44 protein-coding genes are annotated in these 49,848 nt (G+C 71.5%); 13 read left to right on the top strand and 31 right to left on the bottom strand.

Annotated features, from left to right (window positions below):
- The 16 genes from ACFYX0_RS36075 to ACFYX0_RS36000 form a co-directional block, all read right to left on the bottom strand.
- On the bottom strand, positions 1-203 hold a 203-nt coding region (locus tag ACFYX0_RS36075; RefSeq protein ID WP_355918839.1), incomplete at its 3' end, for a flavodoxin-dependent (E)-4-hydroxy-3-methylbut-2-enyl-diphosphate synthase.
- Positions 204-207: 4 nt separating this feature from the next.
- Positions 208-1,239, bottom strand: a complete 1,032-nt coding sequence (gene hpnH, locus ACFYX0_RS36070) for an adenosyl-hopene transferase HpnH (protein WP_388977020.1) — start codon at positions 1,237-1,239, stop codon at positions 208-210.
- Between the two features lie 5 nt (positions 1,240-1,244).
- A complete protein-coding gene (locus ACFYX0_RS36065) occupies positions 1,245-1,886 on the bottom strand; it encodes a 1-hydroxy-2-methyl-2-butenyl 4-diphosphate reductase (RefSeq protein WP_355918833.1) in 642 nt (213 codons plus the stop codon).
- Complete coding sequence (gene shc, locus ACFYX0_RS36060) at positions 1,883-3,886, bottom strand: squalene--hopene cyclase (RefSeq protein ID WP_355918830.1); 2,004 nt, start codon at positions 3,884-3,886, stop codon at positions 1,883-1,885. Before shc ends, ACFYX0_RS36065 begins: the two co-directional genes overlap by 4 nt.
- Positions 3,887-4,073: 187 nt before the next feature.
- Entirely contained in the window at positions 4,074-5,210 is a 1,137-nt protein-coding gene (locus ACFYX0_RS36055; RefSeq protein ID WP_355918853.1) for a polyprenyl synthetase family protein, read from the bottom strand.
- Between the two features lie 2 nt (positions 5,211-5,212).
- Positions 5,213-6,658 carry a hydroxysqualene dehydroxylase HpnE gene (hpnE, locus tag ACFYX0_RS36050; RefSeq protein WP_388977018.1) on the bottom strand — a complete coding sequence of 482 codons (1,446 nt, stop codon included), beginning with the start codon at positions 6,656-6,658 and terminating at the stop codon, positions 5,213-5,215.
- The gene (locus tag ACFYX0_RS36045; RefSeq protein ID WP_388977015.1) at positions 6,655-6,795 is read right to left on the bottom strand and encodes a DUF6380 family protein; all 141 of its coding nucleotides are present in this window, start codon (positions 6,793-6,795) and stop codon (positions 6,655-6,657) included. The genes hpnE and ACFYX0_RS36045 overlap by 4 nt, the downstream gene beginning before the upstream one ends.
- Positions 6,795-7,745: a presqualene diphosphate synthase HpnD gene (hpnD, locus tag ACFYX0_RS36040; RefSeq protein ID WP_388977012.1), complete on the bottom strand. Its 951-nt coding sequence runs from the start codon at positions 7,743-7,745 to the stop codon at positions 6,795-6,797. The genes ACFYX0_RS36045 and hpnD overlap by 1 nt, the downstream gene beginning before the upstream one ends.
- Complete coding sequence (hpnC, locus tag ACFYX0_RS36035) at positions 7,742-8,674, bottom strand: squalene synthase HpnC (RefSeq protein WP_388977009.1); 933 nt, start codon at positions 8,672-8,674, stop codon at positions 7,742-7,744. Before hpnC ends, hpnD begins: the two co-directional genes overlap by 4 nt.
- A 333-nt stretch (positions 8,675-9,007) precedes the next feature.
- Complete coding sequence (locus ACFYX0_RS36030; RefSeq protein WP_388977007.1) at positions 9,008-9,796, bottom strand: ABC transporter ATP-binding protein; 789 nt, start codon at positions 9,794-9,796, stop codon at positions 9,008-9,010.
- On the bottom strand, positions 9,789-10,718 hold the full coding sequence (locus ACFYX0_RS36025) for an ABC transporter permease (RefSeq protein ID WP_388977004.1): 930 nt from the start codon (positions 10,716-10,718) through the stop codon (positions 9,789-9,791). Before ACFYX0_RS36025 ends, ACFYX0_RS36030 begins: the two co-directional genes overlap by 8 nt.
- A 98-nt stretch (positions 10,719-10,816) precedes the next feature.
- Complete coding sequence (locus tag ACFYX0_RS36020) at positions 10,817-11,689, bottom strand: glycosyltransferase family 2 protein (protein WP_388977028.1); 873 nt, start codon at positions 11,687-11,689, stop codon at positions 10,817-10,819.
- An 8-nt stretch (positions 11,690-11,697) separates the two neighbouring features.
- Entirely contained in the window at positions 11,698-12,477 is a 780-nt protein-coding gene (locus tag ACFYX0_RS36015; protein ID WP_311694246.1) for a CDP-alcohol phosphatidyltransferase family protein, read from the bottom strand.
- On the bottom strand, positions 12,455-13,516 hold the full coding sequence (locus tag ACFYX0_RS36010; RefSeq protein ID WP_388977001.1) for an iron-containing alcohol dehydrogenase family protein: 1,062 nt from the start codon (positions 13,514-13,516) through the stop codon (positions 12,455-12,457). The genes ACFYX0_RS36015 and ACFYX0_RS36010 overlap by 23 nt, the downstream gene beginning before the upstream one ends.
- A complete protein-coding gene (locus tag ACFYX0_RS36005; RefSeq protein ID WP_355918806.1) occupies positions 13,504-14,256 on the bottom strand; it encodes a phosphocholine cytidylyltransferase family protein in 753 nt (250 codons plus the stop codon). The genes ACFYX0_RS36010 and ACFYX0_RS36005 overlap by 13 nt, the downstream gene beginning before the upstream one ends.
- Positions 14,253-16,115, bottom strand: coding sequence for a DUF5941 domain-containing protein (locus ACFYX0_RS36000; RefSeq protein ID WP_388977025.1), 1,863 nt, complete (start codon positions 16,113-16,115; stop codon positions 14,253-14,255). Before ACFYX0_RS36000 ends, ACFYX0_RS36005 begins: the two co-directional genes overlap by 4 nt.
- Before the next feature lie 385 nt (positions 16,116-16,500).
- On the opposite strand from ACFYX0_RS36000, the gene galE reads away from it, so the two are divergent.
- Both galE and idi read left to right on the top strand, forming a co-directional pair.
- On the top strand, positions 16,501-17,481 hold the full coding sequence (gene galE, locus ACFYX0_RS35995) for a UDP-glucose 4-epimerase GalE (protein ID WP_388976998.1): 981 nt from the start codon (positions 16,501-16,503) through the stop codon (positions 17,479-17,481).
- Positions 17,482-17,925: 444 nt separating this feature from the next.
- Positions 17,926-18,519 (top strand): isopentenyl-diphosphate Delta-isomerase, encoded by a 594-nt coding sequence (gene idi / locus ACFYX0_RS35990; RefSeq protein ID WP_388976996.1) that lies wholly within the window; start codon positions 17,926-17,928, stop codon positions 18,517-18,519.
- A 104-nt stretch (positions 18,520-18,623) separates the two neighbouring features.
- On the opposite strand, the gene ACFYX0_RS35985 is transcribed toward idi, so the two are convergent.
- A complete protein-coding gene (locus tag ACFYX0_RS35985; protein WP_311694235.1) occupies positions 18,624-19,133 on the bottom strand; it encodes an ATP-binding protein in 510 nt (169 codons plus the stop codon).
- A 290-nt stretch (positions 19,134-19,423) separates the two neighbouring features.
- On the opposite strand from ACFYX0_RS35985, the gene ACFYX0_RS35980 reads away from it, so the two are divergent.
- Positions 19,424-20,173 (top strand): enoyl-CoA hydratase/isomerase family protein, encoded by a 750-nt coding sequence (locus ACFYX0_RS35980; RefSeq protein WP_388976993.1) that lies wholly within the window; start codon positions 19,424-19,426, stop codon positions 20,171-20,173.
- Here the strand turns inward: ACFYX0_RS35980 and ACFYX0_RS35975 are convergent.
- Both ACFYX0_RS35975 and ACFYX0_RS35970 read right to left on the bottom strand, forming a co-directional pair.
- Complete coding sequence (locus tag ACFYX0_RS35975) at positions 20,160-20,795, bottom strand: DJ-1/PfpI family protein (protein WP_388976990.1); 636 nt, start codon at positions 20,793-20,795, stop codon at positions 20,160-20,162. The two genes, ACFYX0_RS35980 and ACFYX0_RS35975, sit on opposite strands and share 14 nt — an antisense overlap.
- 17 nt (positions 20,796-20,812) lie before the next feature.
- Positions 20,813-21,769 carry a GlxA family transcriptional regulator gene (locus tag ACFYX0_RS35970; protein WP_355918791.1) on the bottom strand — a complete coding sequence of 319 codons (957 nt, stop codon included), beginning with the start codon at positions 21,767-21,769 and terminating at the stop codon, positions 20,813-20,815.
- Between the two features lie 112 nt (positions 21,770-21,881).
- Between ACFYX0_RS35970 and ACFYX0_RS35965 the strand changes: the two genes are divergently transcribed.
- Both ACFYX0_RS35965 and ACFYX0_RS35960 read left to right on the top strand, forming a co-directional pair.
- Entirely contained in the window at positions 21,882-22,748 is an 867-nt protein-coding gene (locus ACFYX0_RS35965) for a hypothetical protein (RefSeq protein ID WP_388976987.1), read from the top strand.
- A gap of 325 nt (positions 22,749-23,073) precedes the next feature.
- Positions 23,074-25,464, top strand: a complete 2,391-nt coding sequence (locus ACFYX0_RS35960) for a Tex family protein (protein ID WP_388976984.1) — start codon at positions 23,074-23,076, stop codon at positions 25,462-25,464.
- 90 nt (positions 25,465-25,554) lie between these two features.
- On the opposite strand, the gene ACFYX0_RS35955 is transcribed toward ACFYX0_RS35960, so the two are convergent.
- Both ACFYX0_RS35955 and ACFYX0_RS35950 read right to left on the bottom strand, forming a co-directional pair.
- Positions 25,555-27,195, bottom strand: a complete 1,641-nt coding sequence (locus ACFYX0_RS35955; RefSeq protein ID WP_388976981.1) for an ABC-F family ATP-binding cassette domain-containing protein — start codon at positions 27,193-27,195, stop codon at positions 25,555-25,557.
- 293 nt (positions 27,196-27,488) lie between these two features.
- Complete coding sequence (locus tag ACFYX0_RS35950) at positions 27,489-29,444, bottom strand: Xaa-Pro dipeptidyl-peptidase (protein WP_388976978.1); 1,956 nt, start codon at positions 29,442-29,444, stop codon at positions 27,489-27,491.
- Positions 29,445-29,661: 217 nt separating this feature from the next.
- On the opposite strand from ACFYX0_RS35950, the gene ACFYX0_RS35945 reads away from it, so the two are divergent.
- Positions 29,662-31,155, top strand: a complete 1,494-nt coding sequence (locus ACFYX0_RS35945) for a M1 family metallopeptidase (protein WP_388976975.1) — start codon at positions 29,662-29,664, stop codon at positions 31,153-31,155.
- A gap of 98 nt (positions 31,156-31,253) precedes the next feature.
- Here ACFYX0_RS35945 and ACFYX0_RS35940 read toward each other — a convergent pair whose 3' ends face one another.
- Both ACFYX0_RS35940 and ACFYX0_RS35935 read right to left on the bottom strand, forming a co-directional pair.
- The gene (locus ACFYX0_RS35940) at positions 31,254-31,733 is read right to left on the bottom strand and encodes an Appr-1-p processing protein (protein WP_388976972.1); all 480 of its coding nucleotides are present in this window, start codon (positions 31,731-31,733) and stop codon (positions 31,254-31,256) included.
- A gap of 40 nt (positions 31,734-31,773) precedes the next feature.
- Complete coding sequence (locus tag ACFYX0_RS35935) at positions 31,774-33,240, bottom strand: amino acid permease (RefSeq protein ID WP_388976969.1); 1,467 nt, start codon at positions 33,238-33,240, stop codon at positions 31,774-31,776.
- Positions 33,241-33,492: 252 nt separating this feature from the next.
- Between ACFYX0_RS35935 and ACFYX0_RS35930 the strand changes: the two genes are divergently transcribed.
- The gene (locus tag ACFYX0_RS35930; RefSeq protein WP_355918771.1) at positions 33,493-34,227 is read left to right on the top strand and encodes a MerR family transcriptional regulator; all 735 of its coding nucleotides are present in this window, start codon (positions 33,493-33,495) and stop codon (positions 34,225-34,227) included.
- Positions 34,228-34,280: 53 nt separating this feature from the next.
- Here the strand turns inward: ACFYX0_RS35930 and ACFYX0_RS35925 are convergent, their stop codons facing one another.
- From ACFYX0_RS35925 to ACFYX0_RS35915, 3 genes are all read right to left on the bottom strand, one after another.
- Positions 34,281-36,461, bottom strand: coding sequence for a 3-hydroxyacyl-CoA dehydrogenase NAD-binding domain-containing protein (locus ACFYX0_RS35925; protein WP_388976966.1), 2,181 nt, complete (start codon positions 36,459-36,461; stop codon positions 34,281-34,283).
- Positions 36,462-36,502: 41 nt separating this feature from the next.
- Positions 36,503-37,717, bottom strand: coding sequence for an acetyl-CoA C-acetyltransferase (locus ACFYX0_RS35920; protein ID WP_355918765.1), 1,215 nt, complete (start codon positions 37,715-37,717; stop codon positions 36,503-36,505).
- Positions 37,718-37,856: 139 nt separating this feature from the next.
- The gene (locus ACFYX0_RS35915) at positions 37,857-38,990 is read right to left on the bottom strand and encodes a CaiB/BaiF CoA transferase family protein (protein WP_388977023.1); all 1,134 of its coding nucleotides are present in this window, start codon (positions 38,988-38,990) and stop codon (positions 37,857-37,859) included.
- A gap of 251 nt (positions 38,991-39,241) precedes the next feature.
- Between ACFYX0_RS35915 and ACFYX0_RS35910 the strand changes: the two genes are divergently transcribed.
- Positions 39,242-40,417: a saccharopine dehydrogenase family protein gene (locus ACFYX0_RS35910; RefSeq protein WP_388976963.1), complete on the top strand. Its 1,176-nt coding sequence runs from the start codon at positions 39,242-39,244 to the stop codon at positions 40,415-40,417.
- Between the two features lie 30 nt (positions 40,418-40,447).
- Here the strand turns inward: ACFYX0_RS35910 and ACFYX0_RS35905 are convergent, their stop codons facing one another.
- The 3 genes from ACFYX0_RS35905 to ACFYX0_RS35895 all read right to left on the bottom strand — a co-directional run bounded on the left by ACFYX0_RS35905 (position 40,448) and on the right by ACFYX0_RS35895 (position 42,664).
- Entirely contained in the window at positions 40,448-41,155 is a 708-nt protein-coding gene (locus ACFYX0_RS35905) for an endonuclease V (protein WP_388976960.1), read from the bottom strand.
- Between the two features lie 33 nt (positions 41,156-41,188).
- Entirely contained in the window at positions 41,189-41,512 is a 324-nt protein-coding gene (locus ACFYX0_RS35900) for a plasmid stabilization protein (RefSeq protein WP_355918756.1), read from the bottom strand.
- 63 nt (positions 41,513-41,575) lie between these two features.
- Entirely contained in the window at positions 41,576-42,664 is a 1,089-nt protein-coding gene (locus tag ACFYX0_RS35895; protein ID WP_388976957.1) for a WD40/YVTN/BNR-like repeat-containing protein, read from the bottom strand.
- A 259-nt stretch (positions 42,665-42,923) separates the two neighbouring features.
- On the opposite strand from ACFYX0_RS35895, the gene ACFYX0_RS35890 reads away from it, so the two are divergent.
- Entirely contained in the window at positions 42,924-43,340 is a 417-nt protein-coding gene (locus tag ACFYX0_RS35890; RefSeq protein WP_388976954.1) for an SsgA family sporulation/cell division regulator, read from the top strand.
- 52 nt (positions 43,341-43,392) lie between these two features.
- Here ACFYX0_RS35890 and ACFYX0_RS35885 read toward each other — a convergent pair whose 3' ends face one another.
- Entirely contained in the window at positions 43,393-44,226 is an 834-nt protein-coding gene (locus tag ACFYX0_RS35885; protein WP_388976951.1) for an isocitrate lyase/phosphoenolpyruvate mutase family protein, read from the bottom strand.
- A gap of 70 nt (positions 44,227-44,296) precedes the next feature.
- Complete coding sequence (locus ACFYX0_RS35880; RefSeq protein ID WP_388976948.1) at positions 44,297-44,971, bottom strand: GPP34 family phosphoprotein; 675 nt, start codon at positions 44,969-44,971, stop codon at positions 44,297-44,299.
- 446 nt (positions 44,972-45,417) lie between these two features.
- Between ACFYX0_RS35880 and ACFYX0_RS35875 the strand changes: the two genes are divergently transcribed.
- The 4 genes from ACFYX0_RS35875 to ACFYX0_RS35860 all read left to right on the top strand — a co-directional run bounded on the left by ACFYX0_RS35875 (position 45,418) and on the right by ACFYX0_RS35860 (position 49,757).
- Complete coding sequence (locus tag ACFYX0_RS35875) at positions 45,418-47,046, top strand: ABC-F family ATP-binding cassette domain-containing protein (protein WP_388976945.1); 1,629 nt, start codon at positions 45,418-45,420, stop codon at positions 47,044-47,046.
- Positions 47,047-47,133: 87 nt separating this feature from the next.
- Complete coding sequence (gene ddaH, locus ACFYX0_RS35870) at positions 47,134-47,910, top strand: dimethylargininase (RefSeq protein WP_388976942.1); 777 nt, start codon at positions 47,134-47,136, stop codon at positions 47,908-47,910.
- 220 nt (positions 47,911-48,130) lie between these two features.
- The gene (locus tag ACFYX0_RS35865; RefSeq protein WP_388976939.1) at positions 48,131-49,105 is read left to right on the top strand and encodes an acyl-ACP desaturase; all 975 of its coding nucleotides are present in this window, start codon (positions 48,131-48,133) and stop codon (positions 49,103-49,105) included.
- Positions 49,106-49,295: 190 nt separating this feature from the next.
- Positions 49,296-49,757 carry a hypothetical protein gene (locus ACFYX0_RS35860; protein WP_355918736.1) on the top strand — a complete coding sequence of 154 codons (462 nt, stop codon included), beginning with the start codon at positions 49,296-49,298 and terminating at the stop codon, positions 49,755-49,757.
- The last annotated feature ends 91 nt before the right edge of the window (positions 49,758-49,848 follow it).

Here is a 49,848-nt window from a genome sequence, read left to right as displayed (position 1 = left end):
ATCTGGCAGCCCGTCGCCGTCAGCTCCGCGATCTGCTGCAACGTGGCACCGATGTCCGACGTACGCGTCGTCGTCATCGACTGCACCGACACCGGGGCCCCGCCCCCGACCGCCACCGGCCCGACATGGATCTGCCGCGACGCGCGTCGCTCCGCGATCGGCCGGGCCGGCACCTCGGGGATGCCCAAGGAAACGGCGGTCATGGTCTCACCTGTTGTTTCCGGGGTTCTGGGCCATCGTCTCGCGCATGGCCCGCAGGGATTCCTTCAGGGAGCCCATGGTGGCCAGCACGGCGGTCGGCTCGTAGCCGCAGTGCGCCATGCAGTTGGCGCAGCGCGGGTCCTTGCCGCGGCCGTACTTGTCCCAGTCGGTCTCCTCGATCAGCTCCCGGTACGTCGGCACATACCCGTCGCTCATCAGGTAGCAGGGCCGCTGCCAGCCGAACAGCGAGTAGTTCGGGATCGCCCAGGCCGTGCACTGGAAGTCGACCTTGCCCTCGAGGAAGTCGAGGAACAGCGGCGAGTGGTTGAGCCGCCAGCGGCGCCGGTTGCCGCCGGAGAACGCCTTCTTGAACAGCTCGCGGGTCTGCTCGACGCCCAGGAAGTGCTCCTGGTCGGGCGCCTTCTCGTAGGCGTAGGCGGGCGAGATCATCATCTCGTCCACCTGCAGGTCGTCGTTGAGGAAGTTGAGCACCTCGATGACGGTCTGCGGGGTGTCGGTGTTGAAGAAGGTCGAGTTGGTGGTGACCCGGAAGCCACGCCGCTTGGCCTCCTTGATGGCCTCCACGGCCTCGTCGAACACGCCCTCCTTGGCCACGGACTCGTCGTGGCGCTCACGCAGGCCGTCGATGTGCACCGCGAACGCGAAGTACGGCGACGGCGTGAACTTGTCCATCTTCTTGCGCAGCAGCATGGCGTTGGTGCAGAGGAAGACGTACTTCCTGCGGTCCACCAACTGCCGCACGATCTCATCGATCTGCGGATGCATCAGCGGTTCGCCACCGGCGATCGACACCATCGGCGCACCGGACTCCAGGACGGCACCCACCGCCTGGGCCACCGGCATACGCTGCTTGAGCACGCCCGCCGGGTGCTGGATCTTGCCGCAGCCCTCGCACTTCAGATTGCAGGCGAAGAGGGGTTCCAGCTCGACGATGAGCGGGAACTTGTCCCGCCCGCGCAGCTTCTGTTCGAAGAGATACGTCGCAACCTTGATGGACTGGCGCAGCGGCATGGCCATCTGGCTCACCTCCGGGGGAGCAACAAGGAACGGTGCCATTCGAAAAAAGCGGGAAGGACGGCACGAAGTACACGGAAGGCTGATATTCCACCGCGCAAGGTGCCGATCCTGACAAGTTCATGTTCTGGAGCGTCCACGACCACCCGGACGGCCGCAACCGGACGGGCGCCCGTCCGTACGGCGCCGTGCAGCGTGGCCGCGGACTCCATGTCGACCGCGATCGCCCCGGTGGCGAACAGGTGCGACCGCTCCTGACCTCGGACGACATGGTCCGAACCGGTGAGCGGTCCGGTGTGGACCGTGCGCCCCGGGAGGCAGCGCACAAGCTCCTTGACGAGCAGCTCGGCGCCCACGCACGGGGTGGTGCCGCGCGGGTCCCGGGTCTCCTCGGCGACGACCAGGTCACCGGGGTGCATACCGGGGGCCAGCCCCGCGCAGAAGCCCGTGGCGAGGACGGCCGCCCCGGCCTGGTCCGGGTCGGCGAGCGCCCGGATGACCGAGCGTTCCGCCGCCCGGGGGCCCATACCCGTACGGAGCAGTGTGACGCGCCCGCCAGCCCCGCTGCGGTCGCCGCTGCGCAGGGCGAGGTGCTCGATGCCGAGCGCGCAGGCGATCAACAGCGGGGCTGTGGCGGGCTTCTGGCTCATCTGCTCCCCTTGGCCCCGGCGAACGGCTCGCCGTGGACGTAGCGGCCGAGCGCGGTGAGCGGGAAGACCTGCCGGTAGAGGTGGTAGTTGATGGAGAAGTCCCAGGGGAAGCCGGTGCCGGTGAAGTACGGCTCGTCCCAGGATCCGTCCTCGTTCTGGGTCCGGGCGAGGAACTCGACGCCGCGTTGCGCCGCCTTGCTCTCCGTCTCCCCCGCGGCCAGCAGCGCGAGCAGCGCCCACGCCGTCTGCGAGGCGGTGGAGGCGCCTCGGGCGCTCCACTCCCGGGCGTTGTGGTACGAGCGCAGATCCTCCCCCCAGCCGCCGTCGTCGTTCTGCACCCGCTCCAGCCAGGCGACGGCTCTGCGGATCGCCGGGTGCGCCGCGGGCAGGCCGGCCGCCGTCAGCGCGGGGACCACCGAGCCGGTGCCGTACACGTAGTTGACGCCCCAGCGCCCGAACCAGGAGCCGTCCGGCTCCTGTTCGGCCAGCAGCCACTCGATGCCGCGCCGGGTGCGCGGGTCGTGGGAGAGGCCCTCGACGGCGAGCATCTCCACGACATGCGCGGTGACATCGGCCGACGGCGGGTCGATGACCTCGCCGAAGTCGCAGAACGGCAGCCGGTTGGGGAACGGGCTGGTGTTGTCGACGTCGAAGGCGCCCCACGCGCCGTTCTTCGACTGCATGCCGAGGTTCCAGCGCACACCCCGCCCGATGGCCTTCTCCAGCCGTTCCGGATCGGGGTGGCCGACCCGGCGCAGCGCGAGGACGACCTCGGCGGTGTCGTCGATGTCCGGGTAGTTGTCGTTGTGGAACTCGAACGCCCAGCCGCCCGAGGGGAGTTGCGGACGCCGTACGGACCAGTCGCCGGGCCGGACGATCTGCTCGGTGAGCATCCAGTCCGCGGCCTTCACGAGCTGCGGATGGTCGGCGGGCAGTCCCGCGTCGGCGAGCGCGATGGTCGCGAGGCAGGTGTCCCACACCGGGGACTGGCACGCCTCGATCATCCGGGCCCCGTCCTCGCGCCACACCGCGAAACGGTCGAGGGAGGCGAGGCCCTCGCGCATCACGGGGTGCTGGAGGTCGTAGCCGATCAGATGCAGGGCGATGACCGAGTACACCGCGGGCGGCTGGATGCCGCCCCAGCAGCCGTCATTCTCCTGCCGTTCGATGATCCAGCGGGCGGCGGTGTTCATCGCGGCTCTGCGCAGCCGGCGCGGGGCGACCTTGCGGAACCGGTGCAGCGCCTTGTCGAGCCGCTGGAAGACGCCGTCCCAGCTCACCACCGGGGCGAGGTCCCGGGCGGGGTTGGGGTCGTCGGGGTCGGTGTGCAGTTCGTCCAGCGGGAACGGTGCGGGCCGCACCGGGCGTTTCGCGGAGACGATGGTGAGCGGCACGATCGTCTGGCGGGCCCAGCATCCGAAGTCGTAGATGTTGAGGGGCATCCACTTCGGGAAGTAGATGAGCTCCGGCGGCAACTCCGGCAGGTCCTCCCACTTCCACCAGCCGAAGAGCGCGAGCCAGATCCGGGTGAAGACGCGGGAGGCGGCGATGCCGCCCTGCGCGCGAACCCAGGCGGAGGCCTTGGCCATATGGGGCTCGTCGGGCGCGTCCCCCGCCAGGCGCAGGGCGACGTAGGCCTCGACGGTGGCGGACAGTTCGCCGGGTCCGCCGAAGAAGGTGGCCCAGGTGCCGTCCTCGCGTTGCTCGCCGCGGATGAACAGCGCGGCGGCTCGGGTGGTCTTCTCGTCGGAGATGCCCAGGAACTGACGGAGCAGCAGGTCCTCGGCGTCCATCGTGACGTTCGTCTCGAGGTCGCCCTTCCACCAGCCCTCGGCGTCCTGCCGCGCGAGCAGGAAGTCTGTCGCGCGCCGCATGGCGCGCTCGGCGGCGTCTCGAGTGCCGTCCGTCCCGGCCGCCTCCGGGAGCGATACGTCGGTTTCGCTGGCCGAGGCAGCGCGGGGCGGCAGGGCTCCGGTGCTTCCGTCGGTCGTCGCTGTCATGGCTTCCCCTTCGTGCAGTCGTGCGAGTCGTGCTGCTGTGGGTCCGCCGTCGGCCGGTGGGTCTGCGCGGTGGGGCTCCCCCGCTCATGACGTCCCCCCGCTCGGACAGATCGGGAGTGGGGGGAGGTCAGGAGTGAGGGGGAGGCACCGGCCGGCGACTACGCGAGGTGTATTCGACCGATATTGATCATCTCTTTCGTACGACGACGAAGTCGGCGAGCGCCGTGAACTGCGCGCGCACCTCCTGGGGCATCCGGACCGAGGCCAGCGCCTCGACCGCGATCGTGTGCTGGCGACGCGCCTCCTCGGCGGTCCACTCGCGGCCGCCCGCCTCCTCGATGAGCGCGGCGCGCGCGGCGAACTCCTCCTCGGAGAAGTTCTCGAAGTCGCTGCTCTTGGCATCCTCCGCGAGCAGCCGGCCGAGCCGCTCGGAGGCGGGTCCGCCGGCCGCCAGCGCGGCCACGACCGGCAGGGACTTCTTGCGCTGACGCAGATCGCTCCAGGTCTGCTTGCCCGTGGCCTCCGGGTCGCCCCAGATGCCAAGGAGGTCGTCCACGGCCTGGAAGGCGAGGCCGAGGTGGTAGCCGTACTTCTCCAGGGTGTCGGCGGTCGCGTCGTCGGCACCGCCCAGGACCGCGCCGATGGAGGAGGCGCAGGCGAGCAGGGCGCCGGTCTTGTTGCCCTCCATCTCCAGGCACTCCGCGACGCTGACCCGGTCGCGGTGCTCGTAGGAGATGTCCTGCGCCTGACCGTCGATCAGGGCGCGGGAGGACCTGGTGAGACGACGGGTGGCGCGGCCGGCCTCGACGGTGCCGAGCTCCAGCAGCACCTCGTTGGCCAGGGCGAACAGCGCGTCACCGACGAGGATGGCCTGGGCGGGGCCGTGCACCTTCCACACGGTGTCGCGGTGGCGGCGCTGTTCGTCGCCGTCCATCAGGTCGTCGTGCAGCAGCGAGAAGTTGTGCACCAGCTCCACCGCGACCGCGCCGGGCACGCCGACCTCGGGGGCCTGGCCCGCGGCCTGGGCGGAGAGCAGGGCGAGGGCGGGACGCACGGCCTTGCCGCCGTCGCCGTCCGCGGGGTTGCCCTCGGCGTCGATCCAGCCGAAGTGATACGAGGCGACGGTGTCCATGGGCGGTGCCAGGCGGTCCACTGCCTCCCGCAGCACCGGGGTGGCCAGGGTCCGGCCGCGCTCCAGGAGCGCGGACACGTCCACCGCGGTCTCTCGAGCGGCCTTCTCGGCCGGGGGCACAGTGGGCACAGTCTCTCCTCTTGTTGCGATACCGGGGGTGCGGGAACCGGTTCCGTGCGCGGGGACGCTCATGGTCATGCCGCCTCCTCGAAGAGGTCGGGGAGGTGGGCGCCGGACCGGCCCAGGGCGTCCAGCGCGGCACCCGCCGCGCCGACACCGCTGCGGACCGCACTCTCCATGGTCGCGGGCCACCCGGTGGCGGTCCACGCTCCGGCCAGGTAGAGGCCGGAGGCCTTGGTGCGGGCGCCGGGCCGCAGCCGTCCGACGCCGGGACTGGGGGCGAACGTGGCCGCGCGCTCCCGGGTCACGAAGAAGTCCTTCACCTCGGCGCCGCGGGCGGCGGGCAACAGCCGTTCGAGCTCCGGGAGATAGCGCTCGCGCAGCACCGACACCGGCTCGTCGATCTCGTCCTGGGCGGCCGACTGGGACAGCGCCAGGTACTGGCCCTCCCGCAGTCCGGAGGCCTCGGTGCGGTCGAAGACCCACTGCACCGGGGAGCCGAGCGCCGCGAAGAAGGGGCGGCCGAGCACCTTGCGGTCGTAGACGACATGGACGTTGAGGATCGGCGCCGTGCCGATCTCGAGCAGTCGTTCGGGGGCGTCGAGGGCTCCGGCGGGCAGCAGATCGTGCGCCTCGCGCTGCGGTACGGCGAGGACCACCGTGTCGGCCTCGATGTGCTCGCCGGGAACCTGAACGCTCCAGCCCCCGTTTTCGTTAGGGGAGATGGAGGTGACGCGTGTACGGACCTCGGTACGGACGCCCGCGGAGTCGAGCGCCTTGCGGGCCAGCCGGTCGTGCAGTTCGCCCAGCGGGACGCGTGCCCAGCCGATGTCGGCCGCGCCCGGGTCGGACAGCAGACCCGTCTTGAACACCATCGCGGCGAGCCCGAGCGAGGAATCGCCGGCCACCGCGTTGAGGGTGGCGACCCCGACCAGGTCCCACAGTGCCTCGATGGCACGCGCCGACTGACCGTGCGCGGCCAGCCAGCTGCCGAAGTCCTGCGTGTCGAGTGCGGGATCCGTGAGGTCCAGTGCGCGGAGCGCCAGTGCGGCACGCCCGACTCTGGCGCGCTCGGCGAGGGAGAGATGGGGGTAGGTGGCGAGGCTGCGCCCGAGGTGCAGGGGTACGGGCAGCGCGTCGCGCCGCAGTCTGCCGAGCCGTCGTCCCGGAGCCCGGTCGGCGTCGAGAACGGGCACGTCGAGACGATCCTGCAGGGGTGCCAGTGCGGAAGCGTCGATGCGGTCGAGGAACCAGCGGTAGGCGGTGCAGCACCGCAGATAGACGTGCTGGCCGTTGTCCACGGTCAGCTCGCCCCGGTGGAACGAGAAGGCGAGACCACCCAGCCGCGGCCGTCCCTCCAGCAGGGTGACCCGCACCCCGGCGTCGGCGAGCGCCAGCGCGGCCGTGATCCCGGCGAGTCCCCCGCCGACCACGACGGCGGACGCCCCGGAGACGGACGGCGCCTCGCGGTGACCCGGCCTGTCCGCGGGCGGGCCGTCCGGCTGTGTGGCCTCGCTCATCGTGCTTCCTCCCCTGCAGGTTCGCCCTGTTGCTTGAACGATGCACGGCGGACCGTCGCAGTCAGGGACGCCGCGCCGCACCGGAGGGTTGCCTGCCGTTTTTCGCCGGTGGACTCACCGTCCTGGGGGCCGCCCATCAGCCGCGCCTCCTGACCGTGCGCCGGGAGACGTTCCGGGCGTCGAGACCCGACAGTCCGCGCACGGCGACGTACGCCTTCTCGCGTCCCGGCAGCGAGACCCGGCCGCGCAGCACGGCCTCGGGCTCACGCTCGATGCGGTCGAGGAGCCGGCGGTAGATGCCGGCCATGGCGGCGACACAGGCGCCGCTGCGCCGGTCGAGCAGGGGCAGCAGCCGGTAGCCCTCGGCGAAGAGCGCACGGGCCCGGCGCACCTCGAAGTGCACGAGACCGGCGAAGTCGGAGCCCTCGGGCGGGGTCGGTCCGGGGAAGCCGGCCGAGCAGCCGAACTTGGCGAGGTCGTCGGCGGGGAGGTAGACGCGTCCGCCCTCGGCGTCCTCGCGGACGTCCCGGAGGATGTTGGTGAGCTGCAGCGCGAGCCCCAGCGTGTCGGCGTACTCCGGCGCGCGCTCGGCGCCGGGAGCCCCGGGCTCCGTGCCGAACACGCCGAGCGAGAGGCGTCCGATGGCTCCGGCCACACAGCGGCAGTAGACCTTCAGCTCGTCCCAGGTCTCGTAGGCCTCGCCGCGGACGTCCATGAGCACGCCGTCGATGAGCTCGTCGAGACCGCCGAGCGGGATCGGGAAGTGTGCGGCGGCGTGGGTGAGGGCGACGGCGACCGGGTCGGTGTCGTCCTCGGCCACCTTGCCGTCCCGGACGCGGCCCAGCAGCGCCCGGGTCTCCTCCAGCCGTGCGGTCTTGACGTCGGCGGCCAGCACGCCGTCGCCGATGTCGTCGACCCGCCGGGAGAACGCGTAGAGCGCCGACATCGCACGCCGCTTGGGCGTCGGCAGCAGCCGGATGCCATAGGCGAAGTTGCGGGCCTGCTGCCCGGTCACGGCCTCGCAGTAGCTGTACGCGGCGAGTACCGGCGGGGGCACGTGCTGTTCCGACTCCACGGTCCGGATCACCCCTCTCCTCGCAGAGTCACGCCCACCTCGCGCAGCAACCGGAGCTTGCCGGGCTTGGGCGGGCCGGAAAGTACGTCGTATTCGGCGGCGGCGATCGCGCCGATCGCCGCCCTTCCTCCCGCCACGAAGCCCGCGAGCAGCAGCCTCAGCCTGCCGTGGACGCTACCCACGAGGGGGGCGCCTTCATTCAGGAGATCTCGGGCGCGTTCCGCTTCGTACGCGACCAGCGCGCGCACCGATGCGCCGGTTGCGGTCATGGCGAGATCCGTCTCCTGGACATGGAAGCGCTTCATGTCGGCGGCGGGCAGATAGATCCGGTCGCGGCCGAGGTCCTCGGCGACATCCTGGAGGTGCTCGACGATCTGCAGAGCCGTGCAGATCGCGTCGGAGCGGCGGATGCGCTCGGGGGTGGCGGTGCCGGTGACGCCCAGGACGAGCCGGCCGACCGGGTCGGCGGACAGTTCGCAGTAGGCGAGGAGGTCGTCGTAGGTCTCGTACCGCTTGACGAGCTGGTCCTGGCGGTTGGCGGCGATCAGGCCGAGGAACGGCTCGGGGGTGAGACCGGCGCGCCGGACGGTGGGCTGGAGGCGGCGCAGCAGGGGGTGGCGCGGGGTCGCGTCGAAGACGCGGTGGAGATCGGCCTCGAAGGCGTCCAGAAGAGTGAGGCGATCCTCGGCCTCCTCGGGCGACACGCCGAGGAGACGGGCGTCGGCGCCACCGGGGGCGAGGTCGCCGTCGCCGATGTCGTCGACGAGGCGCGCGAAGCCGTAGACGGCCATCAGATCGGCGCGCCAGGCCCGGGGCAGGAAGAACGGCGCCACGGGGAAGTTCTCGCCCGCGGCCTTGTCGAGGGTGGCGCGCTCCGGGTCGCCGGTACGCGTCGTCCCGGCTTCGGTCACCGCTCGCCGCCCGGCGCGGAGACGGCACATGCCTCGCGGAGCTGGAGACTTTCCGTAGCCATTGCCGTCACATCTCCCGTTCTACACTGCCGACCCATTACATCCTATTTCGGACACGCCGCCCCGCCGTCCATGCAGCGCGGCAGGTAGGGGGGTGTAGGGCATTATCGCCCCAGTTGCCGCGAATCAGCACCGGTACAGCTTACGTTGTACAACTAACGGAGCTCCGGCGGGGTGTCCTGCAGATCACAACAACACACCGATTGGCGTCAAGATTCCTAAGGCCAAACAGAGTTGGCCTTTCCTTTGCAGTCGTGGGGCCCGGCCGAAACCCTCCGGCCGGGCCCTCGATCATGGCGGCTCTTACTTGCCCGTGAACTTCTCGTACTCCTTGAGGACCTCTTCGGTCGGGCCGTCCATCCGCAGCTCACCGCGCTCCAGCCACAGGACGCGGTCGCAGGTGTCACGGATCGACTTGTTGTTGTGACTGACCAGAAACACCGTGCCCGCCTCCTTGCGCAGCTCCCGGATGCGGTCCTCGGAGCGCTTCTGGAACTTGCGGTCACCGGTCGCCAAGGCCTCGTCGATCATGAGGACGTCGTGGTCCTTGGCGGCGGCGATGGAGAAGCGCAGCCGGGCGGCCATGCCGGAGGAGTAGGTGCGCATCGGCAGGGTGATGAAGTCGCCCTTCTCGTTGATGCCGGAGAAGTCGACGATCTCCTGGTAGCGCTCCTTGATCTGCTCGCGCGTCATGCCCATGGCGAGACCGCCCAGGATGACGTTGCGCTCACCCGTCAGGTCGTTCATCAGGGCCGCGTTCACACCCAGCAAGGAGGGCTGGCCGTCGGTGTAGACCTTGCCCCGCTCGGCGGGCAGCAGACCGGCGATGGCGCGCAGCAGGGTGGACTTGCCGGAGCCGTTCGACCCGATCAGCCCGATGGCCTCGCCGCGGTAGGCGATGAACGACACGCCCCGGACCGCGTGCACCTTGCGCACCCCGCGCGCCGCGTCGTCGGAGCCCCGCTTGAGGATGCGGCTGAGCGCGGCGGTCGCGCTGCCCTTGCCGGTCTTGGCGCCGTTGACGCGGTAGACGATGTGCAGCTCGTCCGCGATGACGGTGGGGATCCTGGCCCCGGTGTTCTGCTCAGCCACGGCCGTACCGCTCCTCCGCCTTCCAGAAGTACACGAACCCGCCGACGAAGACGACCACCGCCCAGAACAGCGCGATGACCCAGACGTGCGGCGGGAGGTTCGCGGCACCGTACTTCTTGATGAGCGCGAAGCGCATGAGGTCCATGAAGACGGCGGCCGGGTTCACCTGCAACGCGCGGACCACCCATTCGGGGCGGCCGACGAGCATGTTGTGGATGGAGAACATGACGCCCGACATGTACATCCAGGTGCGCAGGATGAACGGCATCAGCTGCGCGAGGTCCGGGGTCTGGGCACCCAGCCGCGCCACGATCAGGGCGAGGCCCGTGTTGAAGAGGAACTGAAGCGCCAGGACCGGGACGATCAGCAACCAGGACAGGCGCGGGTAGCTGCCGAATCCGATGGCCACGGCGAACAGCACGATCATCGAGAACAGCAGCTGCTGGAGCTGCTGCAGCGCGAACGAGACGGGCAGCGAGGCGCGCGGGAAGTGCAGGGCGCGCACCAGGCCCAGGTTGCCGGAGATCGCCCGGACACCGGCCATGATCGAGCTCTGGGTGAAGGTGAAGACGAAGACACCCGTCACCAGGAAGGGGATGTACGTGTCGTGCGACATGCCCCGGCTGGCCTTCAGGATCAGCCCGAAGATCAGGAAGTACACGAACGCGTTCAGCAGCGGGGTGGCGACCTGCCACAGCTGACCGAGCTTGGCCTGGCTGTACTGGGCGGTGAGCTTCGCCTGGGAGAAGGCGATGATGAAGTGGCGCCGCCCCCACAGCTGGCGGACGTAACTGACGAGTCCGGGCCGGGCGCCGCTCACCGAGAGCCCGTACTTGGCGGCCAGCTCGGCCGCGGTCAGCCCGTCATCGGGCGACGGTCGGTCGCTCAACGCCACACCGCCGTCGTGCGTTGTCTCACTCACAGATTGGCAAACTCTCCGTTTCGGGATGCGCGGCCTGCCCGCGCACGGGTGGGAGCCGGGACATGGGTCCCACCCGCTGTTTCCGACTATCGAGCTTGTCAGATGACCGGAGGCCGGCCCAGTCGGGTCAGCCGCCACACCGTACGCCACCGCATGGGGCGCCGAGGGCCGCACGGCGTCGTCCAGCCCTCCTTGAAGCCGCCGAACCACGCCTTCAGGGCGGCCCGCGATGGCCGGCGCAGCAGCGTCAGCAGCATCCAGACCCCCAGGTAGACCGGGGCGAGGACGGCGGGGAGGTTACGGCGGGCCAGCCAGACCCGGTTGCGGGCGACCATCCGGTGGTAGACCGCGTGCCGGGAGGGCGCGGTCGTGGGGTGGTACAGGACCATGTCCGACCGGTAGTCGATCGTCCAGCCCGCGTCCAGGGCCCGCCATGCCAGGTCGGTCTCCTCATGGGCGTAGAAGAACTCGTCCGGCAGCCCGCCGACCTGGGCGAAGACCTTCGTACGCACCGCGTTGGCGCCGCCCAGGAAGGTGGTGACCCGGGAGGAGCGCATCGGGTCCGAGGCGCGCAGCCGCGGCACATGGCGGCGCTGGGTCTCCCCGGTGTCGGGGTCGGCGATACGGAAGCTGATGATGCCGAGGTCGGGGTCCGCGGCGAAGGCCTGGCGGCACAGCTCGGCGGTGTCGTTGCGGGCGAGCAGGCCGTCGTCGTCCAGGAAGAGCAGGACGTCCACCTGGGTGCCGCCGGGCCCGAACGCCTCGATGCCGACGTTGCGGCCGCCGGGGATGCCGAGGTTCTCGGGCAGCTCTACGGTGCGGACGCAGTCGGGGACGTCCGGGACGGGCGAGCCGTTGCCGACCACGACGACCTCCACGGTGTCGCCGTCCTGTTTGGCGACCGAGTCGAGGAGGGCGCGCAGCTCGGCGGGGCGGTTGCCCATCGTGATGACGACCGCCCCGACCTTTATGCCGCCGCTCATTTCAGCCTGCTGGAGGCGAGGATGGACACGAGGTGCAGCAGGGTCTGCAGAAGCGCGATGCCCGCCAGCACGGCGACACCGAGCCGGGAGAAGAACAGGTCTCCCCTGACCGAGTCCACGATCGCCAGGACGAGGATCAGCAGGGACGCCTCGATCCCGAGGACCAGGCGGTGGAACTTCAGCGCCGAGGCCGCCCTGCGGGCCAGCGCGATGCCGGACGACCGCGGCTCGGCCGCCGCCTCCTTGACCGGCGGCAGTCCGCCCTGGTGCCGGGCCACACCGACGAGGTCGGTCTCGGCCTTGATCAGGACGGCGCCGAGGGCGGCGAGGGTGCCGAGGAAGGCCCACAGCCAGTCGATCCGCCCGGTGCCCCACAGGTCCGCGGCGCGCAGACCGAAGCCGACCAGCACCGCCGCGTCGCACAGATACGCGCCGACCCGGTCGAGGTACACACCGCCGAGCGAGAACTGCTTCTTCCAGCGTGCTATCTCGCCGTCGACACAGTCGAGGAGCAGGTAGAGCTGGACCATCACCACGCCGAGCACGGCGCCCACGATGCCCGGCACCAGCAGGGCCGGAGCGGCGAGCACGCCGAAGACCGTCATCAGGTAGGTCAGCTGGTTGGGCGTGACCCTGGTGTTGACCAGGTAGCGGTCGATGCGCAGCGACACCTCACGCATGTAGAGGCGTCCCGCCCAGTGCTCACCGCTGCGCCGGTCCTTCACCCCGGCGGGGTGGACGACGGGGCGGAGTTCAGCTACCGATGGCCTTGACATAGTCGACGTAGGTGTCCTTGATCTGGTCGGTCTTCAGGTCGAGGTGTTCGAGGATCGTGTAGCGGCCGGGCCGGGTCTGCGGGGCGAACTCCACGGCCCGGACGAACTCGTCCACCGTGAAGCCGATCTCCTCCGGCAGTACGGGGAGCCCGTGCCGGCGCAGCACCTGGGCCATGTAGGCCGACTCCTCGTGCGCCCCCCGCAGATACATCGCGAAGGCCGCGCCCAGGCCGCACTGCTCGCCGTGGGCGGCCGCGCGCTGGGGGAACAGCAGGTCGAAGGCGTGGTTGATCTCGTGGCACGCGCCGGAGGACGGGCGGGAGTCCCCCGACACCGACATGGCGATACCGCTGAGGACCAGCGACTCGGCCAGCACCTGGAGGAAGTCGTTCTCGCCGATGCCGCCGGGATGGCGCAGCACCGCCTCGCCGGCCTGCCGGGCCATCGCCGCGGCGAGACCGTCGATCTTCTCGCCCGTGACGCGGTTGGCCAGCTCCCAGTCCGCGATCGCGGAGACGTTGGACACGGCGTCGCCGATGCCCGCGCGCACGAAACGCACCGGGGCCTCACGGATGACATCGAGGTCGATGACGACCGCGATCGGGTTCGGCACACCGTAGGAGCCGCGGCCCGCGTCGTTGTCGAGGGTCGCTACGGGCGAGCACAGTCCGTCGTGAGCGAGGTTGGTGGGGACGGCGACCAGCGGCAGGCCGACGCGCGCCGCGGCGAACTTGGCGCAGTCGATGATCTTGCCGCCGCCCAGGCCCACGAGCGCGTCGTAGTGGCCCGCCTTCATGTCGCCAGCCAGCCGGACGGCGTCGTCGAGGGTGCCGCCGCCGACCTCGTACCAGGTGGCGCCGGGCAGGCTGGGGGCGAGCCGCTCACGCAGCCGGGCGCCGGAGCCGTCACTGACGGCGACGGCCAGCTTGCCCGAGTGCGAGATCCGCTCGTCCGCGAGCACGCTCGCCAGGTCGTCGAGGGCACCCGGGCGGATGTCGACGACGACCGGCGAGGGGATGAGCCTCGTCAGTACCGGCACGCGATCTCCCGCCCCCGAGCCAGGTCGTCGTGGTTGTCGATCTCGACCCACGGCACATCGCCGATCGGAGCGACGTCGATCTTGAAGCCACGGTTGACCAGTTCCTGGTAGCCGTGCTCGTAGAACTGCTGCGGGTCGGTCTCCCACACGGTCTTCAGCGCGTCGGCCAGTTCCCCGGCCGCCTCGCCCTCGATGAGGGTGACGCCGATGTACTCGCCGGTCGCCTCGGACGGCTCCATCAGCTTGGTGATCTTGCGGACGCCCTTGTCGGGGTCCACGACGACCTTCATCTCCTCGTCCGCGAGCTGCTTCACCGTGTCGAGGGCGAGGATGATCCGCTTGCCGTCGCCACGGGCCGCGAGCAGGGTCTTCTCGACGGAGACCGGGTGCACGGTGTCGCCGTTGGCGAGGATCACGCCGTCGCTGAGGGCGTCACGGCCGCACCACAGGGAGTATGCGTTGTTCCACTCCTCGGCCTTGTCGTTGTCGATGAGGGTGAGCTTCAGGCCGTACTTGCGCTCCAGGGCCTCCCGGCGCTCGTAGACGGCCTCCTTGCGGTAGCCGACGATGATCGCGACCTCGGTCAGTCCGACCTCGGCGAAGTTGCCGAGGGTGAGGTCGAGGACGGTGAGGCTGTCCTCTGTACCCGCGGGCCCCACCGGCACCAGAGCCTTGGGCAGGGTGTCCGTGTAGGGGCGCAGACGCCGTCCGGCGCCGGCCGCCAGCACGAGGCCGATCATGCGGGTTCTCCTTCGTCGTGTACGGCGGGTGCGCCACCCTTGTGGGCGGCCACCCAGAAGCGGATGCTCTCCACGAGCACCACCAAGGCCACGTAGACGGCGAGGACCGTGAGCGCGACCTTGAACTGCTCAGCGGTGAGCAGCGCAGCCAGGACCGTGACCAGCAGGGTCCGGCCTTCGTGCCCCCCGACCGCGCGGACCAGCGTCCGCGGCGGCGCGCCGGCGTCACCGCGGATGCGGTACACCGTGTCGTAGTGATGGTAGGCGACAGCCGCCACCAGCCCGAAAGCCGCGGGTAGTGCTCCGTTCACCCCGGATTTGGCCGCGAGCACCAGGACCGTGCCGTATTCCGCGGCCCGGAAGAGGGGCGGGACCAGCCAGTCGAGGGGGCCCTTGAGGGGCCGCAGCACGGCGAGGGCGGACATCACCACATAGCCGACGGCGCACAGGACGCTCTGCCAGCCGGCGCCCCACAACAGGGCCGAGCACACGACCAGGACCCCGCCGGCGAGGGCGAGGTACGGCGCCGCACGGCGGGTGGTGCCGCGGGCGGAGCGCAGCAGCAGTTCGACGAGGGGGCCGCTGTCGGTGAGGTCGGCGAGCGCCCGCGCGGCCCGGTCGGTCCGCGTCGCCTTCCGCGTGAGCGAGCGCAGCACGCGGCCCGCCGTGGTGTAGGTCGCGGCGAAGGCGCAGCCGATGAGCAGCACGGTGAAGGTGATACGGGGGGTGGTGGCCGCCGTCAGGACGGCGATCAGCGCCCAGCGCTCACCGATCGGCAGAACAATCATCCGGCGCACCCACACCGTCCAGCCGACGCTGTCGAGCCGGTCCGAGAGGGCGGCGGTGGGGCTGGTGTTGGCTGTCGCGTCGTGGTTCGCCTCGTTGAAGGCGAAGTCCACCACGTGCCGGCAGGTCTGCAGCACCATCGCGCCGAGGGCCAGCGCCCATACGTCGTCACCGCCGCGGGCGGCGCCGAGGGCGAGGCCCGCGTAGTAGGCGTACTCCTTGGCGCGGTCGAAGGTGGCGTCGAGCCAGGCGCCGAGCGTGGAGTACTGCAGCGAGTAGCGGGCGAGCTGGCCGTCGGTGCAGTCGAGGACGAAGGACAGGATCAGCAGGACGCCCGCGGCGATGAAGCCGCCGCGGCTGCCGGTGGCCGCGCAGCCCGCCGCGATCAGCGCGGTGAGCAGCGAGGCGGTGGTGACCTGGTTGGGGGTCAGGCCCCGACGGGCGCACCAGCGGGCGAGGTAGCGCGAGTAGGGGCTGATGAAGTGCGTGGTGAAGAAGCCGTCGCGGGCCTTCACGGCGCTGCGCAGACGTACGGCCTCGTCGTCGACGGAGGCGACGGCCTGCCGTGCCTCGTTGCGGGTCTGCGGGTCGGTCGGGACTGCCGCGACCAGCGTGCCCAGCTCGGGACGGTGGACCGGGACGCCGTCGGCGTCGAGGGCCTCGGTGAGGCGCTCGGCCAGGTTGTCGGCGACGGTGACGGCGTCCGTCCGCTCGGGCAGGTCGTCGTGCTCGGGCGACGCCGGGAGCGCGGTGTGTGCGCCGCCGGCCGCGGCGGATGTCTCGCGGGCCAGGGCGCGGGTCAGCGCCTGCCGGGCGGCGGGCTGCGCCGTGACGGCACCGGGGACGGCGGCGGCGGGGAAGCGGGGGTCGGTCAGACCGAGCCGCAGCGCGTGCTGATGTCCCACGAAGCGGCTGTCGACGATCGCGACCCGCTGGTCCGGCGGCACGGCGGCGAGGAGCGTCTCGGCGTCACCGGCGTCGGTGGCGACCCGCACGTCGAAGCCGAGGGACCGCAGATCGCCCTCGAGCGGCGATCCGGGAACCGGCTGTCCGGTGAGGATGGCGGTCGACAGACGAACTCACTCCCTGAGGCCCGGCGCGTACGGGCGCCGGTCGTGTGTGTGGTGTGGGGCGCACCCAGGGCGGGGCCGGGCGGCATGTCGGCAGAGGCTATCGGATACCGGGAAGCCGGTGTTCACCGGCCGTTCATGGACTGATCAACCCGGTCTGTATGTCCGCCGCAGCGATCATCATCGACGATCGGTGCGGCGCGCAACAAACCGCGGCCCCAGACCTGCCCATTCCCGGCATCGCGCCCCGCACCACGATCGGACACACCCGGCAAGACACCTTTACCCGGACGCACGGCCGCCGGACAAGCGGCCGCACCTTGTCACCGGGGCCCACGGCGACCGGGGCAGCCGGCGGGTGCATCCGGCAGGCATAGGGTGAGGGCCCATGACATGGCTGATCACCGGCGGGGCTGGTTACATCGGGGCGCACGTGGCGCGGGCGATGGCCGCGGAAGGTGAGAGCGTGCTCGTGCTGGACGATCTCTCCAGCGGCGTGCCGACGCGGCTCCCGGAGCGCATTCCACTGGTGCACGGCTCCTCGCTGGACGGGCGGCTGCTGAAGCGGGTCCTGGCCGAGCACTCGGTCACCGGTGTGGTGCATCTGGCCGCGCGCAAGCAGGTCGCCGAGTCCGTGGCCCACCCGACGCGCTACTACCAGGAGAACGTGGGCGGTCTCGCGACGCTGCTGGAGGCGGTAGCCGAGGCGGGGATCGAGCGGTTCCTGTTCTCCTCGTCGGCCGCCGTCTACGGCAACCCCGATGTGGGCCTCATCACGGAGGACACGCCCTGCGCCCCGATGAGCCCGTACGGCGAGACGAAGCTCGCGGGTGAGTGGCTGGTGCGGGCGGCGGGCCGGGCGCACGGCATCGCGACCGTGTGTCTGCGCTACTTCAACGTGGCCGGGGCGGCCGAGCCGGAGCTGGCCGACACGGGCGTGTTCAACATCGTGCCCATGGTCTTCGACCGGCTGACCCGCGGCGAGGCGCCGCGGATCTTCGGTGACGACTATCCGACCCCGGACGGCACCTGCGTACGCGACTACATCCATGTCGCCGACCTCGCCGACGCCCACCTCGCGGCGGCCCGGCGGCTGGCCGGGGGCGCGGCGGGCGACCTGACCGTGAACGTCGGCCGTGGCGAGGGCGTGTCGGTGCGCGAGCTGGTCACGCTCATCGGTGAGGTGACCGGCGACACCACGGCGCCGCTCGTCGAGCCGCGCCGCCCCGGGGACGCGCCCCGTGCGGTCGCGTCGGCCGCGCTGGCCGAGCGGGAGCTGGACTGGAGCGCCCGGCGCGGGGTGCGGGAGATGGTGGAGTCGGCGTGGCGCGGCTGGCTGCTGCACCACCCGGAGGCGAACCGCGGCTGAGCGGCGGTACGCCGGCGAGTCGGCCACGCGCGCGTGAGCGGCCGTGAGGCGAGCCACGCGCGCGTGAGCGGCCGTGAGGCGAGCCACGCGCGCGTGAGCGGCCGTGAGGCGAGCCACGCGCGCGAGCGGCCATGAGGCAAACCAGACACCCGTACGCGGCCGCACGCCATGAGGCGAGCCACCGGCGCGACGGGCGGGCGCGCGCCGGATGGAGGGCGCGCGCCCGGGCGCCGACCACCCGGAGCGCACGGTGAGGGCGGTTCCCGCCCGGTGGCACCGGGCACGATCACGATCAGGTATCCGGCCACGTCCGGCGTCTGTTCCCAGTGGACCGCAGGGCCCGTCCGAACCGCCCGGTGGGGACATGCGGGGAGTCAGGAAGTGCCGGGAGTGCCGGATTCGTACGGCAGACTGGGGACTGGACAACCGATGCTAAGGATGGGTATGCCGATCACACCTGCCACCGCGGCGCACCGTTCGTCGAACGGCACCGATGACGCGATCCTGCTGGAGCTGGTCGACGAGAACGGCACCACGATCGGTACGGCGGAGAAGCTCGCCGCCCATCAGCCGCCCGGGCAGCTGCACCGCGCGTTCTCGGTGTTCCTCTTCGACGAGCAGGGCCGGCTGCTGCTCCAGCAGCGGGCGCTCGGCAAGTACCACTCCCCCGGTGTCTGGTCCAACACCTGCTGCGGCCACCCCTACCCGGGCGAGGCCCCGTTCGCGGCGGCGGCCCGGCGCACGTACGAGGAGCTGGGGGTCTCCCCGTCGCTGCTGGCCGAGGCGGGCACGGTGCGCTACAACCACCCGGACCCGGAGTCCGGCCTGGTGGAGCAGGAGTACAACCACCTCTTCGTCGGGCTCGTGCAGTCTCCGGTGCGTCCGGATCCTGAGGAGATCGGGGCGACGGCCTTCGTGACCCCCGGAGAGCTTGCCGAGCGGCACGCGAAGGACCCGTTCTCGTCGTGGTTCATGACGGTCCTGGACGCGGCGCGGCCGGCGATCAGAGAGCTGACGGGACCGTCCGCGGGCTGGTGACCCGGGGCCGTCCGGCCCGCACGTCCGGACGGGCGCCCGAAGACGCCGGGAAAGCGGCGCCGTGGCGGCGAGGTGTCGGCTCACCGCCGTCGTGCGGGTCCGGGTCACAGGAACCGTACGGGTTTGAGCGGGAGCGCGGCCCAGATCACCTTGCCGCCGCTCGCCGTGTGCTCGACGTCGCACACCCCGCCGGCCTCCCTGGTGACCTCGCGAACCAGCAGCAGCCCCCGGCCGCCGGTCTGTCCGTGGTCGGCCTCCAGCGCGCTCGGGCGGTAGGGGTGCTCGTCCTCCACCGAGACCCGCACCCACTCCGGGCCCACGGCGACCTCGACAGCGAGCATCGGCGACAGCAGCGCCGCGTGCCGCACCGCGTTGGTGACGAGTTCCGAGACGATCAGCAGCAGGGCGTGCACGGTGTCGTCCGAGACGGGCACGCCTTGGCGGGCGAGCAGATCCCGGACGGCGTGCCTGGCCTGCGGCACCGAGGCCTCCACGGCGGCGGCCGTGAACCGCCAGACCCCCTCATACGGCAGCGGCGCCGGCGGCCGTGGACCGTCCGGCTCGTTCCCGCCGCGGTCAGGGCGCGGGTCGGCCCCCCGCCCTCTGTTCTCCATAGCCCGGTCTCCACCCTCGCGCTCGATTGTCACCACGCGTCGAGTGTTGGGAATGCACTGGTCCGTCCCGAATGACTGAACACAAGTCGGCGGGTATCGACGACATTTTGACCGTTGGTGCATGACACCGTCGTCTGCGTGACCGCTCCTGTCCTTCCCCGCACCGCCTTCGGAACTCTTCGGGTTGTACGGGTTCGGGGGCGAGACCGCGGCCGGCCCGGGCGGCGGTGCCGGTCGGCCGGGCACCCTTCGTGACCGGGCCTCGGTGAGGTGCGGATAGCATCCGGCCCATGGAGCCGCAGTTGCTGCACCGCGTCACCGACGGAGTCGCGACCGTCGTCATCCACCACCCGGCCAAACGGAACGCGATGACGGCCGGGATGTGGGAGGCGCTGCCACCGCTTCTCGACGGGCTCGCGGCCGACCCGGCCGTACAGGCGCTGGTGCTCACCGGCGAGGGCGAGACCTTCTGCGCCGGGGCCGACATCTCGACGCTGCGGGAGTCGTCGGAGCCGGCGCAGAGCCTGGCCGTGCTGGCCGAGGAGGCGCTGGCCGCCTTCCCGAAGCCGACACTGGCGGCGATCCGCGGCCACTGCGTGGGCGGCGGGTCACAGCTCGCGGCGGCCTGCGATCTGCGGTTCGCGGAGGAGGGCGCGCTCTTCGGGGTGACACCGGCCAGGCTCGGGGTCGTCTATCCGGCCTCCGCCACCCGCCGGCTGGTCGCACTGGTGGGTCCGGGCGCCGCCAAGTACCTCCTGTTCTCGGGTGAGTTGATCGACGCGGAGCGGGCGCTGCGCACCGGGATGGTCGACGAGGTGCTGCCCGGGGGCGAACTCGACAAGCGGGTGGCGGAGTTCACCCGCGTCCTGGTCTCGCGCTCCCAGCTGACACAGGCCGCGGCCAAGGAGTTCGCGAACGGGCGCACGGACCGGGAGGCCTACTGGGCGGAGCAGGCGCGCACCGGCGGCGACACCGCGGAGGGCGTCGCCGCCTTCCTGGAGCGCAGACCGCCCCGGTTCACCTGGACTACGTCAGGATGAAACGGCTCTTGGTACGGAAGTCCTCGACGAGGTGCGCGGGCGCCTTCTGCGGGGACCCGGCGTCGTAGGGCGGCTGCGGGTCGTACTCGGTCAGCAGCTGTACGGCCTGGGCGTGCTCGTCGCCCGCGATCCGGCCGAGCAGGGCGAGTCCCATGTCGATGCCGGAGGAGACACCGGCGGCGGTGACGTACTTGCCGTCGAACACGACGCGTTCGCCCGTGGCCTCGGCGCCGAACCGCGCCAGGAAGTCCAGGGCCAGCCAGTGCGAGGTGGCCCGGCGCCCGGTGAGCAGCCCGGCTGCGCCCAGCAGCAGGGAGCCGGTGCACACGGAGGTCGTCCAGGTGCTGGTGGCGTCGGCGGTGCGCAGCCAGTCGAGGAGCACCTCGTTGTCCATCTGCGGGGTCTGGCCGGGGCCGCCGGGAACGACCACGATGTCGGGCGCCGGCACCTCGGCCAGGGTCCGGTCGGCCAGGAGCCCGAGGGCTCCGGTGTCGCTGCGCACGGGTCCGGTCCGCTCGGCGACGAACACGGTCTCCGCGCCGGGGAGCCGTCCGAGGGTCTCGTAGGGGCCCACGGCGTCGAGGGCGGTGAAACGCTCGTAGAGGACGATCGCGATCTGCATGGGTTTCCCTTCGGTGGTCAGTCGGTGGTGAGGGCGGGGCGGAAGCGGCGGCGGTACTCGGCCGGGGCCGCGCCGAGTGCCTTCAGAAAGGCACGGCGCATCGCCTCGGGGGTGCCGTAGCCGCTGGCGCGGGAGATCTCCTGGACACCGTCGCCGGTGTCCTCCAGGAGGCGGCGGGCGTGCTCCAGGCGGACACGGTCGACATAGCGGCCCGGGGACAGTCCCGTCTCGGCCCGGAAGGCCCGGGCGAAGTGACGGGGCGACAGCCGGCAGCGGGTGGCGAGCGACTCCACGGAGAGGTCGTCCGCCGGGTGCTCGGTGATCCACTGCTGGACCTCGCGCAGGGGCGCGCGCTGTGCCGTCTGGGCGGCGAGCTGGGCGCTGAACTGCGCCTGGTTGCCCGGACGGCGCAGAAAGACGACCAGATGACGGGCGACGGTCAGGGCGGTGTCGCGGCCCAGGTCCTCCTCGATCAGGGCCAGGGCGAGGTCGATCCCGGCGGTGACGCCGGCCGAGGTGGCGACCCGGCCGTCGCGCACATAGATGGGGTCGGGGTCGACCGCGATCTCGGGGTGGTCGCGGGCCAGGGTGTCGCAGTACGCCCAGTGGGTGGTCACCCGGCGGCCGTCCAGCAGGCCCGCGCGGGCGAGCAGGATCGCGCCGGTGCATATGGAGACCAGACGGTCGGCGCGGGGGCCGTGCCGCCGCAGCCAGTCCACCAGACGCGGGTCGGGGCTCCGGGTCCCCTGGCCGCCCGGGACGATCAGGGTGTGCGGAGCGGGTGCGTCCGCGAGGGCGTGGTCGGGGACGAGGGTCAGCCCGCTGGAGGTCCGCACGGGGGCGCCGTCCAGGGAGGCGGTGACGACACGGTAGGTCCCGGGCCGGCAGGCCTCCGCGCCCGCGAAGACCTCCACGGGCCCGGTGACGTCGAGGCTCTGCACCGCCTCGAAGAGAACGACCAGGAGGGTGCGCATGACATCGATTCTTGGCGGGCCCCGGGGTGACCGCAATGACGAACAACCCACCTTTCCTGCCATCGTGTCGCGCAGGGTTCCCACCTACCAACCAGTCGGTAACCTACAGCGCATGACGACTCCTCTCGCGGAGCGCGCTGCACGGCGCTGCCACAACCTGATCAATCCCTTTCACTCGATGCACTACTTCTCACCGGATCTGCAACGCGAGATGGCCGCCCTGGGCGTCGACCACCAGCGGGCCGCCTACTTCGCGGTGCGGTCCGCCGCGATGGGCGCGGTGGGCGCGGGCGCGGTGACGGCGACGTTCTACAACTTCAGCCCCGAGTTGGTGGCACAGCACGTGCCCGCCGTGTGGGAGACGGCGTCCCCGGCGGCGGTTCTCGCGGCACGCATGCGTGCCGTCGACGCGACCGTGCGGCGGCTGCTCGGCGAGGAGGTGCTCGCCTCGAAGGAGACGGCCGAGGCGGCGGAGCTGGCCCTGCGGGCCACCGAGGCGTGCGTGCGGCACGCGCGCCCCCTGTACGCGGCGCACGCCGATCTGCCGGTGCCGGAGGAACCGCATCTGGCGTTCTGGCACGCGGCCACGCTGCTGCGCGAACACCGGGGCGACGGCCATCTCGCGGTGCTGCTGCGCGCGGAGCTCGACCCGATGGAGGCGCTCGTGACGCACTCCGCGACGGGCAAGGGCATATCCCCGAAGTGGGTTCTGGCCACCCGCGGCTGGAGCCGGGCGGACTGGGACGCGGCGTGCGGGCGGCTGCGCGAGCGGGGACTGCTCGACGCGGACGGCGAGTTGACCGAGGCGGGCACCGCGCTGCGCGGGGACATCGAGGCGGAGACCGACCGCCTCGACCGGGCCCCCTACGAACACCTCGGCGCCGACGGCGTCGCACGCCTGACGGAGCTGGCGGGCGCCCTGATCACCAGGGCCCGCGACGCCGGCGCCTTCCCAGAGGGCCTGATCGGCAAGGGGTGAGCCGTCGGGGCCTCGCCCCGGCGGACACGCCGACGGGCCGCCGAAGGAGACAGTCCGGTTGCGTCCGCGTGTCGCGGTGCCGCGCCGGAGCGGCGGGGCCGTCGCCACGGCGTCGGCTACGCCGTTCCGGGCTCTGGCCAGGCCCTTCGGCGGGGTGGCGGCCTCGGCACGGCGGAGCGCACACCCGGGCCGAGGGGCCCGTCCCGCGGGGCGGCGAGGCCCGGAGAGCGCCCTCGGTCCACCGGATCCCTGCCCTGACCCCTTGTTGTCGGTGCGACCTGCCACAATTGCCGCGCAACCTCAGTCAAGAAGGCGGTACGGGATCGTGACGACACCCGGGTCCCTCGGAGTAGGGTCCATCGAAGGCAGGATCGCCGACGAGCTCGGCGTACGGGAGCGGCAGGTGAAGGCCGCGGTCGAGCTGCTCGACGGCGGCTCGACAGTGCCCTTCATCGCCCGCTACCGCAAGGAAGCGACCGAGATGCTCGACGACGCGCAGCTGCGCACGATCGAGGAGCGGCTGCGCTATCTGCGGGAGCTGGAGGAGCGGCGCGCCGCGATCCTGGAGTCGGTGCGCGAGCAGGGCAAGCTCACCGACGAGCTGGAGGCCCAGATCCGGGGCGCGGAGACCAAGGCGCGCCTGGAGGACATCTATCTGCCGTACAAGCCGAAGCGGCGCACCAAGGCGCAGATCGCGCGCGAGGCCGGTCTGGAGCCGCTGGCCGAGGGCCTGCTCGGCGACCCGTCGGTGGAGCCGCTCGCGGCGGCCGCCGCCTTCGTCGACGCCGACAAGGGAGTGGCCGACCCGCAGGCCGCGCTCGACGGCGCACGGGCGATCCTCACCGAGCGGTTCTCGGAGGACGCGGACCTGATCGGCGAGCTGCGCGAGCGCATGTGGGTGCGCGGGCGCCTCGCCGCCAAGGTGCGCGACGGCAAGGAGGAGGCGGGTGCCAAGTTCGCCGACTACTTCGACTTCGCCGAGCCCTTCACCGAGCTGCCCTCCCACCGCGTCCTCGCCATGCTGCGCGGCGAGAAGGAGGAGGTCCTCGACCTGGTCCTGGAGCCGGAGGAGCCCAGGGACGGCCCGTCGTCGTACGAGGGCATGGTGGCGAGCCGTTTCGGGATCGCCGACCAGGGCCGCCCGGCCGACAAGTGGCTGGTGGACACGGTCCGTTGGGCCTGGCGCACCCGCCTCCTGGTGCACCTCGGGATCGATCTGCGGCTGCGGCTGCGCACGGCGGCCGAGGACGACGCGGTGGCGGTCTTCGCGGCGAACCTGCGCGATCTGCTGCTCGCCGCCCCGGCGGGTACGCGCGCGACGCTCGGCCTGGACCCCGGTTTCCGTACGGGCGTGAAGGTGGCCGTGGTGGACGCGACCGGCAAGGTCGTGGCGACGGACGTCATCTACCCGCATGTGCCGGCCAACAAGTGGGACGAGGCGATCGCCAAGCTGGCGCGCCTCGCCAAGGAGCACGCGGTCGAGCTGGTGGCGATCGGCAACGGCACGGCGTCGCGCGAGACGGACAAGCTGGCCGGTGAGCTGATCACCAAGCACCCGGAGCTGAAGCTCACCAAGGTGATGGTCTCCGAGGCCGGCGCCTCGGTGTACTCCGCCTCGGCGTTCGCCTCGCAGGAGCTGCCGGACATGGACGTGTCGCTGCGCGGCGCGGTCTCCATCGCCCGCCGGCTGCAGGACCCGCTCGCCGAGCTGGTGAAGATCGACCCGAAGTCCATCGGCGTCGGCCAGTACCAGCACGACCTGTCCGAGGTGAAGCTGTCGCGCTCGCTGGACGCGGTGGTCGAGGACTGTGTGAACGGCGTGGGCGTGGACGTCAACACGGCGTCGGCCCCGCTGCTCGCCCGGGTCTCCGGCGTCTCCTCCGGGCTTGCCGAGAACATCGTGGCCCACCGGGACTCCAACGGCCCGTTCACCTCGCGCGCGCAGCTGAAGAACGTGGCACGGCTCGGCCCCAAGGCGTATGAGCAGTGCGCGGGCTTCCTGCGGATCCGGGGCGGTGACGACCCGCTGGACGCCTCCAGCGTGCACCCGGAGGCGTACCCGGTGGTCCGCCGCATGGTGAAGACCTCGGGACAGGAGGTGGCCTCGCTGGTCGGCAACACGGCGGTGCTGCGCTCGCTGAAGGCGTCCGAGTTCGTGGACGAGACGTTCGGTCTGCCGACCGTGACCGACATCCTGAAGGAGCTGGAGAAGCCGGGACGCGACCCGCGGCCCGCGTTCAAGACGGCCACCTTCAAGGACGGCGTGGAGAAGATCTCCGACCTTTCCTCCGGAATGGTTCTGGAGGGCGTGGTCACGAATGTCGCCGCCTTCGGTGCCTTCGTGGACGTCGGCGTCCACCAGGACGGGCTGGTGCATGTCTCCGCGATGTCCAAGACATTCGTCAAGGACCCGCGGGACGTGGTGAAGCCGGGCGACATCGTCAAGGTGAAGGTGCTGGACGTCGACATCCCGCGCAAGCGGATCTCGCTGACCCTGCGCCTGGACGACGAGGCCGCCCCTCAGGGTGAGCAGGGCGGTGGCGGCCGTCAGCAGCGCGGCGGGCGTCCCCCGCAGCAGCGGCAGCAGCAGGGCCGGCAGGGCGGCGGCTCGCGGCAGGGCGGCGGCTCCCGTCAGGCGCCCCCGCCGGCCAACAGCGCGATGGCCGACGCACTGCGCCGCGCCGGTCTGCTCGACTCGAAGAACGGCCGCCGCTGAACCGAACGGGTCCTGGCCTCCGTGATGCCACGGAGGCCAGGACCCGTTCGTCCGGGCGTCGGGCGCCCGGGAGGTCCGTTCGAAAGGGACCTAACGCTCCGTCACCTTGCCGTCCGCCACTTCCAGTCGGCGGGTGACCCGGACCGCGTCCAGCATCCGGCGGTCATGGGTGACCAGGAGCAGCGTGCCCTCGTAAGAATCCAGGGCCGCTTCCAGCTGTTCGATGGCCGGCAGGTCGAGATGGTTGGTGGGCTCGTCCAGCACCAGGAGGTTGACACCCCGGCCCTGGAGCAGGGCGAGGGCGGCCCGGGTGCGCTCACCCGGGGAGAGGGTCACCGCCGGGCGCAGGACATGGTCCGCCTTCAGCCCGAACTTGGCCAGCAGGGTGCGGACCTCGCCCGGTTCCGTGTCCGGGACCGCCGCGCAGAACGCGTCGAGCAGGGTCTCCGGACCGTGGAAGAAGGCGCGCGCCTGGTCGACCTCGCCGACCAGGACACCCGAGCCGAGGGTCGCCCGGCCCGCGTCCAGCGGGGTACGGCCCAGCAGCGCGCCGAGCAGCGTCGACTTGCCCGCGCCGTTCGCGCCCGTCACCGCCACCCGGTCCGCCCAGTCGATCTGGAGCGACACCGGCCCGAAGGTGAAGTCCCCGCGCCGCACCTCGGCGTCCCGGAGCGTCGCGACGACCGCGCCCGAACGCGGGGCCGACGCGATCTCCATGCGCAGTTCCCACTCCTTGCGGGGCTCCTCGACGACCTCCAGGCGCTCGATCATGCGCTGGGTCTGCCGGGCCTTCGCGGCCTGCTTCTCACTGGCCTCGCTGCGGAACTTGCGGCCGATCTTGTCGTTGTCGTTGCCCGCCTTGCGGCGCGCGTTCTTCACGCCCTTGTCCATCCAGGAGCGCTGCGTCTGAGCCCGCTCCTGCAGACCCGCCTTCTTGTCGGCGTACTCCTCGTACTCCTCGCGGGCGTGCCGACGGTCCCGCTCGCGCTCCTCCAGATAGGCCTCGTAGCCGCCGCCGTAGAGGTTGATCTGCTGCTGCGCCAGGTCGAGTTCGAGGACCTTGGTGACCGTGCGGGTGAGGAACTCGCGGTCGTGGCTCACGACCACGGTGCCGGCCCGCAGCCCGCCGACGAAGCGCTCCAGGCGCTCCAGGCCGTCCAGGTCCAGGTCGTTCGTCGGCTCGTCGAGCAGGAACACGTCGTACCGCGAGAGCAGCAGCGAGGCGAGGCCGGCGCGGGCCGCCTGGCCGCCGGACAGGGAGGTCATGGGCTGGTCCAGGCCGACGCCGAGGCCGAGGGAGTCGGTGACCTCCTCGGCGCGCTCGTCGAGGTCCGCGCCGCCGAGGTCGAGCCAGCGCTCCAGGCTCACGGCGTACGCGTCGTCGGCGCCGGGTGTGCCGTCGACGAGCCCCTGGGTGGCCTCGTCCATCCGCCGCTGGGCCTCGGCCACGCCCGTGCGGCGCGCCAGGAACTCCCGCACGGTCTCCCCCGGTCTGCGCTCCGGCTCCTGCGGCAGATGGCCGACGGTCGCGGTCGGCGGCGACAGGCGCAGCTCGCCCCGCTCGGGGCTGAGCAGTCCGGCGAGCATCCGCAGCAGGGTGGACTTGCCGGCACCGTTGGCGCCGACGAGGCCGATCACATCGCCGGGTGAGACGACGAGGTCGAGCCCGGAGAAGAGCGAGCGGTCGCCGTGGCCGGCGGCGAGGTCCTTGGCGACGAGAGTGGCAGTCATCAGACCGCCGATCCTAACGACCGCGCAACCGCCGGCCCAACAGGATCGGCCCCGGGTGCCTGGGTGAACCGACTGTCGGCCGGGCCGGGCGGGGTCGGCCGACTCCCGGCGGAGTCGGCCGACTGACCCCATCGACGGCTTGCGCATCGCATGCTCAGCCCCCGTTGGCATGACGGACCCTTCTACCGCATTGAGGATCAGGTCACCGCGATGATGACCCTTTCACCGCAATCGCGGCTGCCTTGCCGCCATCACGGCCGCCGTCTGCGCGGTCGGCGCCAGGGGCCGTGTCGTCATCGGCCGTCCCCCGGTACACGACGGACGGCGTGCGGGGTGCGTACTCCGTGCGCCGTGGTGGCCGAGGCCGCGGCGGCCCGGGAGCCGGCCAGGGCCCGCGCGAACGCGGCCGCCCCGCCCACGAGCGGCACATGGGCGGCCGTGCGGGAGAGGTCGACGGTCAGCGTGGGCGTGCTCGACGGAGGGTCGATGAGGTCCTTGTCGGTCCCGGCGACGATCAGCGCGAGCCGGTGGCCCTTGGGGACGACATGGTCGGTCGCGGCCAGGTCGAGCGTGATCGGGTACGCCTTGCCCGGGGTGAGCGCGACGCCCTTCCGGTCCGAGGCGTAGTGGCCGAGATCGGCCCAGCCCCGGCTGAACACCGTGGCGGTGACGTCGGTCTTCTTGGCCTGGGTGACCTTGAAGCAGGAGCTGTCGCCGGCCGTGCTCGCGCCCCAGCAGGTGCGGTCGGTGAGGGTGGTGACGCCCTCGCCGGCGTCGGCGTAGTCACGGATGGTGTCGGGCCCGAGGTCGACCAGGACGGCGGAGAGGTGGGCCGACGAGGTGGTCGGGGTGACGGTGACGGTGACCGTGGAGGAACCGGACACCCGCAGGTCCCGTGACAGGGGCGGGGTGATGAATCCGGCCTTGCTCCCGGTGGACTCGTCGAGGTGCGCGGCCCAGTCGGTCTCGCTCAGCCGCGGGTCGTCGGTGAAGGTCTCGGTGCCCGTGCCGGCCCGCAGGCCGAGGGTGCCGACGCCCGCCTGGGTGCCCCGGGCCGGGCGCAGCGTGGTCGTCGCCGTGCCCTGCGGCGGCCAGAGGGTGGAGGTGACCCACTGGTCGGGGTGGCGCTCGATGTCGGCCATGGGCTCGCGGTCGATGCCGTTGTCGTAGCCGAGGAGCTCGTGGTCGAACCAGCGGTGCAGCGTGTCCACCCACGAGGCGCGCCGGTAGTCGAAGGGGTCGACATGGCCGGTCTGCGACAGCCAGATCTTGCGGTGCACGCCGTTCTTCGCGAGGGCGTCCCACCACTGGCCGAAGTGCTTGGTGCGGACGTTGAGGTCCTGCATGCCGTGGACGAGGAACACGCTGGCGCGGACCTTGCTCGCGTCCTTCACGTAGTCGCGCTCGGTCCACAGCGGCGTCCAGTCACCCGTGCGCGGCGCCCCGTCGACGAGCTTGCGCTGCACGGCGGCGCACTTGGCGCGGGCGTCGGGGCTGTCGACGTAGTCGGAGAGCCAGTCGGGGCCCGAGTCGTACAGGGGTGCGCCCTTGGCGAAGTAGTAGTCGTACCAGGAGGAGATGCCGCTGATCGGCACGATGGTCTTCAGGCCCTTGACGCCGGTGGCGGCGACGCCGTTGGCGATGGTGGCGTCCCAGCTCTTGCCGATCATGCCGGTGCGCCCGTTGGTCCACGTGGCCTTGGTGCGGACGTCCCCGGTGCGGGTGGTGTAGCCCTTGGCCCGGCCGTTCAGCCAGTCGATGACGGCCTTGGCCGACTGGATGTCGGAGCGGCCGCCGACGTCCACACATCCGTCGGAGCGATTGGTTCCGGCCAGGTCGACGCCGACGAAGGCATAGCCGCGGGGAACGAAGAAGTTGTCGTAGAAGAGCGGCATCTGGACCACGTGGCCGCTCGCGTCGTAGGTCTTCAGCTGGTTCTCGTTGCCCCGCCCGCAGCATGAGTAGTACGGGCTGGCATCCATGACCACGGGTATGCGGCGGCCCTGCGCGGCCGGTTCGCGCGGGCGCACTATGTCGACGGCGACGCGGTCGTTCTTCCCGTCGCCGTCGCCGTCGAGGCCGGTGTCCACCCAGACGGATTCGCGGATGGCGTTCTCGTAGGAGTAGACGGGTCGGCTCTCCTGTGGCGCGCCGTGGGCAGCCACCGGGGTGAGGAAGGCGGCCAGCAGGGCGGCGACGGCCGCTGTCGCGAGCGGTCTCCAGATCGTGAAGCGCGTGCGTTTCGGCATGCGCGGACGGTACAGCGGTCAACTCCCGTACAGAAGAGGGCAACTGACGACAGCGAGGGGCGGGCGGGGCGGGTTGGCCGGGAAAGCTCGGTGGGTCGGCGTCGCCCATGACGGCCGGATGGCGATCGTGTGACGGGAGGTGCCATGGACACGTTCGGGCGCACAGGGACTGAATAGGCTCCGAACAGATCTCGTGCCCCTACGACTTGGAGCTCTCGTGCACCGCAGACTCATCGCACCGGGCGCACTCGCGGCGGCCTCCCTGTTGCTGGCGATCCCGGCATCGGCGGCCGGCTTCCAGCCCGGCGCTCCGGGGATCGGCGACCCCTACTACCCGTACTACGGCAACGGCGGATACGACGTCTCCCACTACGACCTGCGACTGAAGTACCAGCCGCAGTCGGACGAACTGGAGGGCACGGCGACGATCCTCGCGCGGACGACGCAGGACCTGTCCCGGTTCGACCTGGACTTCCTGCTCGACGTCAGCGAGGTGCGGGTGAACGGCGCGAAAGCGGCGTTCACCACCTCCGGCCAGCACGAGCTGGTGATCACCCCGGCCACCCCGCTGCCGAAGGGCACACCCGTCACCGTCGTGGTGCGCTACAGCGGGGTGCCGTCCACGAAGAGCGCGTACGGCTTCACCACCTGGCACCGCACCCCGGACGGCGCGGTCGCGGCGGACGAGCCCGAGTCGGCGTGGTGGTGGTTCCCGAGCAACGACCACCCGCTCGACAAGGCGACGTACGACGTGTCGGTCGCCGTGCCGGACGGCACGCAGGCGATCTCCAACGGCACGCTGCAGTCGACCAGTTCGAAGCTCGGCTGGACCCGCTACTCCTGGCGTTCCGCCAAGCCGCAGGCGACCTATCTGGCCACGCTCGCGATCGGGAAGTTCGACATCACCACCGGGACGACGTCAGCCGGCATCCCGGTCGTCAACGCCTACAGCAAGGACCTCGGCGACAACGACGGGGCGGCCCGGGCGAGCGTGGAGCGGACCGGGGAGATCGTCGACTGGCTGACCGGCTACCTCGGGCCGTACCCGTTCGACTCCGTCGGCGGGTATGTGCCGAACACCACCACGGGGTACGCGCTGGAGACGCAGACCCGTGTCTACTACAGCCCCAAGCAGTTCGCGAGCGGCTCGAACACGTCGGTCGTCGTGCACGAGCTGGCGCACCAGTGGTACGGCGACGACGTGTCGCTGAAGGGCTGGAAGGACATCTGGATCAACGAGGGCTTCGCGCGGTACGCCCAGTGGCTGTGGTCCGAGCACGAGGGCGAGGGCACGACACAGGAGCTGGCGGACTACGTGTACGCCTCGCACCCGGCCGACGACGCGTTCTGGACGGTCAAGCCGGGTGACCCGGGCCCCGACAACCAGTTCGACACGGCGGTCTACGACCGGGGGGCGCTCGCCGTCCAGGCGCTGCGCAACGCGGTCGGGGACGACGCGTTCTTCGCCATCCTGAAGGGCTGGCCGAGGGACCACGCGTACGGCAACGCGTCGGTCGCCGACTTCCAGGCCTACGCGGAGAAGGTGTCCGGCAAGCCGCTGGCCGCGCTGTTCGACACCTGGCTGTTCCAGCCGTCCAAGCCGGCCGCGAGCGCGGCGCGCACCGCGGCGGTCGCCCGGGCCGCCACCGCGCCCGGCCGGCCGAGGTCGTGGAAGCAGATCGAGGCGACGAACTTCGTCCACTCGGGCTGATCACCGGAGTCCGGACCGCACGACCGGCGGTCCGGACCACCCGCTCCGGCTCCGCACCGCTACGGCGGAGCCGGACCCGGGCCGGCCACGGGGCGCCGTCAGGCGTCGCGGTCGTACACCGTCACCCGTATCCCCCGCTTCACGAGCCGCCCGCCGACGAGCGGCTCCACCTGCGCCCAGGTGCCGCCCGCCAGCCCGCACCCGATGCGCGGCATATGGACGGACGCACCGAGTTCCACCGCCTTGGCGGCCAGCGCTCCGAGCGCCGTGTCGATCGCTTCGTAGCGCACGGGCATGCCTCGGCCGCCCCTGCGTATCCCACGCTGCCCGATCATGTTGGCCACCCACACATCCGGCTCGACCCGGACGAGCTGGACCGCGCCCAGGGCGAAGTCGTTCGTCCCGCGGTCCCGGTGCCAGGCGCGGTACGCCTCCTCCGGTTCGGGCCAGCGGCGCGACAGGCCGAGGACGAAGCCCCTCCCCCAGCCCCCGATGTCGTTGCAGACGTGGGCGATCAGTCTGACGCCCCCGCCCGACGGCACGGTGGCGTCACCCCGGACATACGTGATCTCCGACATGACGCCACCGTACGAGCCCCCACTGACAGTGGGGGTGCCGCTACTTCGTCAGGTCGGCCAGTTCCTGGTCCGTGACCGTCGCGATCCTGCGGCGCAGCGCGAACCAGCCGCCGACGAGCAGCGCGGCCACCACCGGGATCAGGAGCAGCGTCTTGCGGCCGACCTCGGGGTCGTTCCACATCAGGCCGAGCACGGCCACCAGGAAGGCCACGGTCACGATCTCCGTCACGGGGCTGCCGGGCAGCCGGAAGGACGGCCGGGTGACCAGCCCCGCCTTGGCGCGGCGGACGAAGATCAGGTGACAGATCATGATGATTACCCAGGTGCTGATGATGCCGAGGGACGCCACGTTCAGCACGATCTCGAAGGCCTGGCTGGGCATGAGGTAGTTCAGGCCGACACCGAGCACACAGACCGCGCAGGTCAGGAGGATGCCGCCGTACGGGACCTGGCTGCGGTTCATCCGCGCCGTGAACTTGGGCGCCGAACCCGCCACGGCCATCGAGCGCAGGATGCGGCCGGTGGAGTAGAGGCCGGAGTTCAGCGAGGACATCGCGGCGGTCAGCACGACCAGGTTCATCACGTCGCCGGCGCCCTGGACGCCGATCTTCGACAGCACGGTGACGAAGGGGCTCTCGTCGCCGGAGTACACGGAACCCGGCAGCAGCAGCGCGAGCAGGACCACCGAGCCGACGTAGAAGAGACCCACTCGCCACATGATCGAGTTCACCGCGCGCGGGACGACCTTCTCCGGCTCCGCGGTCTCACCCGCGGCGACACCGACCAGTTCGAGCGCCGCGTAGGCGAAGATCACGCCCTGCATCACGAGGACGACGGGCATGATGCCGTGCGGGAAGACACCGCCGTGGTCGCTGATCACGCTCAGGCCCGGCGTATGGCCGCCGACCTTGTGCTGCGTGGCCAGCAGGAAGATACCGACGAGCATGAAGCTCACCAGCGTGGCGACCTTGATGATCGCGAACCAGAACTCCATCTCGCCGAAGATCTTCACCGAGATCAGGTTCACGGCCAGGACGACCGCGAGGGCGATCAGGGCGAGCACCCACTGCGGGATGGAGGTGAAGAAGCTCCAGTAGTGGGTGTACAGCGCGATCGCGGTGATGTCGGCGATACCGGTCGTCGACCAGTTGAGGAAGTACATCCAGCCGGCGACGTAGGCGCCCTTCTCGCCGAGGAACTCGCGCGCGTACGACACGAAGGACCCCGAGGAGGGCCGGTAGAGCACCAGCTCACCGAGGGCACGGACGACGAAGAAGGCGAAGACGCCGCACACCAGGTACGCCACCGCGAGGGCGGGTCCCGCGCTGTGCAGCCGGCCGCCGGCGCCCAGGAAGAGACCCGTGCCGATCGCTCCGCCGATCGCGATCATGTTGACGTGGCGGGCTTTGAGGTCCTTGCTGTAGCCGGCATCGCCCGCGTCCGCGGGCGTCCGGGTCGCATCTTGGTGGGATGCAACCGCGGCCGTGTTCACGGCGTCCTTGCTCAAGTGGATCTACTCTCTGGTGCGCCCGCACGGGGGTGATGCGCGGGTGTCCGGATGGGGCTCGGCCCTGCGAACCGCTGGCGCGGCACAGACCAAGGCGCCACTTTCCCTCGTAGATCACCCGGTATGCGATGGCGCACGTCACATAGCGGCACTTCTCACATGATCGCCACATTCCCGTTGCCTGCTCGCCACAAAGCCGTGCTGAGTCCACTCCGGTGTCACAGTGGCGGTGGGACAGCGATACTGCTGCACATGACGACCGAGACCGAGGAGCCGACACTCACCGTCGACGAGCTGGCAGCGCGCGCGGGCGTCACGGTCCGCACCGTCCGCTTCTACAGCGCGAAGGGTCTGCTTCCGCCGCCCGTCATCGGCCCCCGGCGGGTGGGCCGCTATGGCCAGGCGCACCTGGCCCGGCTCGCTCTCATCGAGGAGCTGCAGCGCCAGGGCATGACACTGGCCGCGATCGAGCGCCATCTGCGGCAGCTGCCGGCCGACGTGAGCGCGCGGGATCTCGCCATCCATCGCGCGGTCGTGGCGTCCTGGGCACCGGACACCGTCGAGACGATGACACGCGAGGAGCTTCAGCGGCGGGCCGGGCGACCGCTCGGCGAGCAGGATCTGGAGCGGCTGGCGGCGATGAGCGTGGCCGTGCCGCACGAAGGCGGAGACGAGGGCGACGACGCGTACCGCGTGGATCCGGGGCTGTTGCGGCTCGGTGTCGAGCTGCTCGATGTGCCTCTCGGTCTGGACACGGTCCTCGCCGCCCGGGGGGTGCTGATCGAGCACTCGCGGGCGGCGGCGCGCCAGCTGTCGCGGCTGTTGCGTGAGGCAGTATCCGAACGCGACTCCACGGAGGTGAAGTCGCTCTCGGCCCATATGCAGCCGCTGGTGGTGCAGGCCCTGCTCACCACGTTCCAGCGCTCCCTGCGGGAGGAGCTGCGCGAGTGGCTCACGGACGGGGAGCAGCCCACCGGGGAGTCCTGAACGACGGGGAGGGGGCCCGGTGTGGAACCGGGCCCCCCGAGGTCACCGCGGGCTCAGCGCGCGTCGGTGAAGCGCTCGCCCTTCTCCGCCTTCTCCACCAGCAGAGCGGGCGGCGTGAACCGCTCGCCGTAGCGCTCGGCCAGCTCGCGGGAGCGTGCGACGAAGCCGGGCAGGCCGCCCTCGTAGCCGTTGATGTACTGCAGGATGCCGCCGGTCCAGCCGGGGAAGCCGATACCGAAGATCGAGCCGATGTTGGCGTCGGCGACCGAGGTCAGCACGCCCTCCTCCAGGAGCCGGACGGTGTCCAGCGCCTCGGAGAACAGCATGCGCTCCTTCATGTCCTCGAACGGGATCTCGTGGCCCGCCTTGGTGAAGTGCTCACGCAGTCCCGGCCAGAGCTTGCCGCGCTTGCCGTCCTCCCCGTACTCGTAGAAGCCCGCCCCGCCGCTGCGGCCGGGGCGCCCGAACTCGTCCACCATCTTGTCGATGACGACCTCGGCCGGGTGCGGCGTGTAGGTGCCGCCCGCCTCCTCGACGGCCCGCTTCGACTCGTTGCGGATCTTGCGCGGCAGGGTGAGCGTCAGCTCGTCCATCAGGGACAGCACCTTGGCGGGGTAGCCCGCCTGGGCGGCGGCCTGCTCGATGGAGGCGGGCTCGATGCCCTCGCCGACCATCGCGACACCCTCGTTGATGAAGTGGCCGATGACCCGGGAGGTGAAGAAGCCGCGCGAGTCGTTGACCACGATCGGGGTCTTGTTGATCTGCCGGACCAGGTCGAAGGCGCGCGCCAGCGCCTCGTCACCGGTCCGCTCGCCCTTGATGATCTCGACGAGCGGCATCTTGTCGACGGGCGAGAAGAAGTGCAGCCCGATGAAGTCCGACTGCCGCTGCACGCCCTCGGCGAGCACGGTGATCGGCAACGTCGAGGTGTTCGAGCACAGCAGCGCGTCCGGGGCGACGACGTTCTCGATCTCCTGGAACACCTTGTGCTTGAGCGCCGGGTCCTCGAACACGGCCTCGATGACGGCGTCGCAGCCCGCGAGGTCGGCGGCCTCTGCGGTGGGGGTGATGCGGGCGAGGAGGGCGTCCGCCTTCTCCTGGGTCGTGCGGCCCTTCGCCACGGCCTTGGCGCACAGCTTCTCGGAGTAGCCCTTGCCCTTGGCGGCGGCTTCCGCGGAGACGTCCTTGAGAACGACCTCGATGCCCGCGCGGGCGCACGAGTAGGCGATGCCCGCGCCCATCATGCCGGCGCCGAGGACGGCGACCTTGGTGACCTTGCGGGGCTCGATCCCCTTCGGGCGGTTGACGCCGGAGTTGACGGCCTGGAGGTCGAAGAAGAACGCCTGGATCATGTTCTTCGAGGTCTGCCCGGCGGCCAGCTCGGTGAAGTAACGGGTCTCGATGACCTGGGCGGTCTCGAAGTCGACCTGGGAGCCCTCGACGGCCGCCGCGAGGATGTTGCGCGGGGCCGGGTAGGGGGCGCCGTTCAGCTGCTTCTTGAGGGTGGCCGGGAACGCGGGCAGGTTGGCCGCGAACTTCGGGTTGGACGGCGTGCCGCCCGGGATCTTGTAGCCCGGCTTGTCCCAGGGCTGCTGGGACTCGGGGTTGGCCTCGATGAAAGCGCGGGCCTTGGCCAGCATCTCCTCGGGAGTGGCGGCCACTTCGTGGACGAGGCCGTTCTCCTGGGCGCGCAGCGCGTTGTACTGCGTGCCCTGCAGGAGGACCTTCAGCAGGGCATCGGCGATGCCCAGCAGGCGCACGGTGCGCACGACTCCGCCGCCGCCGGGGAGTAGACCGAGGGTGACCTCGGGGCAGCCGATCTTGGTGCCGGAGGTGTCGAGGGCGACGCGGTGGTGGCAGGCGAGCGCGAGTTCGAAGCCGCCGCCGAGGGCTGCGCCGTTGATGGCCGCGACGACCGGCTTGCCGAGGGTCTCGATGCGACGCAGGTTGCGCTTGATGGCGAGGCCGCCGTCGAACATGTCCTGGGCGGTCTCGGGGGTGACCTGGATCAGGTCACGCAGGTCGCCCCCCGCGAAGAACGTCTTCTTGGCGGAGGTGAGGATGACGCCCCGGATCGAGTCCTTCTCGGCTTCGAGCCGGTCGGCGACGGCAGCGAGGGACTCGCGGAACGCCGCGTTCATGGTGTTCGCGGACTGGTTGGGATCGTCCAGGACGAGGGTGACGATCCCGGTGTCGTCCTGCTCCCAGCGGATGGTGGTGGATTCAGTGCTCATCAGGGGTGCTCCGTATGATCCGTTCGATCCGTTGGGGGAGGTCAGACGCGCTCGACGATGGTGGCGATGCCCATGCCGCCGCCCACGCACAGCGTGGCCAGGCCGTACCGCTTGTCCTGTCGCTCCAGCTCGTCCACCAGCGTGCCGAGGATCATGGCGCCCGTCGCGCCGAGCGGGTGCCCCAGGGCGATCGCGCCACCGTTGACGTTGATCTTGTCCAGGGACAGACCCATGTCCTTCGCGAAGCGCAGCACGACCGCGGCGAACGCCTCGTTGATCTCGACCAGGTCGATGTCGTCGATCGTCAGCCCAGCCTTGGCGAGCGCCTTGCGGGTGGCGGGTGCGGGGCCGGTCAGCATGATCGTCGGCTCGGAGCCGGAGACCGCCGCCGAGACGATCCGGGCCCGGGGCCGCAGTCCGTACCGCTCGCCGACCTCCTTCGAGCCGATGGCGACGAGGGCCGCGCCGTCCACGATGCCGGAGGAGTTGCCCGCGTGGTGGACATGGTCGATCTGCTCGACCCAGTGGTACTTCTGCAGCGCCACCGCGTCGAAGCCGCCCAGCTCGCCGATGTCCGCGAACGACGGCTTGAGCTTCGCGAGCGAGTCGGCCGTGGTGCCGGGCCGCATGTGCTCGTCGTGGTCGAGGACGACGAGACCGCTGCGGTCGGTCACGGGGACCAGGGACTTCTCGAAGCGGCTGTCCTTCCAGGCGGCCGCGGCCCGCTCCTGGGAGAGTGCGGCGTACTCGTCGACGTCCCGCCGGGAGAAGCCCTCGATGGTGGCGATGAGGTCGGCGCTGATGCCCTGCGGCACGAAGTTGGCGGCCATGTTGGTCATCGGGTCGGCGAACCAGGCACCGCCGTCCGAGGCCATCGGCACCCGCGACATCGACTCGACGCCGCCCGCGAGCACCAGGTCCTCCCAGCCCGAGCGGACCTTCGCGGCGGCCAGGTTGACGGCCTCGAGACCGGAGGCACAGAAGCGGTTCTCCTGGACGCCGGCCACCGTCTCGGGCAGGCCCGCGGCGATCGCGGCGATCCGGGCGATGTCGGAACCCTGGTCGCCGACCGGGCTGACGACACCGAGCACGACGTCGTCGATCGCGGCCGGGTCGAGGTCCGGGAAACGCCGCCGGATCTCGTGGATCAGTCCCACCACCAGGTCGATGGGCTTGGTGCCGTGCAGGGCGCCGTTCGCCTTGCCGCGCCCGCGCGGGGTGCGGATCGCGTCGTACACATACGCTTCGGTGCTCACTGGTAAGCCTTTCGGGAGGGTCGGCCGAGCGTGGGACTGCCGGGGATCCTCTTCAGGATCCCGGTGGTCCCGTCGTGAATGGTCGGGATACGGCCGTCGGTGCGGGCCCCGGCGGCACGGGGGACGCGGTGTTCCGTCGTCATCCGTCGTCCTCCCCTACGAGCCGGGGTACGTCCCAGTCACGCGCGACGTCCTCGGTGTCGGCGCCGGGTCGTGCCGGTCCGCCGCGTACCGCCGTCCGGGTGACCGAGAAGCGGGGTGCCGGTGCGGGCTGGGTTATGCCGCCGACGTCGGTGAAGGTGCCGCGGGCCGCGAGGTGGGGGTGGGCCGGGGCCTCACGGAGGGAGAGGACGGGCGCCACACAGGCGTCGGATCCCTCGAAGTGGGCGGTCCACTCCGCGCGGGTGCGCGTCTTGAAACGGGCGGCGACGGCCTCGCGCAGTTCGCCCCAGCGGGCCATGTCCTTGCGGGCCGGGGCCTGGCCGCCGAGGCCCAGCAGCTCCACGAACTCCTCGTAGAACTGCGGCTCCAGGGCGCCCACCGCCATGTACTGTCCGTCGGCCGTCTCGTAGGTGCCGTAGAAGGGGCAGCCGCCGTCGAGGAGGTTGGCGCCGCGGCGGTCCTGCCAGCCGCCGGCCGCGAGCATGCCGTGGATCATCGAGGCCAGATGCGCGGCGCCGTCGACGATCGCGGCGTCCACGACCTGTCCGGCGCCCGTCGCACGGGCGTGGTGGAGGGCGGCGAGGACACCGACGACCAGATAGAGCGAGCCGCCCGCATAGTCGCCGACGAGGTTGGCGGGGACGGCGGGCGGCGCGTCCGGGGCGCCGATCAGGCCGAGGGTGCCGGTGACCGCGATGTACGCGATGTCGTGCCCGGCGCGCGGGGCCAGCGGGCCCTCCTGTCCCCAGCCGGTCATCCGGCCGTAGACGAGGCTCGGGTTGCGCGCGTGGCAGGTCTCGGGGCCGACGCCCAGGCGCTCGGCCACACCGGGGCGGTAGCCCTCGATGAGGATGTCGGCGCGTTCCACCAGGTCGAGGACGCTCGCGAGCCCCTGCTCGGACTTCAGGTCGACGATCACCGAGCGCTTACCGCGGTTGGTGATGTCGAAGTCGGGGTCGATCGCGAGGCCCGAGCCGTTCGGCCGCTCGACCCGCACGACGTCGGCGCCGAGGTCGGCGAGGAGCATGGCGGCGAACGGGCCGGGCCCGATGCCCGCCAGTTCGACGACACGCACGCCGGTCAGGGGCCCCTGCCCCGGCGACCCTGCCATTGCCATCAGGCCCCCAGCTTCGTGACATCACCGATGTGACACCACTGATGTTAAGAACGTGTTCCAGCACGGGCAAGAGCGAGCGAGCAAGCGCTTAGTCAAATTAGCTCACAAACCGTCCGGGCGGCACACCTGCCGACACCCGGATGGACGAATCGCCTGGTCGTAGGCCTCGCGCCGACCTCGCCGCTCGATGACCCGCCTCTCACGCTAGCCTCAGCCACCGACAACGGCACGGGCGGAGAGGTGTCATGGGCAGGCTGAAGACGGAGCGCGCGTACGACGTCGTGCTGTTCGGCGCCACGGGTTTCGTGGGCGCGCTCACCGCGCGGTACCTGGCCGCGCACGCCCCCGAAGGGCTGCGCTGGGCCCTGGCGGGCCGCAGCACCGAGAAGCTGGAGCGACTGCGGGAGCAGCTGGCCGGACCCGCCGAGCCCGGTGTGCTGCGGGCCGACGTCGCGGATCCTCGATCGCTGCGGGAACTCGCCCGCTCCGCGCGCGTACTCGCCACCACCGTCGGGCCCTATCTGGAGTACGGCGGGGAGCTGGTGGCGGCCTGCGCCGACGCGGGCACCGACTATCTGGACCTCAGCGGCGAGGCCGAGTTCGTCGACCTCGTCTATGTACGGCACGACGCACGCGCGCGGGAGACGGGCGCACGCCTCGTGCACGCGTGCGGCTTCGACTCCGTTCCGCACGACCTGGGGGCGTACTTCACCGTCCAGCAACTCCCCGAGGGAGTGCCGCTGAGCGTCGACGGGTTCGTCCGCGCGGAGGCGATGTTCTCGGGCGGCACGTTCGCCTCCGCGCTCGGCCAGATGGCGCGCGGACCGCACATGCTGGCGGCGGCCCGGGACCGCGTACGGCACGAGCCGCGCCTGCTGGGACGGCGGGCGCAGGCTCCCCTCGGCGCGCCGCGGTTCGCGAAGGAGGTCGGCGCCTGGGCGCTGCCGCTGCCCACCATCGACGCCCAGGTGGTGCGCCGCTCGGCCCGGGTGCTGGAGCGGTACGGTCCGGACTTCCGCTACCGGCACTACGCGGCCGTCGAGACCCTGCCCTACGCGCTGGGCGGAGTCATGGCCGCGGGCGCGCTGTTCACGGCCGCGCAGCTGCCGCCCGCCAGGCGGTGGCTCTCGGACCGGCTCAGGCCCGGCGACGGGCCGGATCCCGAGAAGCGGGCCAGGAGCTGGTTCACGGTGCGGTTCGTGGGCGAGGGCGGCGGGCGGCGCGTGTTCACGGAGGTCGCTGGCGGGGACCCGGGCTACGACGAGACGGCGAAGATGTTCGCCGAGTCGGCCCTGTCCCTCGCGCTCGACGAGCTGCCGGACACCTCCGGCCAGGTGACCACAGCCGAAGCCCTGGGCAACGCCCTCATCGAGCGCCTCCGCGCGGCGGGCATCACCTTCCGGGTGGCGGCGCGCCAGTAGCGCCGCTGTGCCGGGGGCCCGGTGCCGCGCTCAGCTCGGCGCGCCCGCCCGGCCCACCGTCTCCTTCAGGGCGCGGCGGCACAGGGCGTCCGCGCGCCGGGTGGACTCGGGCAGCCGGTACTTCGGTGCGAGCGCGAGGGTGTGGGCGCAGGCGCGGTCGAGGCCGACGCGGTGTCCGACCGAGACGAACACCGGTTTGACGCCCGCCTGGGTACGCACGGCCCGGCCGACCTCGTCCGGGCCGGCGCGCAGGGAGCTGGTGCTCCCGCGCGGCCGGTCCGGCTCCTCGTAGGTGAAGGTGAAGGGGTTCTTGGCCACGCCGATCGTGGGGAGCCCGGTGAGGACACCGAGGTGGCTGGCCAGCCCGAAGCGGCGGGGGTGGGCGAGGCCGTAGCCGTCGCACACCACCAGCCCGGGGTCCCGGTCGAGTACGTCCAGGGCGGCCAGCACGGTGGGCACCTCGCGGAAGGCGAGGAGGCCGGGCACATAGGGGAAGGAGACCTCGCCGACCGCGGTGGCCTCGGCGAGCACCTCCAGCGTGGCCGCGTCCAGGACGACGGCCGCCGCCGCGACCACCCCGCGCTCGTCGTCGTAGGCCACATCGACCCCGGTCACCCGGCCGGTTCCGGGCGGCGGCCCCGGCTCGTCGAGGACCACCCGGCCGCGCAACTCGTCCTGTGCGGCCCGGGCTTCTTCTTCGCTCGCGGGCCAGCCCGCGGGGATGCGTACGATCGTCATGGTGCGTCGAGCGTACGGCCCCGCGGCTCGGTGTCACTTGCCCAGCGCACGCTTCAGTTCGCTCTTGTTCATGTCCGAACGGCCTCGGATGTTGCGCTGCTTGGCCTCCTCGTAGAGCTGGTCGTAGGTCGGCCCCTGGGAGCCGTGGCCCGAGCGCTGTCCGCCGCGCCTGCCGGACGACATGTCCTGGGTGGACGTGCGGCTCGCGGTCTTGGACTCGCCGGAGCGGGCGCGTTCCTTGTTCACGGTGCGGGCCGCGATCTCCTCGGCGCGCCCCTTGCTCTCCCCCCGGTCGAGCGCGCTCTCCTTGATGTGCTCGTACTGACGTTCCCGCTTGGGGCTGGAGCCACGTGGCATGACCGGTCACTTCCTCTCGGTGCGGATGCCGGCCGAGTACCCCCTATCGACCGGGAACACCGGTCAGGGCTCCAGCCGGGCGGCCCTCCCCTTCTCGCCGGAGGCCCAGCAGACCCGGTCGGGGGCGCAGTTCACGGTGTCGTACGACCCGGTGTCGACGGTCTTCCAGGTGCGGCCGCCGTCCGTGGTGAGGTCGGTGCCGGTCGGGCCGACGGCAAGTGCGGTCGTGCGGCTGTGCGGGAGCCAGCTGACACCGGAGCGGTAGGCCTGCGGGGGCTGGGCGGAGGGCGTCCAGGTGCGGCCGCCGTCCCGGCTCACCGCGGCGGCGCGGGGTGACGGCTGGTCGGGGCGGTAGTCGCCGCCGACCGCCAGGCCGTGCGTGCGGTCGCGGAAGGCGAGCGCGAAGACACCGCGTGCCGGATCGCCCGCGGGGACCGGTGTGTCGGCGGCGGTCCAGGTCACGCCGCGGTCCGCGGAGTGGAGCACGCGCGCGTGGGCGCCGCCGCCGGTGGCGAGCCATACGTCGTGCGCCCCCGAGGTGACCAGACACTGGCCACTGGCCGCGAAGCCGGCCTCGCCGTCCTGGGCGGCGGGCATCCCGGCGCCGGGCAGAACCGTCCAGGAGCGGCCGCCGTCGCTGGTGGACAGGAGACGGAACCTGCCGTCGACCGGGTCGCTCACGGCGAGACCGCGGCGCCGGTCGAAGAAGGCGAGGCAGTCGTAGAAGGCCTTGGCGTCGGTGTTGCGGAACGTCTCGGTCCAGGTCCGTCCGCCGTCGTCGGTGCGCAGCAGCCGGGAGGCCTCGCCCTCACCGATGGCCAGCACCACCGCGTGCCGGGCGTCGAACGCCTCGATGTCACGGAACTCCAGATCCGCGCCGCCCGGAGGGGAGACGTTCTGCCAGTGCGCGCCGCCGTCGGTGGTGCGCAACACGGTGCCCTTGGATCCGGCCAGCCAGGCGGTGTTCCGGCTGACCGCCGACAGCCCGCGGAAGCGGGCGTCCGTGCCGGTGTCCTTGAGCTGCCAGTGCGGCACCGGCGGCCGCGTCTCGTGCGCCTGCGCGGGCGCCGCCCCCAGCGCGGCGAGCGCCGCCGCACACACTCCCGCGGCCACCGTCCGGCCCGTATGTCCCCTGCTCCCCATGGCTGTCATGGCGCGCGAAGTTAGTCCACCGGTCCGGTGCCGTCCAGATGGCCTCGTGCGGGAACCGTGCGGCCGTACCCGATGTCCTCTCCGGTGTACCGGACACCGCGGGACAGAGAACGATCAGTAACACCCGCCTCAGAAGCATGGTCTCGGTGACAGAGGTCACTCGCAATTCATGTGCACGGATCGGCCGATTCCATCGTCTCTTCAGATGCTCATGCCGCATCCGCCCCAGTCCGTCCAGCCGTCACAAGGGAGCAAGGCGTTGTCCACCCTCATCGAGCAGCCCGTGGAGGCCCGTCTCGTCGCCGCAGCGCCGCGGATGCCGAGCATCCCGGCCATGCTCCACTACGACCGACGCGACCCGTTCGCCGTGCGTATGACCTTCCCGGCGCCCGCTACCCTCGAAGGCGTCGAGGTCTGCTGGACCTTCTCCCGCGAGCTGCTCGCGGGGGGCCTGGAGGGCCCCGAGGGACACGGCGACGTCCGGGTGCGGCCCTACGGCTACGACCGCACCGTCCTGGAGTTCCACGCTCCGGAGGGCACGGCCGTGGTCCATGTGCACTCCAAGGAGATCCGGCACTTTCTGCAGCGGACCACCGAGCTGGTTCCGGCCGGCCTGGAGCATCTGCAGGTGGACCTGGACCACGACCTGGCGGAGCTGATGCGGGACGCGTGCTGAACGCGCCCCGCGGCGGAACCGGTAGCGAGACGCCCCGTGCCGAGGGCGACGGTCAACGGCCCGCGCCCGGTAGCCCGTTCAGCTCGCCGTAGGAGAGTCCGCCGGCCAGCGCCCCGTAGGTTCCCCTGTCCAGCAGCTCCCGCGCGGCACGGTGGACCAGACCATGGGCGGCCTGTGCGACGCCCGACCCGGCACTGACCCGGGCGACCCCGAGGGCGGCGAGTTCGGGGACCGTCGGTGCGCCGGGCCCGATCAGCACGTTCAGCGGCCCCTCGATCCCCTCGACGAGGGCCTTCACGGTAACCGGGTCGACGACCCCGGGCACGAAGACGCCGTCCGCCCCCGCGGCGAGGAAGGCCGCGGCCCGCTCCAGGGTCTCCCCCAGTCCGCCCGCGCCCCTCAGATACGTGTCCACGCGCGCGTTGACGAACAGCGGCACCCCTGCGGCGTCGGCGGCCCCGCGCGCCGCGGCGATGCGCGCCGCCTGTTCCGCGACCGGACGCAGCGGGGCGGCTCCGGCGTACACGCCGTCCTCGATGTTCACGCCGACGGCACCCGCCGCGAGCACCGCCGCGACGGTGTCGGCGACGCCCTCCGCGGCATCCGCGTAACCGGTCTCGATGTCCGCGCTCACGGGTACGGTCACCGCGCCCGCGATGCCCGCCAGGACCCGGAGGGCGTCGTCGCGGGACAGCCGGTCCCCGTCGGCGGTGCCCAGGTCCCAGGCGAGCCCGGCGCTGGTGGTGGCGACGGCTGCCGCGCCCGCCCGCGCGACGAGCCGTGCGCTGACGGTGTCCCAGGCGTTCGGCAGCACCAGAGGCCGGCCGGGGGTGTGCAGGGCGTGGAACGAGAGGGCCTGCTCGCGCAGGAGGGTGGCGTCGGTCATGCACCGAGCCAACCAGCCTGCGGGGGCCATGGCCGGCGGCAATCCGACAGATGCGTACGCCTTCGGGGGGTCAGCCGCCGGTCCGGGCGGGTGGCGCGGCGGCGTCCGGCCCGGACACGGCCGCGCGCACCTCGAGGACGATCCTCGGCAGCACGGGCACCGCGCGGCTCCCGCGGGCCGTCAGGGCCTCGATCCGCTCCCGGTGCCGTTCGCGGTCCGCGGGGCTCGTCACCGTGGGCAGTCCGGCCGCGGCGGCCAGGGCCACGAGGGCCGCGTCCTCCTCGGGGACCTCGGCGACGGGTTCGGGGCCCGTGAGCGTCTGCCGCGCCTCGCGTTGCAGCGCCTCGACCGCCTGCACCCGCTCCAGCGTGTACTCCACGGGCCGGAGGAGCCCGAGACCCCTCCTGCTGTCGGCGCGCAGAAACCCCGCGGCGGCGAGCTGGGGACGGACGGCGTCGAGGGTGACACCGGCGTAGCGGGTCACCCAGGACTCCCAGGGTCGGGGTCCGGACTCCATGACGAGTTCGAGGAGTCCGTCGAGAACGGGGTCGCCACTGTGGGCGTCGAGATCGCGCGGGGCGGCCACACCGTCCGCGTCGACGAGCAGGCCACGCCCCGCCAGCTCGGTCAAGGCGCCCGCCCGCACCAGGGGGGCGAGGCCGGGGTCATGGCGGAGCCTGCGCCGGGTGGTGTCCCAGGCGAGCAGATACAGCCGGGCGGGCAGCGAGGGGGAGCCGTCGGACACGAGGCCTCCTTGCGCTCGGGTTCGATGTGGCATACGGGTGCCCCGTACGGACGCGAATACGAATGCCCGGTACGGAGGTGACGGCGAACCTCCGGTGCGGAAGGGATCACGGACGGGCGGGGGGCGCGAGTGCGCGGCGGGAAGGGGCACCGGGGCGCCGGCCGGACGCGGACGGGGCCGCCGAATATTGCGTTGACACCCCTGGAGCCCCTTCCTACCGTGGAGCACGTCCTGTTGCCGTCGATTGGAGAAGGACGTTGCTCGTCTGAGGTCCTGAGACACCGCGTCACACAGCGCTGTCCGCGTCTGTGTGCGTAGCGTGCGACCTCGGCGTTCGAGCCGTCCTGACTTCCGGCGCGGGATTTCTCCGTGTCCGCGGACCGTCGCCCCCCTTGCGGTGTCTCACACGCGTCGCCCCACCCATTTCGAGCAGTCGCGAGGCCCGCATGTCACATACCCCTGCCATCACCTGCACGTCCCTCTCCTTCTCCTGGCCCGACGGCACCCCCGTCTTCGAGGACCTCCAGCTCGCCTTCGGCCCCGGCAGGACAGGGCTCGTCGGCGTCAACGGAGCAGGAAAGTCAACCTTGTTGAAGCTGATCGCCGGTGAGCTCGTCCCGGCCGAGGGCACCGTGCGCGTCGCCGGTGAGATCGGCTATCTGCCGCAGAACGTCACACTCGACACCGCGCTGCGGGTGGACGAGGCGCTCGGGATCGCCGCGAAGCGCGCCGCGCTGCACGCCATCGAGGCGGGCGACGTGGCCGAGGAGCACTTCGCGGCCGTGGGCGACGACTGGGACGTGGAGGAACGCGCCGAGGCGATGCTCGGTGAGCTCGGGCTCGGTCACATCGGCCCGGACCGCACCATCGGCGAGGTCTCCGGAGGCGAGTCCGTCCTGCTGCGCCTGGCCGCGCTGCTGCTGCGGCGCCCCGACGTGCTCCTGCTCGACGAGCCCACCAACAACCTCGATCTGTACGCACGCCGACGGCTGTACGCGGCGGTCCAGGCATGGTCGGGGGTGATGGTCGTGGTCAGCCACGACCGTGAACTCCTCGATCTGGTCGACCAGATCGCGGATCTGCGCTCCGGGGAGGTCGTCTGGTTCGGTGGCACCTTCTCCGCCTACGAGGAGGCACTGGCGGCCGAGCAGGAGGCGGCGGAGCGCATGGTGCGCGTCGCCGAGGCGGACGTGCGCAAGCAGAAGCGCGAGCTGGCCGACGCCCAGGTCAAACTGGCCCGCCGCAAGCGGTACGGCCAGCGGATGTGGGACAGCAAACGCGAACCGAAGATCGTCATGGGAGGACGCAAACGGGCGGCCCAGGAGTCCGCGGGCAAGCACCGCATCCTGCACGAGGAGCGGCTCGCCGAGGCCAGGGAGCGCCTCGACGAGGCGGCCGGTGCGGTACGGGACGACGACGAGATCCGTGTCGACCTGCCGTACACGGCGGTCCCGCCGGGGCGGTCGGTGCTCACGCTGAGGGATCTGGAACTGACGTACGGCGCGCGGGTGGCCGGCGGTCTCGACCTGCACGGTCCCGAGCGGATCGCGTTGATCGGGCGGAACGGCGCGGGCAAGACCACCCTGCTGCGGACGATCGCCGGCGAGCTCCAGCCGGTGACGGGCGAGGTGACGGCCCATGTGCCGCTGCGTTTCCTGCCGCAGCGGCTGGACGTCCTGGACGACGGGCTGACGGTCGCGCAGAACGTGGCCCGGTTCGCGCCGGGCGCCACCGACAACCGGGTCCGCGCCCGGCTGGCCCGCTTCCTGTTCCGTGGCGCGCGGGCCGACCAGCCGGCCGGGACCCTGTCCGGCGGCGAGCGGTTCCGTGCCGCCCTGGCCGCGCTGATGCTCGCCGAGCCCGCGCCGCAGCTGCTGATGCTGGACGAGCCGACCAACAACCTGGACATGGCGAGCGTGCGGCAGCTGACCACGGCCCTGGAGTCGTACGAGGGAGCGCTGATCGTGGCCACGCACGACATGCCGTTCCTGGAGTCGATCGGCATCACCCGCTGGCTGCTGCTCGACGGCGAACTCACGGAGACCACACCGGAAGCTGTCGGGCGTCCGGCGTAGCAGGGGAGGCGTGCCCCGGGGCTTTGTCCCCGGGGTACGGCCCCTGCATGATGGCGGGCGACACCATCAGCCGAGACGGAGCTCCACGTGCCAAGCAAGAAGGCCCTCGTCCGCCGACCGAGCCCCCGCCTCGCCGAGGGGCTGGTCACTCACGTCCAGCGGGAGAAGGTCGACGTCGACCTCGCCCTGGAGCAGTGGGAGGCGTACACGCAGGCCCTGCGCACGCACGGGTGGGAGACCGTCGAGGTGGAACCCGCCGACGACTGCCCGGACTCGGTGTTCGTCGAGGACGCGGTGGTGATGTACAAGAACGTGGCGCTAATAGCCCGGCCCGGGGCCGATTCCCGGCGCGGGGAGACGGAGGGTGTCGAGGAGGCGGTGGCCCAGCTCGGCTGCTCGGTGAACTGGATCTGGGAGCCGGGCACCCTCGACGGAGGGGACATCCTCAAGGTCGACGACACGATCTACGTCGGTCGCAGCGGCCGTACCAACAGCGCCGCGATCCAGCAGTTGCGCGCGGTCTTCGAACCGCTGGGCGCCCGGGTGGTCGCCGTGCCGGTCACCCGGGTGCTGCACCTGAAGTCGGCGGTCACCGCGCTCCCCGACGGCACCGTTATCGGCCATGTGCCACATGTGGACAAACCGGCGCTGTTTCCGCGTTTCTTGCCGGTGCCGGAGGAGTCCGGTGCGCATGTCGTGCTGCTCGGCGGCGACAAGCTGCTGATGGCTGATAGTGCCCCGAAGACGGCCGAGTTGCTCGCCGACCTCGGACATGAACCGGTCCTGGTGGACATCGGCGAGTTCGAGAAGCTGGAGGGCTGTGTGACGTGCCTCTCGGTGCGGCTGCGGGGGCTGTACGTCTGACCCGCCTGGCGCACGAACCCCTACGACCCCGCTTCCGCAAGGCCCCCGGCATACCCGTCGCCAGCCGTGAGCAGGCCTGACGTCTTATGAGGACCCCTGCCCGAGCAGGGCTTTTACAGCGCGCTTAACCTACGGGTTCGTAACCTACGGCCACGTAGCCTACGATCCCGTAGGTTCCGGCGCCGCTCGCCGGTTTGCTCGACGTCCCCATGGAGTTCCCGTGACGATCACTTCCCCGCACCTCGGCAGCCCGTCCGTCTGGACCGATGCCCGGCTGCTGTACGCCCTGGAGGAAGTGGTCGAAAAGGAGTTGAACCGCCATCTGAAGGTCGCCAAGGACTGGATGCCGCACGAGTACGTGCCGTGGAGCGACGGGCGCAACTTCCCCGGCTTCTTCGAGGACGGCACGGCCTGGGACAAGGAGCAGTCCAAGGTCACCGAGATCGGCCGGATCGCGCTGGTCGTCAATCTGCTGACGGAGGACAACCTCCCCAGCTACCACCACGAGATCGCCTCCCTCTTCGGCCGGGACGGGGCCTGGGGAACCTGGGTGCACCGCTGGACCGCCGAGGAGGGCCGGCACGGCATCGTGATGCGCGACTATCTGCTCGCCTCGCGCGCGGTCGATCCGGACAAGCTGGAACGGTTCCGCATGGCCCACATGAGCGAGGGCTTCACCTCGGACAACGGGCACTCGATGCTGCATTCCGTCGCGTACGTCGCCTTCCAGGAGCTGGCCACCCGCATCTCGCACCGCAACACCGGCCACCAGTCCGGCGACCCGGTCTGCGACCGGATGCTCGCACGCATCGCGACCGACGAGAACCTGCACATGGTCTTCTACCGGAACCTGCTGAAGGCCGCGTTCGAGATCGCGCCCGACCCGACCATGCAGGCGGTCCGGGACGTCGTGGTCAACTTCCGTATGCCGGGCCACGGCATCCCCGGCTTCGAGCGCGCCGCCGCGCAGATGGCGATCGGCGAGGTCTACAACCTGCGCATCCACCACGACGACGTGCTCCAGCCGGTGCTGCGCCATCTGAAGGTCCTGGAGATCGACGGTCTCGGCCCCGAGGGCCGCCGGGCCCAGGAGGAACTCGGCCTGTTCATGGGCGGGCTCGACGCCGAGGCCCTGAAGTTCGACGAGCGGCTGGCGGCGCGCAAGGCTCGCATGGCGGCGCGCGCGGGAGCGTAGTGGGGGCGCTCGGCGCCGCTCCGAACGCAACCTTAACGTCTCGGCAGTAAACGCCAGGCCTCGCCACCCTTTTGCCAGGGGGGAACCATGTATCAGCATGCATATGCCGGTCGGTGTTCCCCCGTGGGCATTCACCCGGCCCAGTCCCCGAACTACGCCTGGTCGGGCCGGGTGGCCCCTGGAGCCTCTGATGACGAATGCGATGTGGACACACGGCGTGGAGTGGCTTGCGGCCGCCACGCCGGACCCTCGGGCGGGCGAGCAGGCGTGGCTGCCGGGTGACGGAACGGTCCTGATGGAGGCCGGGCGCCACTGGGACCTGGTGAGTGTCCCCCGCCAACTCGGCCTGCTCACCCTGGACATCCTGTGGTACGACCCCGCGCGCACCCCCGGGCCGACACTCGTGGACTCGGCGGCGCACCGGGTGGGCTTCCTCGTGCCCCCGGACCCGGCCGGCGACTGGTCCGGGGAGGGGGTCCGGCATGCGAGCAGGGGGGCGTGGGTCGCGGTTCCCCCGCCGCACCGGACGGCCCGCTCGCTGGAGTGGATCGTTCCCCCCGACGCGTGCACGGCGCTGCATCCGCCGGTGATGCTGCGGCTGGCGCTGCGCGAGGCCTACGAGACGCTCGCCGTACTGGCGCCTGTCTGCTAGAAGAGTCATGAAGATCTTGGGGTTCTGGCCCCGCCGCGTGAGCGGTGGGGCCAGACTCTTTGTTGTGGTGATGGGGGAATGGGCCGGGGAG

The organism is Streptomyces sp. NPDC002573 (genome assembly GCF_042889625.1).
Classification (GTDB): domain Bacteria; phylum Actinomycetota; class Actinomycetes; order Streptomycetales; family Streptomycetaceae; genus Streptomyces; species Streptomyces gibsoniae.
The sequence above is the reverse complement of the archived record's forward strand: the minus strand, read 5'-3'. Positions and strand labels throughout refer to the sequence as shown.

What these genes read in the sequence shown, in the direction of transcription:
- ACFYX0_RS35970 (WP_355918791.1), bottom strand. Translation starts at nt 21,769, where the DNA reads ATGCGCACCCTCCTGGTCGTTCTCTTCGAGGCGGTGCAGAGCCTCGAC.
- ACFYX0_RS35910 (WP_388976963.1), top strand. Translation starts at nt 39,242, where the DNA reads ATGGGCAGGCTGAAGACGGAGCGCGCGTACGACGTCGTGCTGTTCGGC.
- ACFYX0_RS36055 (WP_355918853.1), bottom strand. Translation starts at nt 5,210, where the DNA reads ATGAGCGTCCCCGCGCACGGAACCGGTTCCCGCACCCCCGGTATCGCA.
- ACFYX0_RS35965 (WP_388976987.1), top strand. Translation starts at nt 21,882, where the DNA reads ATGACGACTCCTCTCGCGGAGCGCGCTGCACGGCGCTGCCACAACCTG.
- ACFYX0_RS35905 (WP_388976960.1), bottom strand. Translation starts at nt 41,155, where the DNA reads ATGACGATCGTACGCATCCCCGCGGGCTGGCCCGCGAGCGAAGAAGAA.
- ACFYX0_RS35985 (WP_311694235.1), bottom strand. Translation starts at nt 19,133, where the DNA reads ATGGAGAACAGAGGGCGGGGGGCCGACCCGCGCCCTGACCGCGGCGGG.
- idi (WP_388976996.1), top strand. Translation starts at nt 17,926, where the DNA reads ATGCCGATCACACCTGCCACCGCGGCGCACCGTTCGTCGAACGGCACC.
- hpnH (WP_388977020.1), bottom strand. Translation starts at nt 1,239, where the DNA reads ATGGCCATGCCGCTGCGCCAGTCCATCAAGGTTGCGACGTATCTCTTC.
- ACFYX0_RS35895 (WP_388976957.1), bottom strand. Translation starts at nt 42,664, where the DNA reads ATGACAGCCATGGGGAGCAGGGGACATACGGGCCGGACGGTGGCCGCG.
- ACFYX0_RS35875 (WP_388976945.1), top strand. Translation starts at nt 45,418, where the DNA reads ATGTCACATACCCCTGCCATCACCTGCACGTCCCTCTCCTTCTCCTGG.
- ACFYX0_RS35885 (WP_388976951.1), bottom strand. Translation starts at nt 44,226, where the DNA reads ATGACCGACGCCACCCTCCTGCGCGAGCAGGCCCTCTCGTTCCACGCC.
- ACFYX0_RS36045 (WP_388977015.1), bottom strand. Translation starts at nt 6,795, where the DNA reads ATGGGCGGCCCCCAGGACGGTGAGTCCACCGGCGAAAAACGGCAGGCA.
- ACFYX0_RS35930 (WP_355918771.1), top strand. Translation starts at nt 33,493, where the DNA reads ATGACGACCGAGACCGAGGAGCCGACACTCACCGTCGACGAGCTGGCA.
- ACFYX0_RS35915 (WP_388977023.1), bottom strand. Translation starts at nt 38,990, where the DNA reads ATGGCAGGGTCGCCGGGGCAGGGGCCCCTGACCGGCGTGCGTGTCGTC.
- hpnE (WP_388977018.1), bottom strand. Translation starts at nt 6,658, where the DNA reads ATGAGCGAGGCCACACAGCCGGACGGCCCGCCCGCGGACAGGCCGGGT.
- ACFYX0_RS35980 (WP_388976993.1), top strand. Translation starts at nt 19,424, where the DNA reads ATGGAGCCGCAGTTGCTGCACCGCGTCACCGACGGAGTCGCGACCGTC.
- ACFYX0_RS36005 (WP_355918806.1), bottom strand. Translation starts at nt 14,256, where the DNA reads ATGATCGGCCTCGTGCTGGCGGCCGGCGCCGGACGGCGTCTGCGCCCC.
- ACFYX0_RS35975 (WP_388976990.1), bottom strand. Translation starts at nt 20,795, where the DNA reads ATGCAGATCGCGATCGTCCTCTACGAGCGTTTCACCGCCCTCGACGCC.
- hpnC (WP_388977009.1), bottom strand. Translation starts at nt 8,674, where the DNA reads ATGTGCCGTCTCCGCGCCGGGCGGCGAGCGGTGACCGAAGCCGGGACG.
- ACFYX0_RS35940 (WP_388976972.1), bottom strand. Translation starts at nt 31,733, where the DNA reads ATGTCGGAGATCACGTATGTCCGGGGTGACGCCACCGTGCCGTCGGGC.
- ACFYX0_RS35955 (WP_388976981.1), bottom strand. Translation starts at nt 27,195, where the DNA reads ATGACTGCCACTCTCGTCGCCAAGGACCTCGCCGCCGGCCACGGCGAC.
- ACFYX0_RS35860 (WP_355918736.1), top strand. Translation starts at nt 49,296, where the DNA reads ATGACGAATGCGATGTGGACACACGGCGTGGAGTGGCTTGCGGCCGCC.
- ACFYX0_RS35900 (WP_355918756.1), bottom strand. Translation starts at nt 41,512, where the DNA reads ATGCCACGTGGCTCCAGCCCCAAGCGGGAACGTCAGTACGAGCACATC.
- ACFYX0_RS36065 (WP_355918833.1), bottom strand. Translation starts at nt 1,886, where the DNA reads ATGAGCCAGAAGCCCGCCACAGCCCCGCTGTTGATCGCCTGCGCGCTC.
- galE (WP_388976998.1), top strand. Translation starts at nt 16,501, where the DNA reads ATGACATGGCTGATCACCGGCGGGGCTGGTTACATCGGGGCGCACGTG.
- ACFYX0_RS35950 (WP_388976978.1), bottom strand. Translation starts at nt 29,444, where the DNA reads ATGCCGAAACGCACGCGCTTCACGATCTGGAGACCGCTCGCGACAGCG.
- shc (WP_355918830.1), bottom strand. Translation starts at nt 3,886, where the DNA reads ATGACAGCGACGACCGACGGAAGCACCGGAGCCCTGCCGCCCCGCGCT.
- ACFYX0_RS36015 (WP_311694246.1), bottom strand. Translation starts at nt 12,477, where the DNA reads ATGTCAAGGCCATCGGTAGCTGAACTCCGCCCCGTCGTCCACCCCGCC.
- ACFYX0_RS35925 (WP_388976966.1), bottom strand. Translation starts at nt 36,461, where the DNA reads ATGAGCACTGAATCCACCACCATCCGCTGGGAGCAGGACGACACCGGG.